This window comes from Dokdonella sp., from assembly GCF_017744955.1.
Lineage (GTDB): Bacteria > Pseudomonadota > Gammaproteobacteria > Xanthomonadales > Rhodanobacteraceae > Dokdonella_A.
Genome location: NZ_JAGIAG010000006.1, coordinates 225,812 through 281,958, shown reverse-complemented (window position 1 = coordinate 281,958; position 56,147 = coordinate 225,812). Strand labels below are relative to the sequence as shown.

Genomic DNA, 56,147 nt, shown 5'->3' with positions numbered 1-56,147 from the left:
CGACGGCGCGATAGCCTTCCTCGGCCATCAGGCGATCGACGTCGGCGCGGTAGGCGGCGATGACCTCGTCCTGGCTCGCGCCGGGCACGATCGGCTTGGACGCCTCCCATTGCTCGAAGCGCACGCCGACCTGCCCGAGTTCGCGCGCGATGTCGGCGTGCTCGGTGTGCACGGACAGCGGCGCTTCGCCGCTGGAGTCTCGATAGATGCGCAGACGGCTCATGCCGATTTCCCTCTCAGTTGCACCAGGTCCAGCTCGCAGGCCAGCAGGAATTCGAAAGCCTCGAGATGGCGTTTGGTCTCGCCCATATCCAGGCCCCAGGTGTAGATGCCGTGGCCGTCGATCAAGTAGCCGTGCAACGGCTTGCCGGCATCGAGCCAGGCGTCGACCTGGGCGACCAGCACGGCCATGTCCTGCGTGTTCGGGAACACCGGCAGGTCGAGCACGCTCTCGTGCGTGGTGTAGCCGCTGATCGCCTTCTGCAGCTCCCAGCCCTCGAAACGGATCGCGCCGGCGCCGGCGAACAGGCGCGAGGCGACCGTCTGGGTGCGCGAATGCGTGTGCAGCACCGCGCCGGCGTCCGGGAAGCGCCGATAGATCTGCGTGTGCAGCGCGGTTTCGGCGGACGGGCGTGCGCTGGTACCGACCGGCGCGCCGGCGAGGTCGACGACCATGATGTCGTCGATGCCGAGGCGACCCTTGTCGCGGCCGGAGATCGTCACGGCGGCGTGATCGGCGTCCAGGCGCATCGAGAAATTGCTGCTGGTCGCCGGCGTCCAGCCGCGCGCGCCGAGTTCGCGGCCGGCGTCGGCGATCTGGCGGGCGCAGTCTTCCAGACGGCTGCGGTCGATGACGTAGCTGTTCATGCTCCGGCGGGCGGTATTCGGGGGCGGCCACTATACCGGAGGCACGTGACCGGCCGTCTTCATCAGGCAGTCATCGCTCGCGGCCTACGGTAGCGCGGCTGCGGCATAGTTGCGCAGCAGCGTGCGGCGCGTGCGGCCTGCGCGCTAAGCTCCACGTGCTTTCAAAGCAGAGGACGTTGTTCCCGGGCCGCGCGCCCGCTCCGAAAATCCAGACGAGGAGTCACCATGTCGAACCCAGCCGAAAGCCAGGCCAGACGCCGTTTCCTGAAACTCGCCGCGACCGCCGCCGCCGCGGCTCCGATCGCCGTCGTCGTACTGCCGCAGATCGCACGCGCGCAGGATCTGCCGCACGTCGACCCGGCCACCGACGCGACCGCCAAGGCGCTCAACTACGTGGAAGACGCTTCCAAGGCCGCCGGCAACGCCGCCTACAAGCCGGGCGACGACTGCGCGAACTGCCAGTTCTTCACCGGCAAGGCCGGCGACGCGTACGGACCGTGCCAGCTGTTCCCGGGCAAGTCGGTCGCCTCCAAGGGCTGGTGCGCGAGCCACGCGAAGAAGGCCTGACCTTCGAACGACCGGTGCGGCCTTCCATGCCGCACCCGGTCGTCGTTTCTTGCCGGCGTCGTCTCCGCCGGTATCGAGACTATCTGACGTTGACTGTCCTGCGCGTGTCGCAGCGTTCGTCACGGCTGCTTCCCTTCAGCAGCAGCACGACCGAGTAGGAACCGCCGCCGAGCGCCGGTTGCGCGCTGGCCGTGAAGCCCGAATTTGCCAGCTCCGGCGCGTTAAGGCTCTGCGCCACATCGGCGCGCGCCGCGCCGAGCTTGCCTTCCACGGCAACGCCGGTCTTGTCGTTCTGCAGGACCACGGTGACCGTCGAGGGCGGTTTCTTGTTCGAATCGGCGGCCCAGCCGACGAAGGTGAGCGCTTCGCCGGCGCGTACGTCGACGGCACCACCGCCGAAATCCTTGCCGTTGAGCGAATCCAGCGCGCACAGCCCCTTTTCCGGCGCTGCCAATACCTTGTCGCGGATGTCGTCGGAGCGGCCCTGGCCGCAGGCCTGCAGCAGAACCAGTACGCCGAACGGGAGCAGGGCGCGAAGTCGCATTTCGATTCTCCTTTCGTCGTGGACGAGCACGGGTTCGCCGGAGTCTAGGTCGGCCGCGATGAACGGAACGATTACGATTCACCGTCGCTGCGATTGAGACGCGGCGCTGCCACAATCGCGTTTTCGCATCGACTCGCCGAGAAGGAATCCCGCGTGCAGGAACTCGTGCCCATCGTCTGGCTGGCGGTCGCCGCTGTCGCCGGTCTCATCCTCGGCGCCCTGGTGCTGTATCTGGCCGCGCGCCGCTGGACGGCACAGGCGCACGCATCCGGCCGTGCCAGTCGCGATGCCGAGATCGCGATCCTCGCCGAGCAGCGCGAAGCGGCGGCGACGCGCGGCGAGGAAATGGCCGAGCGCATCCAGCGCTACGAGCGCGATTGGGCGGCGGCCGAGCAGAACCTGCGCAAGCTGACCGCGCACGCCGCCGCGCAGCAGACGCAAGCCGAGCAGATCGGCCACCAGCTCGCCGATGCGCGGCGCGGCCGCGACGACGCGCAGGCGCGCCTGGTCGAATTGACGCGCGCGCACGCCGCCCTCGAAGCGGGAGCGAGGGAACAGGCACAGGCCGCGGCCGACAAGCTGCAATTGCTGGAGCAGGCCGAGCACCGTCTGCGCGAGGCGTTCCAGAACCTCGCCAACCAGATCCTCGACGACAAGGCCGAGCGCTTCCGCGAGCAGAGTTCGCAGCAGCTCGGCGGCCTGCTCGATCCGCTCAAGCTGCAGCTGAAGGAATTCCGCGAGACGATCCACACCACCCACGCCACCGAGCAGCGCGAGCGCGGCATGCTGGCGCAGGAAATCCAGACCCTCAAGCAGCTCAACCAGCGCATCAGCGAAGACGCGATCAACCTGACGCGCGCGCTGAAGGGCGACACGCGCTCGCAAGGCGCCTGGGGCGAACTCGTGCTCGAGCGCGTGCTGGAAGCCTCCGGCTTGCGGGCGGGCCGCGAGTACGAGACGCAGGCGAGCTTCAGCGACGGCGACGGCGGCCGTCAGCGTCCCGACGTGATCGTGCACCTGCCCGAGGACAAGGACATCGTCATCGACGCGAAGATGTCGCTGGTCGCCTACGAGCGCTTCGTCGCCGCGGTCGACGACGGCGAACGTGCGACCGCCTTGACCGAACACGTCACTTCGCTGCGACGGCACATCGACAACCTGTCGGGCAAGAACTATCGCGAGATCGCCGGGTTGCGCACGCTCGATTTCGTACTGCTGTTCGTGCCGGTCGAGGCGGCCTTCATCGAGGCCATGCGCGCGGACGATCGCCTGTATTCGCACGCGCTGTCGAAGAACATCTCGCTGGTCAGCCCGAGCACCTTGCTGGCGACCCTGCGCACGATCGCACACCTGTGGCGCATCGAGCGGCGCAACGCGAAGGCGGACGAGATCGCGCGCCGCGCGGCGAACCTGCACGACAACTTCGCCTTGCTGGTCGACGAACTCGAAGCGATCGGCAGCCAGCTCGACAAGGCGCAGCGAGCGCACGCGAGCGCGCTGCGCCGCCTGACCGAAGGCGGCCGCGGCAGCGTGCTGCTGCAGGTGAAGAGCCTGGCCGAGATCGCGCCGGTGAAGAAGGAATTGCCGACCAGCCTGCTCGATGCGGCGTCGGCGGAAGAGTCCACTGCCGGGGCGGAGAAGGGACCGGCCGAGTAGGCCGGTCGCCGCGCCTCGCGCGCGAGTCAGCCCGCGCCGAGCCGCTCGATCGCGGCGGCCACGCGCGGCCAGGCGCGGCTCAGCGGATCGATGACTTCGTAATGGCCGCAGCCGGGCAGGGCCTCCAGCGACACCTGCGCATGCGCGGCGAGGTAGGACTGTGCGACGGCGAGCGGCACGGTCTCATCCTCCTCGCCGTGCACGATCGCCGTTGCGACGACGGGGTCGGCGAGGCGTCGCGGGTCGAGATCGGAACGCGCCGCCGCGTCGGCGCCGAGAAAGGCCGCGACCGCGCCGTCGCCGAGGTTCAACGTCTGCGCGAGTCGCAGGTCGGCGACCGGCGCCAGCGCCAGTACGCCGCGCAGTCGCGGCGGCGGCTTCGTCGCGGCGAGCAAGACCAGGTGGCCGCCGGCCGAATGGCCGATCGCGACGACCTCGCCGGCATGCCCGCCGATCATCGCGGGCAGCGCCGCCAGCGCGGTGGCGACGTCGGCGACGCTCGCCCCGGGCGTGCCGGGAATGCGCCGATATTCGAGCGAGGCGACGTGCCAGCCCGCGGCCGCCAGAGCCTCGGCCATCGGACCGGTGTGGGTGCGATCGTAGCGCGGGCGCCAGAAGCCGCCGTGCACGATCGCCAGCAGAGGACGCCGCGCCGCGCGTTCGCCGCCGTGGCGCACGTCGGCGACCTGATCGGGGCCGTCACCCCAGGCGACGACCGCGTCCGGCGGCGCGGCCGATCGTTCGAGGACCGATTCGTCCTCGCTCACGCCGCGGGCAGCGCGGCGTTGTGATAGACCTCCTGCACGTCGTCCAGCTCCTCGAGCCAGTCGAGCAGGTCGCGCAGGGTTTCTTCGGTTTCGCCACTGATCGCGACGCGGTTGTCGGGACGCATCACGATGTCGGCCTCGAGCGGCGTCAGGCCGGCGGCGGTCAGCGTCTTCTTGACCGTTTCGAACGCATCGGGTGCGCACAGCACGGTGCTCCGGCCGCCGTCGACCTGCACGTCGTCGGCGCCGGCGTCGAGCGCGACTTCGAGCAGCTTGTCCTCGGCGCCGGCCGACGAGGTGTCGAACACGAGCTGGCCGATGCGCTGGAACTGGAACGCGACCGAGCCGCTGGTGCCGAGATTGCCGCCGTGCTTGGACAGCGCGTGGCGCACGTCGGACACGGTGCGCACCGGGTTGTCGGTCATCGTGTCGATGATCAGCGCGACGCCGGAAGGACCGTAGCCTTCGTAGCGGATTTCCTGCATGTCGTCGTTGCCGTCGGCGCCGCAGCCGCGCTTGACCGCGCGCTCGATGGTGTCCTTGGACATGTTCGCTGCCAGCGCCTTGTCGATCGCCACGCGCAGGCGCGCGTTGCCGGCCGGATCGGCGCCGCCGCGCGCGGCGATGGTGATCTCGCGGATCAGCTTGGTGAAGATCTTGCCGCGGCGCGCGTCCTCGGCGTTCTTGCGGTTCTCGATGCTCGGGCCTCTGCCCATTGGAATACCTGCCATGGCGGCCGGCGCAGTGCCGGCGCGAGGGCGCAGAGGATACTTCGACGGCGCGCCGGCGAGCCAGCCGGCCGCGGCGACCGCCGCGCGGTGCGCGGCGGTCGATCGGCTATCAGAACGTGCAGCCGGGCGGCGTCGGCCCGATGCGCGCGAGATTCAACGTGCCGCTGGACGGGAAGCCGCTGCCCGGCTGGAAGGCGTAGGTCAACGTCGCGTGCGCGCAGTCGTGGAACACCAGGTTGGCGCGGCCGGGCGTCACGGTGGTGGTCGTGGCCTGCCGGTCGAAGACGCCGCCGGTGACGGTGTAGATCGGCACGTCGTTCAAGGTGCGGGCGCCCGGCGTCATCGGCGCCTGCAGGGTGAACCATTGCTGCGAGGCGGGACCGCCGTTCGGCTGGCCGTTGGCGGCGTAGGTGTACCAGGACGCGAAGAACGTGTTCACGACCGGATTGACGTCGAAGACCAGGCCCTGATTGGTGTTGCTGGGATCGGCCCAGGCGCCGGACAGCAGATAGTCCGACCCGACGACGGCGTTGCCGCCGGTCGGCGAGCAGGCGATCGACGGCATCAGGCGGGCCAGGTTCTGGCTGCCGCGGCGTCCGCTGCCGTCGGTGAAGGTGTAGTCGAGCTGCCCGTGCATGCAGTCGCTGAAGCCGAGCGTGACCGAGCCGACGGTCTGAATGCGCACCGCCTGCGACGAGTCGAAACGGCCGCCGCGGACCTCGTAGATCGGCAGCGTCGCGGTCGGCGAGGAGGCGTCGACGTCGCCCTGGATCGTGTACCAGCGAACGCCGCCGGTGGCGGTGACGTCGAAGGTGAACCAGCCGCCGAACAGCAGTCCCTTGCCCGGTCCGTTGAGGTTGGGATAGACCTCGAACAGCCATCCCTGCCGATCCGCCGTCGGTGCCGCCCACGAGCCGGTCAGGCCCTGCTGGTTGAGGTTGAACGGTGCGCTGCCGCCGCCCCATTGCGTGAGCAGGGCGTTGGCGTCGATCGAACCCAGCCCGGTGGCGAGGTCGTAGCCGGGGCCGATCAGGTATCCCTTCAAGCCGCCGCTGAGCGAGGTCGCACTCGGCAGGCTGTTGTTGCACAGGCTGGCGGTGCCGACCGTGCAGTCGCCGACGCCGCTGCTCTGCACGGTGACGTCGTGGAAAACGCCGTTGCCGGAACCGGCGCCCAGCGCGTACAGGGTCGGATTGAGATTGCCTTGCGCCGAGCCGCGGCTCTGGTTCAGCAGCGCGGCGATGCCGGCCATGCTCGGCGCTGCCGCCGAGGTGCCGCCCCACAGCACGAAGTGGAAGAAACCGTCGCTGCCGACCGCGCAGGAGCCCTGCGAAGCGGCCATGCACCCGAAGTAGCCGTTCTTGAGCGAGGAGCCGAACGACACGTCGGGCACGTAGCGTCCCTGCGCGCCTGGCACGCCGGGTGCGCTCTGCCAGGACGGCCTGGGCAGGTAGACGCTGACGCCGCCGCCGGTCGCGGCCACCTGCAGCTTGTTGGCGTGGTCGTAGGGCTCGTTCCAGGCGCCTTCCGGGATGTAGCCGGTGGCGGAGACGAAGCCGGTGGAATTGCCGCTGCTCCAGTACTGGTCGGTACCGAGGCCGAAGCTGGTGCCGCCGACGCAGGTGACGTGCCCGGACGAACACAGCACGTTGGTGCTGCGAATCGGACTGGGCGGCGGCGTGGTGAAGTAGTCCGCGCAATCGTCCGCGCCGGCGTCGCCGGAAGAGACGAAGATCGACTGGCCCTGCATCGCGCCCTGCGCGAACAACTGGTCGAGCGCGTTGGCGGTCGCCTGCGAGTTGTCCGCTTCGCAGGTGCCGAAGCTAATGCTGATGACGTTGGCGACCAGCGGCTGGTGGTCGATCGCGTAGTCGAGCGCGTAGTTGAGGCCGTCGACGTCGCCCTTCGCGGCGCTGACGATCAGCTTCAGGTCGGCACCCGGCGCGACGCTGCCGGCGCGCGTGACGTCGAGCGTCGCTTCGCCCTGGTCCTTGACCAGATCGCTGGGGTTGTCGCAGCTCGGCGTGCCGGTAGTCGAGCAGGTCGTCGCGGCCGGCCCGGGATCGACGCCGTCCGGCGGCACGATCACGCTCGGCATCTTCATCGCGACATTGGTGCGCGCGCCGAAATTGCGGATGTCCGCGTCGTTCACGCGCGCGCGGCCGAGGATCGCGATGGTCTGGCCGCTGCCGTCGTAGCCGGAGGGCAGGTTGTAGATCTTGGAAAAGTCGCCGGGCGTGACGTAGTGCTCGCACTGACCCTGGTCGTCGCAGTTGGTCAGCGCCGGCCACGGCGCGCCGGACTGGGCGCTGCGTACGGGGGACGTGCGGTGCTGCGGCCGGAAAAGGGCAGGGCTGAGGCCGAGCACCGCGTCGACCGCGCCGGCGAGCGCGGTCGGGATCTGCGGGTCGGTGGTCGGCGCCATGCGCTTCTCGGCCGCCGTGGCCTGGAAGTAGCGCAGCTCGGTGCCGAACGCGGCGCTGACCGCCGCCGCATTGCCGCTGAACTGGACGAGCAGCCGGTTGTTGGACACCGCGTCGACTTTCAGGCCCTGGCTGCGCAGCCAGGCCGACACCGCGTCGATGTCGTTCTGCGTCGCGCCGAAGCGTTCGCCGATCTCGCTCGGGCTGAGCCAGTGCTGGTAGTTCGGCGAGGCCGGGTCGCGTTGTTCGCGCAGGAAGGCGTCGAAGGCCTGCTGGCGCTCCGGCGAGCGTTTCAGGGCGAGGCGCAGATGCGTCAGCGCCTGGCCGGACGGCACCGCGCCACGGTCGTTCGCCGCCCGCGCCCAGGCCACGGCGTGGCCGGACAGGGCGGTGCGCCGGGCGCTGTCGACCTTGGCGGTGACGAGGTTGGCATTCGCGACGTCGGCGGAGCGGGCATCGAACGCGGCGGTGAGGAGCAGGGCGGCGGTGGTGAGCGCGCGCGCGGCCGGGGAGTTCAGGGGCATCGACTCATCCTCCATGGAGTGCCGCGATGATCGAACCCCACGGCGATCGGCGCAACCTGCGGCCAGTCAGCTACATGAACCCAAGCGTTCGCACGGCGGCGGAGATCCGCTGGAAACGCGGTGCAAACGCATCGCAAACACGCCGGGAACGCGGATCGCGGCCGTTGTCATCACCCTGAGCGGCGCCGTCGCAGCGATCGCGCCGGCGACGTCGGGGCTCGCGCCTCCATCCGCAATGCAGAACGATTTGACTCTCGGGGGGTTCTCGATATGACGATTCGCAGATTGCCTTTCTTGTCCGGCCTGGGCTGTTCGCTGGTTGCGCTGGCGGCGGCGCCCGGCCTCGTTCGTTCCACGCCGATCGACGCCACGCGCGCCGAGGCGGGCGACTGGTCCGGTCGCCGGCCCGTGCTGCGGCCGGCGGCGCCGGCGGAGGTGCGCGCCGCGGCCGTGCCGCAAGGCGGCACGGCGGCCGATTGGCGCATGCTCGGCCCGTACGGCGGCGACGTCGCCGACGTCGCCGCTTCGCCGACCACGCCGGGTCTGGTGCTGGCCGGCATCGCGCCGACCAACGGCGCCGCCACCGGCGGCACGCTGTATCGCTCGACCGACGGCACCGCGACCTGGTCGCGGGTGCCCGCGCTGGCCGGCCGCAACGTCTACGACGTCGAATTCGGCAGCGGCAGCAACATCTATCTGGCCACCGACGCCGGCGTCTGGAGCAGCGCCGACGGCGGCGCGACCTGGGTCCAGCGCAATCTCGGCATCGGCCCCAACCAGCAGGTGTTCGACGTCGCGCTGGACCCTGGCAATGCGTCCGTGGTCTGGGCCGGCGTCGCCGACGCGCAAGGCAACCAGGGCGCCAACGTCGTGCGTTCCTCCGACGGCGGCGCGACCTGGACCGACGTGACGCCGCCGCACGCGCCGATGAGCTGCAACGCGATCGCCGTCGATCCGGCCCATCCGGATACCGTGGTCGCCACCTTCGGCGGCGCGATCGGCGGCGGCGAGGTCTGGGTCAGCCAGGACGGCGGCGCGAGCTGGACCAACCGCAGCGCCGGCCTGCCCAACCGCACGATCCGCGCAGCCACGTTCGCCGGCTCGCGCCTGCTGGTCGGCGGCGGCCAGTTGTTCGGCTCGTCCTATGTCGGCCTGTACGGCTCCGACGATCTCGGCGCGACCTGGACGCGCATGGACGACGCGGGCTGGCCGCTGCCGGTGGTCACCAGCATCGCGGTCGACCCCGCCGACGCGCAGACGATCCTGGTCGCCACCGACGGTGCCGGCGTCAACCGCAGCACCGACGGCGGCGCCACCTGGCAGACCGGCATCGGCGGTACGCAGCAGGTCTCAGCGCAGTCGCTGCGCTTCGCGCCGGGTTCGTCCTCGGAGCTGCTGCTCGGCGCCAGCTCGCTCGGCGTGTACCGCTCGCTCGACGCCGGCAGCGGCTTCGCCGCGGCTTCCGTCGGCATCTCCGAGTTCAACCTATTCGCCATCGACACCAGCCCGACCGACGCGAACCAGCTCGCCGTCGCCTTCCAGAGCGACAACGCCGGCGGCATCCTGACCTCGTCGGACGGCGGCGCCACCTGGACGCCGGCGAGCGCGCCGCCGACCCGCTACAGCACGGTGCGCTACGCGCCGGACGGCACGCTGTACGCCCTGTCGACCGGCCCGTCGACGATCGCTCCGGAAGGCCTGTACCGGCGCGAAGTCGACGGCAGCTGGACCAGCCTCGGTCCCGATCAGGGCCCGAACTTCGAATCGGAGCTCTACGCCATCAGCTTCAGTGCGGACGATCCGGACCTGATCCTGCTCGGCGGCGGCGACTTCGGCGGCGCCGGCTGGGCGATGACGGTGTGGCGCTCGGACGATGCCGGGCAGAGCTGGGACAAGCGCTACGCCGGCGCCGACTTCAACAAGGTGATGGACCTGCAGATCGTGCCCGGCAGCGCCGGCGCCCGCATCGTCGGCTCCTACGACGGGTCGGACGCCGCGCAGGCCGGCGGCGCCGTGCATTCGACCGACGGCGGCCTGACCTGGGACCTCGCCTTGAACGGCCTGCCCAGCTTCGCGCGCATGCCGCGCCTGTGCGCCTCCGCCGCGAATCCGGGCGAGGTGTATCTGTCGATGTACGACTCCTGGAGCACCGGTGCGATCTACCGCAGCAGCGACGGCGGCGACAGCTGGAGCTCGACCGGCTGGTCCGGCAACCCGGTGCGCGATATCGCCTGCGATCAGGACGACGCGCAAAGCCTGTACATCGCGCTCGAGGGCGCCGACCGCGTGCAGCGCTCGTCCGACCAGGGCGCGACGTTCGTCTCGTTCTCGACCGGCCTCGACGGCGGCGGCATGCCGGCCGAGCTCGCGCTGTCGAAGACCGGCGCGCCGCAGCTGTACTACGCCGGCTCTCAGGGCGGCTTCATCACCGCACGCGAGGGCGGCGTCGACGACCGCATCTTCGCCGACGGCTTCGATTGACGTCGGCGATGGAAGCCGCGCTGCCGCGCCACGCGGCGTGGCGCGAACTTGCGCCGGCCGGGGCGCCGGGTCGTGACCTGGCGCTCTGGTCAGCTCCGCGCGCGGACATTACCCTCGCGCGGGTGAGTCAGCGCCTGCGGTTCCACCAGTTCGTCATCGACCTCGCCGCGCGCGAGCTGCGCGACGGTGAGCGCCTTCTGCAGCTCTCGCCGAAGATCTTCGACTGCATCGCCTACCTGCTGGAGAACCGCGAGCGCGCGGTCGGCCGCGACGAGCTGATGGCCGCCGTGTGGGGCAGGGCGGACACCGCCGACAGCCAGCTCGGCCAGGCGATGCTGAAGGCGCGCCGCGCGCTCGGCGATTCCGGCGAGGCGCAGCACACGATCCGCACCGTCGCCGGTTTCGGCTATCGCTGGATCGCCGACGTGCAGGAGATCGAGGGCTCCGCCGAGGCGCCGCCGCCGCGCGACGTGGCCGAGGACGTGGTCGCGGCGGAGCCGGCCGACGTGGAGGTCGCAGCGGCGCACGCGGCGCCGCAGGTCGGCGCGCGTCCGCGCTGGATCGCTTACGGCGTCGCCGCGGTCGCGCTGCTCGCCGTGCTGGCGTTCGGCGCCTGGCACCGGCAACGTCAGCAGACGCCGGCCTCGAGCGCGGCCGCCGCCGCGGTGCCGGCCGCGGCGCCGGACACGATCGTCGTGCTGCCGGCGCGCGTCGACGCCGGCGCGGAATTCGCCTGGCTGCGCCTGGGCGTGATGGAATTCGTCGCCACGCGCCTGCGCGCCGCCGGGCAAGTGGTGGCACCGAGCGAGAACGTGGTGTCGGCCCTGCGCGCCGGCGGCGATCCCGAACAATTGCCGGCCGCCGCTCGCGCCGTGCTGAAGCCGCGCTACCTGGTCGTGCCGAGCGCGCGCCGCACCGATCACGGCTGGATCGTCGGCCTGGAACTGCAGGACCGCGACAAGGCCGCGCGCGAAGTGAGCGCGAACGGCGACGACGCGATCGCGGCTGCGCGCGCGGCGAGCGAGCGCCTGCTCGACCTGCTCGGCCGCAAGCAGGCGGGCGCGGCCAACGAGGCGGCGCAGCTGCCGTCGCAGGAACTGCTCTCGCGCATCGACGCGGCGCTGCTGGCGGACGACCTCGACAGCGCGCGGCGCCTGCTGCAGGCCGCGCCGCCGGAACAGCGCCGCACACCGCAGCTGCGCCTGCGCCTGGCCCAGGTCGAGGCCGGCGCCGGCCGCTTCGAAGTCGCCGACACCGAGCTGCAGCGCCTGCTCGCCGACGTGCCGCCGGAAACCGATCCGGTGCTGCGCGCGAGCATCGCCGGCAGTCGCGGCGCGATGCTGATCCGGCTCGGCAAGGCGAGCGAAGCGGAGACGGTCCTGACCGGCTCCTTGCAGGTGCTCGACGGCCGCGGCGATCCGGCGCTGCTCGGCAAGATGCACATGCGACGCGGCGTCGCGCGTGCGCTGCAGGGCAAGGCGGACGAGGCGATGGCCGACTTCGCCCAGTCGCGCATCGCGATGCAGCTGGCCGGCGACGCGCTCGGCCTGGCGCAGATCGACTTGAACGAAGGCGCGCTCAGCGGCGTGCGCAATCATCCGGCCGACGCATTGGAAAGCTTCCAGCGCGCCGAGCGCCAGTTCGAACGCTTCGGCATTTCCAGCGAATGGGTTACCGCACTGACCAACCAGGTCGTCGCGCACCGCACCCTGCTGCAGCCGGTGCAGGCACTCGCCGTCAGCCAGCGCAGCCTGTCGCTGCTCGGCAAGCTGCCTAGCCCGGACCTGGAACATCTGCTCAAGCTGCGCCGCGCGCAGGCCTTCGCCGACAACGGGCGCTGGAGCGACGCGGACATGCTGCTCGGCGAACTCGCGCGCGTGATCGATCCGCTGCGCGAGGCCGAACTGGCCGCACTCAACGCGAGCGAGCGCGCGCTGCTCGAACTCGCGCGCGGCCGCGCCGCGGAAGCGTTCGCGCTGACCGAGCCGACGGTGGAGAAACTGACCGCGCCGGAATTCGCCAGCGCGCGTTCGGAGGCCTGGTTCCTGGCGATCCGCGCGCTGCACGCGCAGGGCCGTCTCGACGAGGCCGGCAGGCAGGTGCCGCGCTATCTCGCCTGGGCCGCCGCGTCGGGCAACACCAATTTCACCATCCACGCGCAGCTGGCGGAGGCCGAGCAGGTCGCCGCCGAACGCCGCTACGCAGACGCCGATCGCCGGTACGAAGAGGCGCTGCGCGCGGCGAACGCGCAAAACGTGCCGGCCGACATCGCCGACGTGGCCGAGTCCTGGGCGGTCTCGCTGATCGCGCGCGGCGAGCTGATCCGCGCCGCGCCGGTGGTCGGCCAGCTGGCGCGTTTCGCCGAGCACGATTTCGGCAGCGCGCTGCTGCAGGTGCGGCTCTACCACGCGCTCGGACAGAACGAAGCCTGGCGCAGCGCGCTCGAGCACGCGCGCGCGCTGGCGATGGAGCGTCCGATTCCGGCCGAGCTGGCCAAGCCGCCGGTAACGGTCAAGATCGGCAGCACCACCGCCGATGCAGCGCGCTGACGCGGCAGCGAGCAGCGGCTACGATCCGTGACAACCAGGGTCTTCATCGATGATGATGATGTCGTCCGGCCCATCGTCGCGGCGCAGGCTTCGCGCGAGCGCCTTCGATTCCGGCATCTGCTTCCGACCTTCCAGGCGTGATCCGTCTTCGTGCTCGATTCGCCGGCGCGTCCTCGGCGGCGGGCCGCTGTTCGCGTCGCGTGTGGCAGTAATTTTTCTTGGGGAAAATTGATGTTTTCCATGAAGTGTCGTCTTGTCGCGGTCTTCGTCTCAGCGGTGCTGTCGCTTCCCGTTGCAGCCCGTGCCGCGGAATCGCTGGAGGAGGCGAACCGGCGGGCCGTGCAGTTGATACGGCAGACGATGCAGGAGAAACGCATCCCCGGCTTGCAGGTCGCGGTGGTCAAGGACGATCGGATCGTGTTGTCGCAAAGCTACGGCTTGGCGAATGTCGAGAACCGCGTGCCGGCGACCCGCACTACGCGGTTCCCGATCAATTCCGCGACCAAGGCGTTCACCGGCGTCGCCGCGATGCAGCTGGTCGAGGCCGGACTGGTCGATCTCGACGCTCCCATCTCGCGCTATCTCGACGATCTGCCCGAGGCTTGGCGGCCTGTTCGCGTGCGTCAGCTGCTTGCGCATACGTCGGGTATCCCCGACCTCGTCGGCGAGCGCGGCCTGATCGGAGGAGGCAGCGAAGCGGATGCCTGGAAGGCGGTGAAGGCGCTGCCGATGGCCGCGCCGATCGGCGACCGGTTCGCCTACAACCAGGCCAACTACGGATTGATGGCGCAGATCATCGCCAAGCAAACGAAGATGCCGTACGAGCGCTACGTCGCGGAGCGCATTTTCGACGTGGCGGGCATGCCGGCGTCGACCTTCGGGGACAGCTACGACCTCGTCGCCGACGCCGCCACGATGTACAGCTACACGCCGCGCGGAACGATGGCGAAGGACGACGGCAACCGCCTCTCGCACTGGATCTACGACATACCGTACAGCCTCTGGGCAGGTGGCGGCATCCAGACCACGGCGGACGATGTGGCGCACTGGCTGGTGGCATTGTCGAGCGGGCGGTTGATCAGCGCGGCGCACGTGCGGCAGATGTGGGCGCCGGAAAAACTCAACAGCGGCGCCGACGGGCCGTGGGCGGCAGGATGGCCGGTACTGCAATCGTCCCCCAGGCTACAGGTGGCCGGCATCGGCGGCGCCCGTGCCGCCTTCGTCGTCTACGCGGACGAACGGTTGGCGATCGTCGTGCTGACCAATCTGGTCGGCGCCAATCCACAGGAATTCATTCCGCAGATCGCCGCGGTGTACCGGCCATTGCAGGAGGAAGCCCGCTCGCCCTGAGGCGCGCAATGGAGCCCGCCGCCGGATGCCATGGCGAGGCCGGCACGGCAACGGCTGCGCCGCATATTCGCAAGCACGGCGTCGGCCGCTACCATCCTCGCGCCCGCCTTGGAGCCTGCCGATGAATCCACCTGCTGCCACCGTTCGCGGCTTCCGCTACTACGACCTGCTCGTCGGCGGCATGGTCGCCGTGCTGCTCTGCTCGAACCTGATCGGACCGGCCAAGGTCGGCACGGTGACCTTGCCCCTGCTCGGCGCGCTCAGCTTCGGCGTCGGCAACCTGTTCTTCCCGATCAGCTACATCTTCGGCGACGTGCTGACCGAGGTGTACGGCTATTCGCGCGCGCGCCGCGCGATCTGGGCCGGCTTCGGCGGACTGCTGTTCGCGAGCTTCATGACCTGGGTCATCCTGGTCATGCCGCCGAGCCCGAGCGAACCGTACAACGCGCAGCTGCAGCCGGCGTTGGAAGTCGCGTTCGGCACCACCTGGCGCATCGTGCTCGCCTCGATGATCGCCTACTGGATCGGCGACTTCGCCAACTCCTTCGTGATGGCGAAGATGAAACTGTGGACGCGCGGCCGCTGGCTGTGGACGCGCACGATCGGCTCGACCATGGTCGGACAGGGCGTGGACAGCCTGACGTTCTATCCGATCGCCTTCGCCGGCATCTGGGAAGGCGAGACGATCCTCAAGGTCGTCGCGTTCAACTGGACGATGAAGGTGCTGGTGGAGGTCGTGTTCACGCCGGTCACCTATGCGGTGGTCGGTTTCCTCAAGCGCCGCGAAGGCGTCGACGTGTACGACCGCGGCACGTCCTTCACGCCGTTCAGCCTGCGCGACGAAGGCGAGCAGCGCGCGCTGCGCTGACGACCGGCCGCTTCGGCGGCGTGTTCGGGGATCAGGCCGCCGCCGCGACGAGCGCGCCCGATTCGCGCCGCTGCAGCTCGCGGCGCAGCAGCCACAGGCAGAGCAGGGCCTGGAGCGTCACCGTCGCGACCGAGAGATACCACAGCTGGTGCAACTGGAATCCCGGCTGCGAGGACAGCCACAGCGCCGGCACCGCGGTCAGCACGACGCGTGTCGCGCTCGCGTACAGCGACGGCAGCGTATTGCCGAGCGCCTGGAACATTCCCGCGCAGCTGAAGATCAGCCCCTGCGCGACGAAATTCCACGCGATGATGCGCAGGAATTCGGCGCCGACCTGGATCACTTCCGGATCGGCCGTGAATCCGTGGATCAGCACTTCCGGCTTCCACTGGCAGAACAAGGTCAGCACCAGCATCAGCGCGCTGCCGAGCAGAGCGGCATGGCGGAACGTCGCGCGCACACGCGCCAGCGAGCCGGCGCCGAAGTTCTGTCCGGCCATCGGCGCGACCGCGAACGCGATCGCCATCGCCGGAAGGAAGATCGCCTGCATCACGCGCGAGCCGACGCCGAAGCCGGCCTGCGCATGCGCGCCGAAGGAACGGATCAGCCAGTAGATCAGGCCGAGGTAGAGGAACATGATCACGAACTCGCCGCCGGGCGGCAGGCCGATGCGCAGGATGCGTTGCCAGGTCGGCAGGTGCAGGCGCAGCAGGCTGCGGTCGAAGCCGACGTACTTTTCCATGCGCACGAAGTACCCGGCCATCAGCACCACGCCGACCGCGACCGAGATCGAGCTGGCCAGCGCCGCGCCGGCCACGCCGTACGGCCGGCCGGTGAGCCAGCCGGCGGTGAGGATCGGCGCCAGCAGCGCGTTCAACAGCACCGTCAGCACCTGCACGATCATGCCGGGCTTGGCCAGGCCGGTGCCGCGCAGGGCCGAGCCCATCGCGATCAGCGCGAACTGCAGCGCCATGCCGGGCAGGAACCAGTAGAGATAGGTCGCGCCGGCCGCGCGCGTCGCCTCGTCGGCGCTGAGCGCGCGCGTATAGGGGCCGACCAGGGCGGCGCCGGCGAGCAGGGTCAGCACGGCGAACAGTGCGGCAAGCAGCAGGCTCTGGTTGAAGACCAGGTTCGCGTCGGCGCGGTCCTTGCGGCCGACCGCTTGCGCGATCAGCGCCATCGCACCGACGCCGAGCACCTGGCTCAGCGCCATCACGACGAACTGCACGTTGCCGGCGGTGGCGACGCCGGCGATCGCCGCGTCGCCGATCTGCGCGACGAAATACAGGTCGACCAGCACGTACAGAGTCTGGAACAGCATGCCGATCGCGATCGGCGCGGCGAGCCGCAGCAGATGGCTGGTGATCGAACCGGTGGTGAGGTCGCGCATGGCGGTACGTCGGCGGAGCGGGGCGGCGGAGTGTGCGCTCAAGTCGGCGCCTTGTCTCGTGATGCGGCGGCTTGCGTGCGCCCGCGCGCGCCCCCAAGTGCAACGCTTCGACCGCAAGGAGCGTACGCGTGATTCCTTTTTCCGTCCTCGACCTCGCGCCGGTCTGCGTCGGCAGCGACGCCGCGCAGTCGTTCCGCAACACGCTCGACCTGGCACGCCACGCCGAACGCCTCGGCTATCTGCGCTACTGGCTCGCCGAGCACCACAACATGCCCGGCATCGCCAGCGCGGCGACCACCGTGCTGATCGGCTACGTCGCCGGCGGCACCTCGACGATCCGCGTCGGCTCCGGCGGCGTGATGCTGCCCAACCACGCGCCGCTGCAGGTAGCCGAACAGTTCGGCACGCTCGCTTCGCTGTATCCGGGTCGCATCGACCTCGGCCTCGGTCGCGCTCCCGGCACCGATCACGCCACGGCGCGTGCACTGCGCCGCTACTTCGACAGCGCCGAGGCGTTCCCGAACGACGTGATCGAATTGCTCGGCTACTTCGAGCCGGCGCAGCCGGAGCAGCCGGTGCGCGCCGTGCCCGGCGCCGGCCTCGAGGTGCCGGTGTGGCTGCTCGGCTCGAGCCTGTTCAGCGCGCGCCTCGCCGCTGCGCTCGGCCTGCCTTTCGCGTTCGCCTCGCACTTCGCGCCGGATGCGATGACGCAGGCGCTGGAGCTGTATCGGCGCGAGTTCAAGCCGTCGGCGCGCCTCGCGCAGCCATACGCGATGCTCGCGCTGAACGTCGTTGCGGCGGACACCGACGCCGAGGCGCGCCGCCTGTTCACCACCTTGCAGCAGTCCTTCACCAACCTGCGCCGCGGCCGGCCGGGCCTGATTCCCGCGCCGATCGACGACATCGAAAGCTACTGGACGCCGACGGAGAAGTTCGGCGTCGAGCATGCGCTGGCCTGTTCGGTCGTCGGCGCGCCGGACACGGTGGAACGCGGCATCGCCGAGTTCGTCGAACGCTTCCGCCCCGACGAGCTGATGCTGACGGCGAACCTGTTCGATCACGCCGCGCGCGTGCGCTCGTTCGAGATCGCGGCGGCGGTGCGGGAGAATCTGGCGAAGCGCTGAACGCGCATCGGCTACAATGCGCGCTTTCGCACGTCCGGCAACGCCCCCATGATCGCCTTCCGAAACTTCGCCCTGCGCCGCGGCGAACGCCTGCTCCTGTCCGATGTCGACGTCGCGCTGCACGCCGGCGCCAAGGTCGGCGTGATCGGCCGCAACGGCTGCGGCAAGTCGAGCCTATTCGCCACCGTGATGGGCGAGATCGAGCCCGACAAGGGCGACATCGACCTGCCCAACCGCCTGCGCCTGGCCAGCGTCGCGCAGGAAACGCCGTCGCTGCCGGACGCGGCGATCGATTTCGTCGTCTCCGGCGACACCGAGGTGCATTCGATCCTCGAGGCGGAAAAAGCCGCGACCGCGGCCGAGGACTGGGACGGCGTCGCCGCCGCGCACCAGAAACTCGCCGAGATCAACGGCTACGACGCCGAGGCGCGCGCCGGCCGTCTGCTGCACGGTCTCGGCTTCCGCCCGGAAACGCATCGCATGGCGGTGTCGGAATTCTCGGGCGGCTGGCGCGTGCGCCTGAACCTCGCGCGCGCGCTGATGCAGCCGTCGGATCTTCTGCTGCTCGACGAGCCGACCAACCACCTCGACCTCGACGCGGTGCTCTGGCTCGAGCAGTGGCTGCAGAAATATCCCGGCATGCTGCTGATGATCTCGCACGATCGCGAGTTCCTCGACGGACTGTGCACGCACACGCTGCACTTGCACGACCAGCGCGCCAAGCTCTACAGCGGCGACTACACCAGCTTCGAGCGCCAGCGCGCCGAGCACCTGCGCCAGCAGCAGATCGCATTCGAGAAGGAGCAGGCCGAGCGCGCGCACCTGCAGGCCTTCATCGACCGCTTCAAGGCGAAGGCGAGCAAGGCCAAGCAGGCGCAGTCGCGCGTCAAGCGCCTGGCCAAGCTGGCCGGCACCGAGGCGGTGCGCGCCGAGCGCGAGATCCGCATCAACTTCGCCCAGCCAGCCAAGCTGCCGCATTCGCTGCTGCGCCTGAATCTGGTCGACGCCGGCTACACGCTGGACGGCAACGCGCACGCCGGGCCGTCGGACCACGACGTGCCGGAGGAGGGCGACCACGTCACCATCCTGCGCAAGGTCAAGTTCGGCCTCGAAGCCGGCGATCGCATCGGCCTGCTCGGCCCGAACGGCGCCGGCAAGTCGACGCTGGTGAAGACGCTGGTCGGCGAGCTGCCGCTGCTGGACGGCGAGCGCACCGCGCATCCGGACCTCGTGCTCGGCTACTTCGCGCAGCACACGGTCGAATCGCTGCACGAGGGCCAGACGCCGATCGACCACCTGCGCGAAATCGCGCCCGGCGTGTCGACGCAGGAGTTCCGCGACTACCTCGGCCGCTGGCAGTTCCCAGGAGACCGCGCGTTCGAAGTCGTCGACGGCTTCTCCGGCGGCGAGCGCGCGCGCCTGGCGCTGGCGCTGATCGCCTGGCGCAAGCCGAACGTGCTGCTGCTCGACGAACCGACCAACCACCTCGACCTCGAGATGCGCGAGGCGCTGGCCGAAGCGCTCAGCGACTTCGACGGCGCGATCGTGCTGGTCTCGCACGACCGCCACCTGACCGGCCTGGTCTGCGACACCTTCTGGCGCGTCGCTGACGGCAAGGTCGAGGAGTTCAACGGCGACCTCGACGAATACGCGGCGTGGTTGCGCGCGCGCGGCTCCAACGGCGGTGGCGAGTCGGAGGCCAAGTCCAAGGCGAAAGAAAAGGAAAAGCCGGCCGCGAGTGCTGGCAAGGTGCCGGACTACACCCCGAAGAAGCAGCGCGGGGCGGGGCGCTGAAACCGGCCCGGTCGGACCGGTTTCCTCATCGCAACGAACGATCCATCAGGCGGCCGGCCACAGCCACGCGAAGGTGGCGGCCGTGACGATCGCGTAGAGCAAGCCGTCGATCGCGTACTTCAACGAAACGATCCACGGCTGCCCGCGCCAGATCGCATTGGTCGGCTCGCCGAACGAGTAGCCGAGCAATGCGGCGAGGCCGACCGTGTGCCAGATCGCATGCGTGCCGGCGCTCGGCGGCAGCACGGCTCCGGCCAGGCCGGCGCAGACGATCGAGATCGCCAGGCAGAGCAGGAACCACGCGCCGAGGTGGGCGCCGAGGCTCTTCATGCCGTTGGGACTGAGGTAGATCTTCGCCACCGGGCCTTGTGCGAATTTCGCCTGCACCGCCGGATCCTTGAACGTGGCCGGGTCGCAGAACGGGATCATGTACAGCCCCGGCGCGGGGCCGTTCCTGCGCATCGCCGCGGCGACTTCGTCCTCGTTCGCGAAGCCCTTCATGTCCGGCGCGTGCCAGAACGTGAAGGCCATGTTGATCACGGCGCTGGCCAGGAAGACGAACACGGCCGAGAGCAGGATCGGCAGCCAGAACGACATCAGGAACATGACATCCCTCCCGTGGTGGTCGTGGACAGTCTACTGCGCGCGAGCGGCCGCGAGCATCGCGACGAAGATTTCGCTATCGTCGCCGACCACTGCCCCCGAAGCCTGCGAGCATGACGGCCGGAAAGCTGGACAACACCAAACTCGACCGCATCGTCGCCGAAGCGCGCCGCGCCGCCGAACAGCGCGGCCACGGCTACCGGGAGCGCGCATTGCAGATGTATCCGTGGGTCTGCGGCCGCTGCGCGCGCGAGTTCACGCGCGCCAACGTGCAGGAGCTGACCGTGCACCACCGCAACCACGACCACGATTTCAATCCGCCCGACGGCAGCAACTGGGAGCTGCTGTGCGTGTACTGCCACGACAACGAGCATTCGCGCTACATCGACCACGTCGAAGGCGACACCGGCGAGGCGGCGGTAGCAGCGGCGACGAACAATCCGTTCGCCGACCTCAAGAGCCTGCTCGCGCGCGGCAAGGGCTGAGTCGTCGATCGCAATGAAGCTGGTCAAACGGATCGCCAATCTCGGCTACGGCAGCCGCAAGCAGGTCACGACGATGTTCCGCGAGGGGCGCGTCACCGACGCGGCGGGCGAGGTGCTGTACGCGGACGACAAGATCGAGCACGAGTCGATCCGCCTCGACGGCGAGCCGCTCGATCCGCCGCCGGGCCTGGCGCTGATGCTGCACAAGCCGACCGGCTACACCTGCTCGACCAAGGACGCCGGCCGGCTCGTCTACGACCTGCTGCCGCCGCGTTTCCGGCTGCGCGATCCGTCGCTGTCGACGGTCGGCCGCCTCGATCGCGACACCTCGGGTCTGCTGCTGCTGACCGACGACGGTGCGCTGCTGCACCGGATCATCTCGCCGCGCGCGAACGTGGTGAAGCGCTATCGCGCGACGCTGGCCGAAGACCTGCGCGGCGACGAGGCGGCGCTCTTCGCCAGCGGGACGCTGATGCTCGATTCCGAGACCACGCCGCTGGCGCCGGCGCAGCTCGAAGCGCTCGCACCGCGCGAGGCGGAGCTGTCGATCACGGAAGGCCGCTACCACCAGGTGCGGCGCATGTTCGCCGCGGTCGGCAACCACGTGCTCGCGCTTCACCGCGTCGCGATCGGCGGGCTGGCGCTCGGCCACCTGCCGCCGGGCGCATGGCGCGCGCTCGGCGTGGACGAGATCGCTTCGTTGTTCGAAACCTCGGGAGAATCGGTCTCCGGTTGAATTCGAGGCGTCGTCCGCGACCTTCGCGGGCCTGACGCGCGTACGTCCGCAACGCCGCCGCTGGTGCGGAGCCCAAAGACCGCTGCACAATGCGCGACGGGGTGTCGCTCGATCGGAAGGGGGAAGTGCATGAAACGTCTGCTGTGGGCGGGGGTGTTGCTGGTCGCTGGTTGCGCTTCGGGGCCGCACGTCCAGCGCGAGCGGCTGGCATTGCCGTTGGCGTCGAACGTCGATGCGGAGGTTCGCCTGACGCAGCACCGGATCGAGGTCTCGCACGGGAATTCGACCGTCGGTACGGCCGCGGGCTTGCAGATGGCTTCCTCGCCGGGCGTCGCCGCCGGAGGATTCGCCGCCGGGGCGGCTGCCGGCCTGATCGGCGCGCTGGTCGACGCTGCGGTCGACGCGCATCGCCAGAGCGTCGCCGAGGAAGCGTCGAAGCCGCTGCGAGCGGCCACGCAGTCGCTGGATATCGACACCCTCATCCGGCGCAGTTTCGACGGTCTCGATGAGAACCTGATCGCCGCAAACATCGCGGTTGAAGTGCTCGATCGAAGCGAGGCGGAAGATGAAAAGCACAAGCGCCTGAAAGCCGGAACGAACATTCTGGTGCTGGTGCCGAGCTATTCGGTCAGCTACGACGGAGAGACATTCACCTACTCGCTTTTCGCCAGGATCGTCGATCGTACGTCGGGTTCGAACGGAAGGCTGAAGACCACCGCGCGCTACACGCAGGTCGTCTCCTACGTTCTCCAGGCGAGGGATCTGCCCGGCGGCAGCCGGTTCCAGCAGTTGTCCGCAGAGGACTGGCAGCGCATTCTGACCGAGGCGACGACGGAAGCCGTGGCGATGCTGAACTACGACCTCGGCGCACAGCCCAGCAATACGCTGCCCAAACGCGACTACGGGCGCATGCCGGTATTGCTCGATCAGGAGCGCGGCGGGCGTGCGTGGGTTCGTACGAGTTTTGCGCTGATGAGCGTTCCGGCGTCGAGCTTGAAGCAGCGTTCCTGAAGCGGTCGCTCGACTTGGCGGTGCCGGTCTCGCGGCGTTCGTCAGGTCAGTCGCGGAAGTTGTCGAACTGCAGCGGCACCTCGAACTCGCCCTTGCGCAGCAGCGCGATCGCCAGCTGCAGGTCGTCGCGCTTCTTGCCGGTGACGCGCAGCTTCTCGCCGTTGATCTGCGCTTCGACCTTCAGCTTGGCCGCCTTGATCGCGGCGACGATCTTCTTCGCGACCGGCTGCTCGATGCCTTGCTTGACCGTGATCTTCTGCTTCGCCGCGGCCAGATTGACCTCCGGCTCGGCGGCGTCGAGGCAGCGTACGTCGATGCCGCGCGCGGCGAGGCGCGCGCGCAGGATGTCGCCCATCTGCTTGAGCTGGAACTCGCTCGGCGCGGACTGCGTGATGACGGAGCCTTCCAGCTCGAAGCGCGCGTCGCTGCCCTTGAAGTCGAAGCGGTTGCCGAGTTCGCGGTTGGCCTGGTCGACCGCATTGGTCAGTTCGTGCTTGTCGACTTCGGAAACCACGTCGAACGAGGGCATGGCGACGCTCGGCTGCAAGGAGGGGACGACAGTGTAGCGGCGCGGCACGCGCGGTTAACGCAATCGCAAGCCCGCTTTGAGCGACAATCCGGGCATGAAGGCACGACTCGTCTCCTCCCTGCTGCTGGCCGCCGTGTCGTTCGCGACGGCTCCGCGTTCCGTGGATGCGGTCGAAAGCCGCGTGCAGCGCTTCGACGCGATCGACTACCGCGTGGTCGCGGTCGACCTGAAGCGCGACGCGCTCGAGGCGCACTGGCGCGATGCGGACGGCAACCCGTTCGCCAGCATCGACGCGCTCAAGCGCTGGGGCGAAGGGCAGGGACGCAGGCTGCTGTTCGCGACGAATGCCGGCATCTACGACCGCCAGTTCCGCCCGCTCGGCCTTTACGTCGAGGACGGGCGCATCTTGCGGCCGTTGAACACGACCAAGGGCAATGCGCGCGCGGGCAATTTCTCGATGCAGCCGAACGGCGTGTTCTCGATCGACCGTCAGGGCCGCGCCGCGGTCGTCGCGACCGACGACTGGAGCGGCCGCGGCATCGACGCCAGGCTGGCGACGCAGTCCGGGCCGATGCTGGTCGTCGCCGGCGAGATCAACGCGGAGTTCGTCGAGGACTCCGACAGCCTGAAGTGGCGCAGCGGCGTCTGCGCACGCACGCCGGACGAAGCGGTGTTCGCGGTCAGCCTCGCGCCGGTGACGTTCCACGCGTTCGCGCGCCTGTTCCGCGACGAGATCGGCTGCCGCGAGGCGCTGTACCTGGACGGCACGCTGTCGCGCATCTACACCGAGGCGGACGGCTACGCCGGCGCGCCGCCGATGATGGTCAAGCCGTACGCGGGAATGCTGGCGGTATTCGGCGCGACGGCGGAGTAGCTGCGCCGCGGAGGAATTCCCTTCTCCCGGAGGAGAAGGGCGAAGACGTTCGATCGCAAGCGGTTTAGCGTCCCTTCGCCGCCTTCTTCGCGGCTTTCTCGGCGCGCTTTTCCTTCAGGTTCTTTTCCGGTTTCTTCTTCTCGGTCTTCTTCTGGTTCAAGCCTTTCATACGGCCTCCTGGACGGTGTGGTCAGTGGCGTCGCCGCCGGTGAGGCTTGCGGCGGCGCCACCGCAAATCCTAGTCGTTCCGCCGGCGCGTTGAAATATCCCCTTGGTCGTCCCAGAGCGCGTTCCAGCCATCCGGCCCGAGCCGGCGCAGGGTGTCGATGTTGCGCTGGTAGATCGCTTCGGGATCGCGCACCGATTCGACCGCCGCCTCGACGCTGTCGACGCGCAGCAGGTGCAGGATCGGATACGGCGAGCGGTTGGTGCAGTTCTCGATCGCGTCGGCTTCGGCGTCGCCGAACTGGTAGCGTGGGTGGAAGCTGGCGATCTGCAGGTCGGCGTCGAGGTCCAGCTCGCCGAGCGTCGCTTCGGCGACGTCGAGGAAATCGTTGTAGTCGAGGAAATCGTCGAGCACGTGCGGATGGATCAGCAGGGTGGTTTCGAGCGCCTGCGGATCGCTTTCGACCAGCCGCTGCGCTTCTTCGCGCAGGTCCGCCGCGAGCGCCTCGGTGTCGCGCGCGGCGCTGACGCGGTAGCGCACGCGCTGCTGCGCGAACGGCGTGCGCGCGAACGGGCACAGCCCGAGGCCGATCACGGCGCGCTCGATCCAGCGCCGGGTCGCCGCGATCACCTCGGCGTCGGAATCCGCGTCCGGCGATGCGTCCGTCATTCCGGCGCCTCGACCGCGTAGCCCTTCGCGCCGAGGCGCGAGAGCCAGCCGTCGTTCTTGGTCAGCTCCTCCATCGGCAGCACGGCGAACGTGCTCGCGTTGCGCGCGAGCGCGTTTTCGGCGGCCCTGGTCCATTCCTCGGCGACGCGCGCCTGCGCCGCGGCGATGCGTTCGCGCAGGCCCGGCGCGCTGGCGACGCCGCTGATGCAGGTGCGCGTCTGGTCGACGTAGGGGAGGTTGCGCAGGCTTTCCAGATCGCCGCTGGCCCAGGCGTTGGCGCGCTGCTTCATCGCCGCGAGATCGGTTTCCAGCCGGTCCATCGTCGCGCGCAGGCAGGCGACGTCGGCCTCGCGCGGCGAGCTCTTGAACTCGCGGATCGCCTGGCGCGGATCGTCGACCTCGATCTCGACGTTGACTTCCTCGACCTTCACGCCGTGCTGCTTGGCGATCTCGCGCACCAGCGACTGCGCGTCGTTCTTCAGGCTGAGTCCGGACTTGGCGATCGCCTTGCGGTACAGCTCGCGCGCGGCGAACATCGGTCTTTGCCGCTCGATGCCCTTGTCGCGGCCGATGTAGCGTTCCTTCAATACCTGCCAGCGCGCGTACAGGTCCGGCGGCAGCACGTCCTCGAGCTTGTCGCCGTCGGCGTTCTTGCGCACGCCGATCAACGAAGGCAGCAGGGTCAGGCGGCGGAAGAAGCCGATCTCGACGTTCGCGCGCGGCGTGGTCAGCACTTCCTGCGACTGCGCGATGAGTTCCTCGGCCTGCTTGGAGCGCCAGCTCATGCCGGCCGGCAGCGGCGACCAGGTGCCGAGGATCCACAGCACGTGGTCGCCTTTCGACACCTTCCACAGTCCCGGCCCGGGCTGCTCGCCGGTGACCAGCACGGTATCCATGACCGGTGCGTCGACCGTCGGCGGCGGTGCCGCGGCCGGCGGCTCCTCGGCGGCAACGGCGCCAGCGAGCGCCAGCGAGAGAATGCCGCACAGCACACGGCTTGGAAGCATGGGGCGATCCTGTCCGGAAAACCGGTGAAGCGTACGCAGGGAATGGTGAATCGCGTTTGACGCCGCGGGCGGCGGATCGCGCCGCACGGGCTCATCCGATGGCCGCTGCCTTGATTCCGCATCCGCGCGAGCGCGGCCGATTCACAGCCGCGCCACGCGCACGTTGCGTCCCTTGATGCGGCCGGCGCGCAGGCGCGCCAGCGCCTGCGCCGCGTCCTCGCGGCGGATCGCGACGTAGCAGCGCGTCGGGAACACGTCGATCTTGCCGACCGCCGCGGCGGGCAGGCCGGCGTCGCCGGTCAGCGCGCCGAGGATGTCGCCGGGACGCATCTTGTCGCTGCGGCCGGCGTCGATGCGCAGCGTCGCCATCGGCGCCGGCAGCGGCGCGGGCCGGTTCGTCTTCAGCGTCTCCCAGCGCAGCTCGGCGCCGTTGGCTTCGGCGAGCTTGCGCGCCCGCGGCTGCTCGCGCGGAGCGACGAGGTTCAGCGCCAGCCCGCTGCGGCCGGCGCGGCCGGTGCGGCCGATGCGGTGCAGGTAGGTGTCGGCGTCCGGCGGCAGCTCGTAGTTGACCACGGTGTCGAGGTCCTTGACGTCCAGCCCGCGCGCGGCGACGTCGCTGGCGACCAGGACGCGGCAGCTGCGGTTGGCGAAGCGCACGAGCACCTCGTCGCGATCGCGCTGGTCGAGATCGCCGTGCAGCGCGAGCGCGTGGATGCCGGCGCCGCCGAGCGATTCGGCCACCTCGTCGACCTCGCGCCGCGTGTTGCAGAACACGATGCACGATTCCGGCGCGGTCTCGCCGAGCAGCGCCGCCAGCGCGGCGGGCTTGCGCGGCGTATCGACCTCGTAGAAGCGCTGCTCGATCTGCGGTTTCTCCTGCGCGTCGGCGATCGTCACCTCGACCGGCTCGTGCAGGAATTCGCGGCCGATGCGGCGGATGTCTTCGGGGTAGGTGGCCGAGAAGAGCAGTCCCTGGCGCTGCGGCGGCAGGTGGCGGACGATCTCGCGGATCGCCTTCTCGAAGCCCATGTCGAGCATGCGGTCGGCTTCGTCGAGCACCAGCGTGCGCACCTTCGCCAGCGACAGTGCGTTGGTCTCCAGCACCTCCTGCACGCGTCCCGGCGTGCCAACTACCACGTGCGAGTCCTTGCGCAGCGAGGCCAGCTGCGGCGCCAGCGGCACGCCGCCGGTCAGCAGCAGCACCTTGAGGTTCGGAATCGCCGCCGCCAGCCGGCGGATCTCCTTGGCGACCTGGTCGGCCAGTTCGCGCGTCGGACAGAGCACCAGGGCCTGCGGCTTCACGTAGGCGGGATCGAGCCGGTGCAGCAGGCCGAGGCCGAAGGCGACGGTCTTGCCGCTGCCGGTCGGCGCCTGCGCGATCAGGTCGCGCCCGTCCAGCAGGGCCGGCAGGGCGGCGGCCTGCACCGGCGTCGTCTCGACGTAGCCGAGTCCGTCGAGCGCGCGCTGCAGGGGAGCGGAAAGGGGGAGGGAGGAGAAGGTAGGCATGCGCAATTCTCGCAGGTCGCGCGCGAGCGTGCGATTCGGGCCCGGCGCGCCGCGGGAAGGGCGGCCGGGGCCACGGATCGGCGGCGCGCCTTCCTTGCCGTCCTGTCGCCGCGGGTGCGGGGTCGATGTGCCTGCAATGTGAAGTTGGGGAATTTGTCTAATTGATCACACTTGCATCTGTAACTTTTTAGCGCGACGCTTGCGCATCAGTACGTCGCAACGACGTGCTGCTCCAGGGGGAGACCACATGTTCGTATCGTTCCGAGTCGGGGGCCGACGCCTGCTGCGTCCGGCACTGCTGGCCGTGCTCGTCGCCGCTTCCGGCGTCGCCTTTGCCGCTCCCGGCGACCCCGTCGGGCCGCTGGCGAACGTGGCGGCCGGCGGCGTCCTGAACCACGATCCGTTTTTCAAGGACAACCATCCGGTCCGCGCGCTGGTCGGCCTGACCGGCGGCAACGTCGTCGCCGCGTGGAGCTCGCGGCCGAACGCCGCCGCGTCGCCCGATTCGCCCGACGGCGCCAACGGCAAGCTGCACGGCGCGTTCTTCAAGATCCTGTCGGGAACCACCGGCACGCCGGTCTCCGGCGTGGTCGCGCCGTACCTGGACATCAACGCCGACGGCACCGGGCGCCAGAACACGCCGCAGCTCGCCGCACTCAGCGGCGGCGGCTTCGTGATGGTGTGGAACTCGGCCGGCGGGCCGGGCGACACCTATCAGAACGGCGCTTCCGGCGGCGACGCCTACGGCCGCGTCTACAGCGCGACGGGCACTCCCGTCAGCGGCACGTTCCACATCAACGAGAACGATCCCAACGGCGCCCCGGACGAGCAGGATCCCGCCGCCGTGGTCGGCCTGACCGGCGGCGGCTTCGCCGTCGTCTGGCACGACGAGAACGACGCCAGCGGCAATACCGACGACTACTTCCTGCGCGTGTACTCCGCCAACGGCACGCCGCAGGCGGCGAGCGTGCGCCTGGGCGGCGCCGGCCAGAACGCGTTCTTCAAGGACTTCGACAACCTGCTCGGCGGGCGCAGCCTGATCGCGCTCGCCAACGGCAACGTCGCGGTCGCCTGGAGCACGCGCGACCAGAACAACGACGGCACCGGCGTCAGCACGGACGGCGGCGGCGGCGCCGGCTACATCCAGGTGTTCAACGCCGCGGGCGCGGCGGTGTCCGGCCTGATCCTTCCCTATGCCGACATCAATCCGGACGGCAGCGGCAACCAGGACGCGCCGCAGCTCGCCGCGCTCGCCGGCGGTGGTTTCGTCGCCACCTGGAACTCCAACCGCAACACGAACGATCCCGGCTTCGTCGACGCCGGCGCCGGCTTCAACGGCACGACCGGCGGCGAGGCCTACGCGCGCACGTTCAACGACTCAGGCGTGGGCACCAGCACGACGGTGCGCGTGAACGACCTGCGTACCGACGACAGCGAATACCCATATGGGGTGGTAGCCCTGACCGGCGGCGGCTTCGCCATCGTCTGGAAGGAGGACGACGACGCCACCGGCAACACCGACGACTTCTACGCGCGCGCGTTCACCGCCGGCGGCGCGCCGGCCGGCCCGAGCATCATGATCGCCGGCCCGGCGTCCGACGCGCTGTTCGACGACTACGACGCGGCGCGCGGCCTGATCGCACTCGACGACGGCGGCTTCGCGGCCGGCGTGCGCGTGCGCACGTCGGGCAGCGGCGGCACCGGCACCTCGATCGACGGCGGCGGCTACGCCTCGGCGGTCCGCTTGTTCAACGCCAACGGCACGGCGCGCACCGGCGTGCTGTTCCCATACACGGACATCAATCCCAACGGCAGCGGTAGCCAGAACATCCCGAAGCTGGCGGCGACCAGCGGCGGCTTCGCGGTGACCTGGAATTCCGCGCACAACGAAGACGACGGCGCGAATAACGACCAGGGCAACGGCAGCAACGCCACCAGCGGCGGCGACACCTGGGTGCGACTGTTCAACAATGCCGGCAATCCGGTGCATGCCTCGATCCGCGTGCACGACAGCGAGCCGACCGGTACGCCCGACGAGCAGACGCCGCAGGCCATCGTCAAAGCCGGCAGCGGCTTCGCCGTGCTGATGCGCGACGAGAACAACGCCACCGGCAACACCGACGACCTCTACGCGCGCGTGTTCGGCGACGTGCCGGCGGCGGCACCGGAGATCGCGGTGGAGCAGCCGGCCGGAACCAACATCGCCGACGGCGGCAGCAAGGCGTTCGGCTCGATCTACCTCGGCAGCAATACCAGCCTGACCTTCACGATCCGCAATTCCGGCACCGCCAACCTCACCGGCCTTGCGATCACCAAGACCGGCGCCAACCCGGGCGACTTCACCGTCACCGCCAATCCGACCGCGCCGGTGGCGGCGTCGGGCACGACCACGTTCACCGTGCAGTTCGCTCCCGGCGCGGCCGGCGCGCGCAGCGCCGACATCCACATCGCCAGCAACGACGCCGACGAGAATCCGTTCGACATCACGCTGACCGGCACCGGTGTGGCGCTGCCGAACCTGAGCATCAACGACGTCTCCCTCAACGAGGGCAACAGCGGCACCACCACCTTCGCCTTCACCGTCAGCCTCAGCGCGCCAGCGGGGCCGGGCGGCGTCACTTTCGACATCGCGACCGCCAACAACACCGCCGTCGCGCCGGGCGACTATGCGCAGAAATCGCTGACCGCGCAGACGATTCCGGCCGGCAGCTCGACCTATGCGTTCAGCGTGCTGGTCAACGGCGATCTCACGGCCGAGGCGAACGAGACCTTCTTCGTCAACGTCACCAACGTGACCAACGCGACCGTGACGGACGCGCAGGGGCAGGGCACCATCGTCAACGACGACGTCGCCGGCTTCGCGGTGACGCCGACGACCGGCCTGGTCACCACCGAAGCCGGCGGCACCGCTGCCTTCACCGTCGCGCTGACCTCGCAGCCCACGGCGAACGTCACCGTCGCGCTGAGCAGCAGCGACACCAGCGAAGGCACCGTGTCGCCGAGCAGCCTGACCTTCACGCCGGCCAACTGGAGCACGGCCCAGCCGGTGACCGTCACCGGCGTCGACGACGCGGTCGACGACGGCGACGTGCCTTACACCGTGCTCACCGGCGCGGCGGCCAGTGCCGACGGCGCGTACAACGGCATGAACCCGGCCGACGTCGCCGCGACCAACCTCGACGACGACGCCGCCGGCATCGTGGTCAGCCCGACCAGCGGACTGGTCACCACCGAGGCCGGCGGCGTCGCCACGTTCGCCGTCGTGCTCACCTCGCAGCCGACCGCCGACGTCACGATCCCGCTGTCGAGCAGCGATGCCGGCGAGGGCATCGTGGTCGGCGCGCCGGGCGTGACGTTCACCGCGGCGAACTGGAACGTGCCGCAGAACGTCTCGGTTATCGGCGTCGACGACCTGGTCGACGACGGCGACGTCGCCTACGCGGTCGTGACCGCGCCGGCGATCAGCGCCGATCCCGGCTACAACGGACGCGACGCCGCCGACGCGGCGGTCACCAACCTCGACGACGACACCGCCGCGATCGCGGTGTCGACGACGGGCGGCCTGAACACGACGGAAGCCGGCGGCACCGCGACGTTCACGATCGTGCTCGGCAGCCAGCCGACCGCCGACGTGACGATCGCGCTGTCCAGCAGCGATACCGGCGAAGGCACGGTCGCGCCGGCCAGCGTGACGTTCACCGCGGCGAACTGGAACGGCGCGCAGACGGTGACCGTCACCGGCGTCGACGACGACGTCGACGACGGCGACGTCGCCTACACCATCCTCACCGCACCGGCGACGAGCGCCGACGCCGGCTATTCCGGGCGCGACGCCGCCGACGTCGGCGTGACGAACACCGACGACGACACTGCCGGCATCGTGGTGGCGCCCATCGGCGGCCTGGTCACGACGGAGGCCGGCGGCAGCGCGAGCTTCGCCGTCGCGCTGGCCTCGCAGCCGACCGCCGACGTCACCATCGCGCTGAGCAGCAGCGACACCGGCGAAGGCACGGTGTCGCCGGCCAGCATCACCTTCACCGCGGCCAACTGGAGCAGCGCGCAGACCGTGACCGTGAGCGGCGTCGACGACGCGCTCGACGACGGCGACGTGGCGTATACGATCGTCACCGCGCCGGCCACCTCGTCCGATCCGGGCTACGCCGGCCGCGACGCCGACGACGTCGCCGTCAGCAACACCGACGACGACACGGCCGGCGTCAGCGTGACGCCGGCGCTCGGGCTGGTCACCAGCGAGGCCGGCGCCACGGCCGCGTTCAACCTCGTGCTCGACAGCCAGCCGACCGCGGACGTCACCATCGCGCTGGCCAGCGACGATCCGGGCGAGGGCACCGCGCTGCCGGCGAGCGTGACGTTCACGCCGCTGGACTGGGACCAGCCGCAGACCGTGACGGTGACGGGCGTCGACGACTTCGAGGACGACGGCGACGTGGTCTACGCGATCGTCACCGATCCGGCCGCCAGCGCCGATCCGTCCTACGACGGCGTCGACGCGGACGACGTGGAAGTCACCAACACCGACAACGACACCGCCGGCATCACCGTCGCGCCGACCGCCGGCCTGGCCACCACCGAGGCGGGCGGCACCGCGACCTTCACCGTCGTGCTCAATACGCAGCCGACCGCCGACGTCACCATCGGCCTTTCCAGCAGCGATGCCGGCGAGGGCACGGCCGCTCCGGCCAGCGTGGTCTTCACGCCGGCGGACTGGAACGTGGCGCAGACGGTCACCGTCACCGGCGTCGACGATCCGCAGGTCGACGGCAGCGTCGCCTACTCGATCGTGACCGCGCCGGCGACCAGCGCCGATCCGAACTACGCCGGCATCGATGCGGAGGACGTCGCCGCCAGCAACGCGGACGACGACGTGGCCGGCATCGCCGTCTCGCCGACCGCGGGCCTGGTCACCAGCGAGGCCGGCGGCACGGCGACGTTCACCATCGCGCTGAACACGCAGCCGTCCGCCGACGTGACGATCGCGCTGTCGAGCAACGACACGGGCGAAGGCACGGTCGCACCGGCTAGCGTGACGTTCACCGCGTCGGACTGGAACGTGCCGCAGACGGTCACCGCCACCGGCGTCGACGATCCGCTCATCGACGGCGACGTCGCCTACTCGATCGTCACCGCCGCCGCGGTCAGCGGCGATGCGGACTACGCCGGCGTCAACGCCGCCGACGTCATGGTCACCAACACCGACGACGACACCGCCGGCATCACCGTGTCGCCGACCGCGGGCCTGGTCACCAGCGAAGCCGGCGGCAGCGCCACCTTCACCGTGGTGCTGAACACGCAGCCGTCCGCCGACGTGACGATCGCGCTGTCCAGCGACGACACCGGCGAGGGCGACGTCGCGCCGGCGAGCGTCACGTTCACCGCGGCGAACTGGAACACGGCGCAGACCGTCACCGTGACCGGCGTCGACGACGCGCTCGCCGACGGTGACGTCGCCTACGCGATCGTCACCGCGCCGGCCGTCAGCACCGACGCGGACTACAGCGGGATCGACGCCGCCGATGTGTCGGTGACCAATAGCGACGACGACGCGGCCGGCATCACGGTGTCGCCGACCGCGGGCCTGGTCACCAGCGAGGCCGGCGGCACGGCGAGCTTCAGCGTGGTGCTGCGCACGCAGCCGACGGCCGACGTGACGATCGCGCTGTCCAGCAGCGACACCGGCGAAGGCACCGTCGCGCCGAGTAGCGTCACCTTCACGGCGGCGAACTGGAACACGGCGCAGAGCGTGACCGTGACCGGCGTCGACGACGCGCTCGGCGACGGCGACGTGGCCTACACGATCATCACCGCGGCGGCGGTCAGCGCCGACGCGAACTACGCCGGACTCGATGCGCCGGACGTGTCGGTGACCAACAGCGACGACGACGCGACCGGCATCACGGTGTCGCCGACCGCGGGCCTGGTCACCAGCGAGGCCGGCGGCAGCGCCAGCTTCAGCGTGGTGCTGCGCACGCAGCCGACCGCCGACGTGACGATCGCGCTGTCGAGCAGCGATACCGGCGAAGGCGTCGTGGCGCCGGCCAGCCTCACCTTCACGACGGCCAACTGGAACGCCGCGCAGACCGCGACGGTGACCGGTGTCGACGACGCACTCGGCGACGGCGACATCGCCTACTCGATCGTCACCGCGCCGGCGACCAGCGCCGATCCCGGCTACGCCGGCGTCGACCCGCCGGACGTGGCGGTGATCAACACGGACGACGACAGCTCCGGGGTATCCATCACGCCGACCGTGCCGGTCGTCACCAGCGAGGCCGGCGGCAGCGCCACGCTCTCGATCGTGCTGAATGCGCAGCCGAGCGCGGACGTGACCATTCCGTTCGCGTCCAGCGACACCGGCGAGGCGACCGTCGCACCGGCCAGCGTGACCTTCACGCCGGCGAACTGGAACGTCGCGCAGAGCGTGACGATCACCGGCGTCGACGACGTGTCCTTCGACGGCGACGTGGCCTACGCGATCCAGCCGGGACCGGTCGCTTCGGCCGATCCGGTCTACCAGGGCGTCGCGCTGGCGCCGATCGCGGGGACCAACACCGACGACGAGACCGACCGGCTGACCGCCTCGACGGCCACCGGCAGCGGTCCGGCGACGATCGTCATCGCCGGCGGGCAGTGCTCGCTGGATCCGGCGCAGAGCGGCTTCGTGGCGACCAGCGGATTGCAGCTGCCGACCGCGGTGTCGTTCCCGCACGGCGCGGTCGCGCTGCGCGCGCAGGGTTGCGCGGTGGGTACGAGTCTCGCAGTGACGCTGACGTTCCCGTCGCGTCCGGCCGACTGGGCGCTGTGGAAGCTCGGCACCGCATCGGTGCCGGCGACGATCGCGGCGACGGCATCGGGCGCGACCAGCGTCGCCTACACGATCGTCGACGGCGGTCCGCTCGACGCCGACGGCGCGGCCAACGGCGTCATCGTCGACCCGGTCGCGCTCGGCGTTCCGGAGGTGCCGGGCGCCGGAGAAGTCCGGGCGGTGCCGGTCGACGATCCGCGCGCTTTGGCGGTGTTGCTGCTGCTGCTCGCCGTGCTCGGCGGCGCGGTCCTGCGCGGTTCGCGCGGGCGGTCGCCTTAGCGCGATCCGTTGCGCGGTGCCGCCGATTCGGCTTCGGCGGCGCCGCGCGGCTGCTTGTGGCAGCGGCTCGGCACCATGAGCGTGGTGACCATCGGTTCGATGTTTCGCGACGGATGGGGAAATCATCAAGAGCGCCGATGCGAGTTCGGCACCGGGGGAGCGGTTCGAACGCGCAATGTCGGCCGGGCCGCTGCGGCTCCGCGAAGCGGTCCATACGAGTGCGTCCGAGGCGAGGCTCGCGCGCAGTCCGGCCAGTGGCGTCGGACTGCGCGAGCGCGGACATGCCGGCGAATCAGTGCCCTTGCCTGCGGAAGAGAATGTCGAACACCGGCTTCCAGGTCTTTCCACCGTCGTCCGAAGCGGTGGCGATCTCGCGGACGTCCTCGCCCTGCGGTTGCCAGACGGCACGCACGCGGCGCTTGCCCTTCGCGCCGTCTTCCTCGCCTTCCAGCACGATGCGGTCGCCGTCGCGCTTTCCTTCCAGGACGAGCAGTTCGCCGCGGTTGGTGACCCAGCTCTGGTGCCAGACTTTGCGCTGCGCGTCGTAGATCGTGAAGCTCTGCCCGTGGTGCCCGTCGAACTGGTCGTAGTCCTCGCGGATCACGCAGCCGTCTAGGATCGCATCGACGCGGTTGCGCGCGATCGGTTTCGATGCGGGCGTGAGCGGGACGTCGAACGTGTCCCAATCGCCGATCCAGAAATCGAACTTGCGGTACTCGGCATCGCTGCAGGTCCGTGGGCTCGGCGCAGCGTCGACCGCTCCGGCGAGGAACCCGCAGGCGGCGGCCACGGCGAGCAGGCAACGGCGTTTCATGGCGCATCCTCGCGAGACGGGTCCGCGATAGTTTCGCTCTCGGGTCCGCGCGGCGAATCGCCAATCGGCGCGGTCCGCATGGTGCCATTTTGCGCGCACGGCGATGGATTCATGCGATCTCCGGCACGGGATCGCCGCGCAATCGCGCCGGATGGCGTCGCTTGGCGGTTCAGGTACCGAAACGACGAGCGCTCTCCCGAGAAGGAAGCGGCGATTTAAGGAGAAGGGAACGCTGGCTTCACCTTTCGGGCACGCCGCGGGGACTATTCCGTAGGTGCGTGGTCATGACGCGACCGCCAGTCTCGCGACGCGAACGAGGGTCGAAGCGATGATCTACTCCCAAGATGCGGGCGATGTCCTGCTGGTCGACGGAAGCGCGGAGTTCCGCTCCGCGGTGGCGCGGATCGCACACGCGTCGAGCTGCAACATCACCTCGGCCGCCACGCTGGAAGCGGCGCGCCAGATAGCGGTCGGCCGCCGCTTCGACCTGCTGCTGGTGGACGCCATCCTGCCGGACGGCAGCGGCTTCGATCTCGTCGACGAGATCGACCTCAACAGCCACGGCAAGGCCGCCGTCGTCACCGGCAGTCCGTCGCTCGAAACCGCGATACGCGCGGTGCGCACGGCGGTGGTCGAATACCTGATCAAGCCGGTGGCCGCGAAGGCGCTGTCGAAGCTCATGGAAGAGGCGCACGTCTGCGGTCTGACGCGCCGCTCGCCCGAGACGGGACGCTTCGGCGGCATGATCGGGCGCAGCCCGGGCATGCTGGAGCTGTTCGAGCAAGCCCGGCGCGTCGCGTCGCTGGACGTGTGCGTGTTCCTGCACGGCGAAAGCGGCACCGGCAAGGAGCTCGTCGCGCGAGCGATGCACGAGCTCAGCGGGCGCGCTGGGCGCTTCGTCGCGGTCAACTGCGGCGCGATCGCGCCGGACCTGCTGAGCAGCCAGCTGTTCGGACACGAGCGCGGCTCGTTCACCGGCGCGGTGCAGTCGCATGCGGGGTTCTTCGAGCAGGCCGTCGACGGCACGCTGTTCCTCGACGAGATCACCGAGATGCCGGCCGAACTGCAGGTGTTCCTGCTGCGCGTGCTCGAGGCGCACGCGCTGACCCGCGTCGGCGGCACGCGCGAGATTCCGGTCGAGGTGCGGGTCGTCGCGGCGAGCAATCGCGACCCGCTGCAGGCGATCGCCTGCGGCCGGCTGCGGCCCGACTTGTACTACCGGCTGGTCGAGTTTCCGATCGAGATCCCGCCGCTGCGCGACCGGCGCGAGGACATCCCGTTGCTGGTGCGGCATTTCCTCGCGCGCCTCAACGAGCGTCACGGCACCTCGCGCCGCTTCGACGCGGACTCGCTGCGGCGGCTTTCCGAATGTGCGTGGCCGGGCAACGTGCGCGAGCTTCGCCACGTCGTGCAGCGGCACTACATCCTCTCCGACGAGGACCTCATCGCGGCGACGGTGGCACCGCCGCGGCCGATGACGGACACCGACGGTTCGGTGCGCTTCTCGGTCGGCATGAAGTTCGTCGACGTCGAGCGCGAGATGCTGCTGCAGACGCTGGCGAGTTGCGGTCAGAACAAGCGGCATGCCGCGCGCGTGCTCGGCATCACGGCGAAGACGATCTACAACCGCCTGCAGCGCTACCGGTCGCAGGGATTGCTCGGCAGCGGCAAGCCCGCGACGCTCGCCGCGCCGATGCCGCCGTAGGCGTGCCGCCTCGTCGCGGAGACGGCATGCCGGTGGTCGCCCGGAGGCGCCACCGGCGATTTGCGCGTCGCCACGGCGGATTCATCCACGCTCAATGCGGCGAGGCGACACCGCGCAGCATCTCGTTCGCGGCGCCCTTGTTGCCGCAGTGGGCGACGTTGCTCAGAGCGACCATGCCGACCAGGCGCTTGTCGCGATCGACGACCGGCAGGCGCCGCACGCCGAGTTCGGCCATGTTCTGCGCGACGTGGGCGACGTCCTCGTCCTCGAAGCAGTAGCGCACCGCCGCGCTCATCACCTCGCGCACCGGCGTCTGCGTATCCAGGCCCAGCGCGACGGCGCGCACGACGATGTCGCGGTCGGTGATCATGCCGACCAGGCGATCGTTCTCGCCGACCGGCAGGCTGCCGACGTCTTCCGCCGCCATCTTCGCCGCGGCGTCGTGAATGGTCTGGTCGGGCGTCGCCAGATGCACGCCCGGGGTCATGACATCGCTGATCTTCTTCGCCGCATTCATGGCGTCACTCCTTTCTTCTCTTCGGGAATCACGGTTGTCGTGAGGCCGGCTTCGACGCTTCGCCGCCGCATTGCGGATGCCCGCACGCGCAGCGCGCCTCGTCGGACTCCGCGGCTTCGGCGGTGACCGCGTTCGCGCAGTACGGACTGCAATAGGTCTGGCCGGCGGGAACTTCGCAGTTGCAGCCCTTGTGGGCACAGGTTTTGGGGGAATCGACGATCATGCGTCCTCCTCGACATCGGTGGTGGGGTTTGCACGCGAAAGAGCGGCGTCGTCAGTCGCCGCTCCGCGGAGCTACGGCGCGTGCGCTTGCGCCGGCTTCTTCGAACCGGCGCGCCTGGTAACCGCGTGCTGGCCGGCATGGCGGCCTTCGGCGATCTCCTCGACGAGCGTGCGGCAGAACGCCGGCAGGTCGTGCGGCGTGCGGCTGGTGACCAGTCCCTCGTCGACGACGACTTCCTCGTCGAGCACCGTCGCACCGGCATTGCGCAGATCGGTGCGGATGCTGCGCACCGACGTCATTCGCCGCCCCTCGACGACGCCGGCGTCGATCAATGTCCAGCCGCCGTGGCAGATCGCGCCCACCGGCTTGTGCTCGTCGAAGAAATCGCGCACGAAGCGCACCGCTTTCTCGTCCGTGCGCAGCGCATCGGGGTTGAACACGCCGCCGGGCAGCACGAGCGCGTCATAGTCCTTGGCGCTGACTTCGTCGAGCGTACAGTCGACTTCGACCGCCGTGCCCTTGTCGAAGTGCATGAAACCCTGGATCTCGCCGGGATTGGGAGCGATGACGTCGACGGCGGCGCCGGCGCCTTCGAGCGCCTGCTTGGGCACTTCCAGCTCGGATTGCTCGAAACCGTTCGTCGCCAGAATGGCGACGGTCTTGCCGTTCAGTTTGCCGGCCATTGTGGACCTCCGTTGCGTCACTGCGGGCTCGTGTCGGGTATGCGGCTGCATCTGCCGTGCCACGCGGAAACAGGGGCGGGGCGCCGCAGGTGCTCGGCCGTGAGTCGGGATTGCGCGCCCCGTCGCGAACATTTTTCCGCCGGGAGGGAATTCGGTGCGCGTCCGTCGCCCCTCGTTGCGGCGTGGATGCACACGAAGCGGCGCCTATCGCGCGCTTCCGCCCGATCGCGCCGGCGCACGCCGTGACGAAGCGCGATGCGACGCACGCGTCGAGCCGGCCGATCGCGTGCGCACCTTGCGCAACTCGACCTTCGCCTGTTCCAGCGTGGCGCGCCTTCGTTTGGGCAGATTCGCACCCGCGCGATTGATGTAGAAGGTCAGCATCGACATCGCCGAGCGGAACGGATCGACCTTGCGGCGGTGGCTCCGTTCCGCCGACCGCTTGAGCGATCGCGCGATCGCCTTCGGATCGTCGAGCTTGAACACGCCTTCGCGAAGATCGAGCGCATCGCTGGTGGCGGTGACGCGGGCGGACCAGCGATGCGTCGGACTGCGTTTTCGAGCAGCGGCCATGGCTAGCGGCTCTTGCGCGCGCGCGTCCGTGCGGCCTTCTTCGCCGCCGCGGAGCGCCCGGACGCGCCTTTCGTGCGTGCCGCCTTCTTCGCCGCCGCGGAGCGGCTCGCCGCGCTGCGCTTGCGTGCGGCCGAGTGCGCTTGCTTGGACAATGCGCGATGCGAACCGGCTGCGTGGCTTTCGCGCTTCAACGCGTTCGTCGTCGCTCGCGAGCGCTTGGCGGACGGCGTCTTGCGCGCTTTCGCAGCGGTGCTCTTCTTCTTCGTGGCGCTCTTCTTCTTCGCCGCCGCACCGCGCTTGGGAACGGCGACGCCGGCGCGCCGCGCCTTCGACAGGCCGATCGCGATCGCCTGCTTGGTCGAGCGCGCGCCGTGCTTTCCTTCGCGGACGTGCTCGATTTCCTCCTGCACGAAGGCTCCGGCCTGCGTGCTCGGCGCTTTTCCCTGTCGCTTCGCGCGCCTGGCTTTCTCGAGGGTTTTTTTCTCCGGCATCGGTGGCCTCCTTCGTTTCGGACGGACGGGCTTGTCGGACGGATGGGCTTGTCGTTGCCTGCGGCGATGCGCCGGCAGGATCGACGCAGCAAGGGATATGCCACGCTGCGGATGAACGACATGGAAAGAAGGCCGGAACGAAGTGCGAAAAAATTTCCCGTGCGCGGTACCGATCGCTCGTTGCGGCGCTGCGAGTTCAGCGACGGTTTCCTGCGCAAGGAGCTTCATAGACTCCATGAGTCGAATCGCAAAAACCATCTGTACGCAAGCGGACGACATCGAACGGATCACGCGACTGGTGACCGAGATGCCGACTGGAGAGCCGGTACGCATCGTCGAACGCAACGGCCAGGTCTTCACCGGCACGGTGGTGGAGCGTCCCTGCGTCCAGGTGTTCGAGGATGTCCACGGTACGGAGGGAATCAACGCCGTCGTGCGCATCGACGACCCCTCCGCACCGCCGTGGAGCGCCGAGCTCTGGCTCAGCGACATCGAGGCGGTGGAACCGCTGGGTACCTAGACGTCCGAACGGCGGATGCGATTCGGCTCGCATCTTGCTCGGTTTCGAAGGCAGCTTCGCCGGCCAGGAGGATCGCCATGAAACATCGACGCGTATTCAGCGCTCCCGACGTGCACGTCGCCAGTTCCGCGATCGCGGCAGCGCGCGCGAACGGCATTCGCGACGACTGCATCTCCCTGGTCGCGCGCTCGGACGTCGAACTCGAATCGATTTCGCCCGACCGGATCAACGTGGAGAAGGACACCGTGCCGGCCGCGCTGCGCGGCGCCCTGGAGGGCGGGTCGCTCGGCCTCCTGGCCGGCGTGATCGCGATGCTGGTGCCGGCGTTCGGCGTGACGATCGCCGGCGCCGGCCTGATCACCGCGATCGGCGCGATGGTCGGCACCTGGTCGTCGGCGCTGATCGGCTCGGCCGTGCCGGACGCGGTGCGGCGGCAGTTCGAGAAGGAGATCGAGCGCGGTCAGATCCTCGTCGTCGTCGACGGCGACAAGGACACGTTGACGGCGACCGAGGCGGCGTTGGCGAAGCTCGGCGCGCAGGCGCTTCCGTTCGATCATCTGAGCCTCACGTCCTGAGGACGGCGCTCAGCCCCGACATCGCGCCGCCTCCGTCGGCGGCGCGAGAGGTCTTACGCGTTCTGCTGGTACACCTGGATCAGGTTGCGGCAGGTGTCGGAGAAAATCGCGAGTGTGACGGCCCATTGTCGTCGGCTTCCGCGTGAACTCCACGCCGCGTTGCGCGAGCCGCTCGTACTGTTCGGCGAGTCGTCGTCGCCGGCGACGGGAAGCGAAGAGCGACGGAGGGTACGTCTCACGATCGCTTCCGTTCGTGCGCCAGCGTCGCCGCGCGCATCGTCAGATAGTTTCGTTCCGGCACGCTCGCCGTCTTGCCGGCGGCGAGGAGATAGCACGCCTGCGCCGCGCTCGCCTCGCCGCTCCGTTCGAGCAGATGGGCGCGCACCGCGTCGAGGCGGTAATGGCCGGCGAGGCGGCCGCTCGCCTCGAGCGCGTCGAGCAGGTCGAGCCCGGCGCGCAAGCCCTGCGCCATCGCGACGGCGACGGCGTGGTTGAGCGCGACGATCGGATTGTCGGATAGGCGCATCAGCACGCCGTAGAGCGCCTGGATCTGCGGCCAGTCGGTGTCCTCCGCGCGTGCCGCCTCGGCGTGCACGGCAGCGATCGCGGCCTGCAATTGATACGGACCGACGGCGCCGCGCGGCAGCGTCGCGCTGATCAGCGCGATGCCTTCGTCGATCGCGCTGCGGTCCCACTGCGAACGGTCCTGTTCGTCGAGAGGGACCAGCGCACCGTCGGCGTCGCTGCGCGCGGGTCGCCGCGCGTCGGTCAGCAGCATCAGGGCGAGCAGCCCGGCGACCTCGGTTTCGCGCGGCAGCAGGGCGTGCAGCGCGCGGGTCAGTCGGATCGCCTCGTCGGAGAGATCGAGGCGATGCAGCTCCTCGCCGGCGCTGCTGGCGTAGCCTTCGTTGAAGATCAGATAGAGCACGTGCAGCACCGCGACGAGGCGCTCGGCGCGCTCTCCTGCGTCCGGCAGTTCGAACGGCAGGCCCGATGCCTGGATCGTCTGCTTGGCGCGGCTGATCCGCTGCGCCATGGTCGCCTCCGGCACGAGGAAGGCGCGCGCGATCTCGGCCGTGCTCAGGCCGCCGACCGCGCGCAAGGTGAGCGCGATCGCCGACGCGTTCGTCAACGCCGGATGGCAGCACAGGAACAGCAGGATCAGCGTGTCGTCGCGATCGAGGCCATCCTCGTCGAACACCGGATCGATCGCTTCGTCGCCGACGTCGTAGAGGAACAGGAACGCCTCGCGCTGGCGGCGCGCGAAGTCGGCGCGGATCTGGTCGGTCAGGCGGCGCGCGGCGACGTGGATCAGCCAGCCGCGCGGATTCTCGGGCCGGCCGTCGCGCGGCCATTGCAGCGCGGCGGCGAGCAGGGCCTCCTGCGTGGCGTCCTCGGCGGCGGCGAAGTCGCCGAAACGGCGCGCCACCGCGCCGAGCACCTGCGGCGCGAGTTCGCGCAGCAGGCATTCGAGGCCGGCGTCCTCGGCCACGCTCAGTCGACCGGCGGCGCGCTCATCACTTGCCGCACTTCGATCGGCATGTGCAGCGGCGCGCCGCCCTTGCCGGGTGCCATCGAGATCTGCGCGGCGATCTCGTAGACGCGCTCGGCGCTGTCGACGTCGAGGATCCAGAAGCCGGCGAGGAATTCCTTGGTCTCGGCGAACGGACCGTCGGTGTCCGGCGTGCCGTCCTTGCGCGCGCGCACGCTCTTGGCTTCCTCCGGTCCGGCCAGGCCTTGCGCGTCGACGAATTCGCCGGAGGCCTTCAGCTTGCGGTTGAAGTCCATCATGAAGCGGATGTGCGCCTGGATGTCCTCCGGCGCCCAGGTGCCGATGCCGGCGGTGGTCCAGCCTTCCTTCGGGGCGTGCATCATCAGCATGTATTTCATGGGATTCTCTCCTCGGTATCCGCGCCCGGAACGGGTGCGTTCACGGTGTAGTCGGAGCCGGGCGCGGGTTCTCTACACGGCAGGGAAAGTATTTTTTCGCGCGTCGTCGGGGCTGCGGAAGAGAAGCATTCTCGCAGAGACGCGAAGAACGCAGAGAGAGCAATGGTTCGAGGCGCTTTTCCTCTGCGTTCTCTGCGTCTCCGCGAGAAACCGCTTTCCCTGCTAGGCATCGAGCGTGCTGTCCGCTTCCGGACGCAGACCGCTCGCTGGCGAACAAGCTTAGCCGTTGCTGGCCCCAAGCCTCTGATTTAAAAGCCTGTCGATGCTGGCACGCACGTTGCTGAAAGCAGTCACGAGATCGCCGTGCGCGATCGACCCGGCCGCAAGGCAGCCCGCAGCAGAGGAACGTATGCAACTCGGCAACTGGATGGCGGATTTGCGGCATGCCCTGCGCGCGCTGCGGCGCACGCCGGGATTCACCCTCACCGCGGTCGGCATGCTCGGCCTCGCGATCGGGGCGGTCGCCGGCATGTTCAACGTGGTCAACACGGTCCTGCTCGACCGGTTGCCGTATGCGCACCCCGATCGGCTGGTCTACATCACCGCTTCGGCGCCGGGCTCGGGACTGCCGGACGAACTCGGCGGCGCGCCGGAATTCTTCCTGCAATATCAGGAACAGTCGACGCTGCTGGAAGACATCGCGCTCTACAACAATTACACCGCCACGCTGCGAGTCGGCGATCGCGTCGAGCGCGTGCGCATGTCCTCGCCGTCCAATTCGCTGTACTCGACCCTCGGCGTGCAGCCGATCCTCGGCCGCCTGCCCACCGAGCAGGACGAAGACCGCGCGGTGGTGATCAGCCATGCGCTGTGGACCACCTGGTTCGGCCAGGATCCGTCGGTGATCGGCCGCACCTACGACATCGCCGAAGGACGGCGCACCGTGATCGGCGTGATGGGGAAGGACTTCCGCTTTCCGCGCAACGACACGATGCTGTGGATCTCCAGCACGATCCGCCCGGCCGACATCAAGACGCCCGGCCGCTTCGGCACCAACCTGGTCGGCCGCATGGCTGCGGGTGCGACGTTGGCCCGCGTCGCGAACGAGCTGACCACGCTCGCCGCGCGCCTGCCCGAGCGCTTCGGCGGACCGCCGGCCTACGCGCGGCTGATCGCGCAGCACCGCGCCGTCGTGCGCATGCTCGACGACGAACTGCTCGGCGACTACGCCGGCCCGCTGTGGGTTCTTTTCGCGGCCGCCTGCCTGGTCCTGCTGATCGCCTGCGCCAACGTCGCCAACCTGTTCCTGGTGCGGATCGAGGGCCGGCATCAGGAGATGGCCGTGCGTCGCGCGATCGGCGCCGCGCGCGGCCAGCTCGTGCGCCTGCACATGGCCGAGGCGGTCGTCGTGGCCGCACTCGCCGCCGGCGTGGCCGCGCTGCTCGCCGTGGCGGCCTTGCCGGTATTCCTGGCAGCGGCGCCCGGACGCATTCCGCGGCTGGACGAGGTGCATTTCGGTTTCCCGGCGTTGCTGTTCACGGTTGCCGCCGCGGCGATCTCCGCCTTCCTCTGCGCAGGCCCGCCGGCGTTGCGCGGCGCCTCGCCGGATCTGGCTCGCCTGCGCGAAGGCGGGCGCGGATCGACGCGGAAACGGCACTGGCTGCGTCACGGCCTGGTGGTCGGGCAGACGGCGCTCGCGCTGGCCCTGCTGATCGGTTCCGGACTGCTGATGCGCAGTGCCTACGAGCTGCATCAGGTCCATCCCGGTTACGACACGAAGGACATCCTGACTTTCCAGATCGCGCCGGAGCGGCCCGAGCTGAAGGATGCGCCGTCGTTCGCGCGCTTCAATCTCGCCTTTCTCGACCGCCTGGCCGCGCTGCCCGGCGTGCAGGCGGTCGGGCTGGTCGAGAACGTGCCGATCAACGAAAGCACCTCGGTCATGCCGGTGCGCACCGAGCGCATGAGCGCCGACACCAACGAAGGTCAGCTGGTGCACTACAACTACACCGCCGGCGACTACTTCAAGGCGATGGGCATCCGCCTGCTGGCCGGGCGCGGCTTCTCCGCCGACGACCACGGCGTCGCGCGCGGCAACGTCGTCGTCAGCAAGTCCGCCGCGGCGACGCTGTGGCCCGGGCTCGATCCGATCGGCCAGCGCCTGCAGCGGCGCGACCAGACGGCGTGGGAAACCGTGGTCGGCATGGTCGACGACGTCATGCAGGACGACCTGCAGGCGCCCGCCGAGGCAGCGATCTACTTCCCGATGGTCGACACGACCGAGCAGGGCGGCCGCGCCGTGTCCTCGCCGGCCTACGTCGTGCGCAGTGCGCGTGCCGAGGACATCGCGCCGGAAGTGCGCGCGCTGGTGCACGAAGTCGCGCCGGAAGCGCCGATGTACCGCGTCTTCACGATGGCCTACCTGATCGAGGACTCGATGCTGCAGCTGTCCTTCACCTTGCTCACGCTCGGCATCGTCTCGCTGCTCGCGCTGATTCTCGGCGCGGTCGGCCTGTACGCCGTGCTGTCCTACGTCGTCGACGAGCGCACGCGCGAGATCGGCGTACGCATGGCGCTCGGCGCGCGCGCGGCGCAGGTCCGGGCGATGGTGGTCGGGCAGGGCGTGTGTGTGGTCGGCGTCGGCGTCGCGATCGGCGTCCTGGTCGCCCTCGCCGGGACGCGAGCGCTCGCCAGCCTGTTGTTCGGCGTGCAGCCGCTCGACGTCGCGACCTTCGTCGCGATGCCGCTGGTGATGGTGCTGGTCGGCTTGCTCGCCAGCTACCTGCCGGCGCGCCGTGCGTCGAACCTCGACCCGATCGAATCGCTGCGCAGGGACTAGCCGGTCAGCGCAGTGCCTTCTCGAACCAGTGCTGCGCGTAGGGGTTGTCGTTGAAGCGCTCGATCTCGCGATAGCCGGCGGAGCGGTACAGCTGCAGCGCTTCGGCGAGCGAGCCGTTGCTGTCCAGGCGCAGCGTGTGCATCCGGCGTTTTCGCGCGGCCTGCTCCAGCTCCGACAGCAGGCGCCGCCCGAGGCCGAGCCCGCGCGCGTCCGGCGAAACCCACATGCGCTTGATCTCGCCGACGCCGGGCGCGAGCGTGCGCAGGGCGCCGCAGCCGATCGGCTCGCCGAAGAGGCGGGCGACGAGCAGACAGCCGCGCGGCGCGGTGTAGTCGGGCAGGTCCGAGGAATGGCCGCGGCTGCGGTCGAAGCCGCCGGGGAAGCGCGCATCCAGCTCGGCGAAGTAGCGCTCGAGGCAGTAGCGCGCGTCGGCGCCGGCCGGATCGTCCGGCGTCATCTCCACGCTCGATGCGCGCAGCAACCGCTCGACTTCGCTCATCGCCGCCACCAGGCGCTGCGTCTGCGTCTCGTCGAGCGAATCGAGCATCGATTGCGCGAGCTTGTCCGAGAGCGCGTCGATCTTGCGCAGCTCGGCGAGGCCCGAGCGCGTCAGGCGCACGGCCTTCACGCGCGCGTCCTCGGCGGAGGGCTGTGTGGTGGCGAGGTCACGGGTTTCCAGCGCGCGCAGCAGCCGGCTGAGGAAGCCCGAGTCCATGCCGAGGCGTTGGCGCAGCTCGCGCGCGGTCGCCCCGTGTGCGCCGATCTCGAACAGCAGGCGCGACTCGACGTAGGGACGGTCGCGACCGAGGTATTTCTCGTTCAATACGCCGAGCCGGCGCGTGACGGTGCGGTTGAAGGCGCGGATGCGGCCGACGTCGTGCTGCGCGGAGGTGCTCTTCATTTATCTGACTTTAGTCAGGTAAATGTCCGAACGCAAGCGCCGGCCGCCGTCGAGGCGGCGGTCGCCTCAGAACGCGCGCGGCAGCTGCGCGTGCAATTCGTGGCACATGACGGCGAGGAAACCGGCGAGGCCGAGGTAGAGCGCGGCGTAGGAGGTGCGCGTTTCCGCGTCGGCGAGGTAGTAGGACTGCTGCTCGGGTGAGGAAAAGCCGCGCAGCGCCTGCATCACCTGCGGCGCGGCGAGGATCGCCATCAGCACCAGCAGCGGGCTCGGCCGCCACAGGAACAGCGCGACCAGCAGCGGAGCCCCGAGCAGCCACAGGCGCGGCGAGATCACCGCGCTGATGCGCCCGCCGTCGAACGGCGAGACCGGGATCAGGTTGAACAGGTTGAGGAAGAACCCGGCATAGGCGAGCGCGAGCAGCAGGTCGCTGCCGGTCGCGCGCGCGGCGGCGTAGAACGCGAGCGCGCCGAGCGTGCCGACCAGCGGCCCGGCCATGCCGACGTAGGCTTCGGTTTCGGCGTCGTGCGGCTGCTGCTTCAGCTCGATCCAGGCACCGACGAACGGGATGAAGGTCGGCGCGCCGACGTCGAGTCCGCGCCGTCGCGCGGCGAGGTAGTGGCCCATCTCGTGGATCAGGATCAGCACGACGAAGCCGACCGCGTAGCCCCAGCCGAACAGCCAGGCGTAGGCGACGATCGACAGCAGCATGCTGCCGCCGGTCAGCGCGAGCTTGCCGAGCTTCGCGCCGCCGAGCAGCAGCCACAGGAGCTTCACGGCGAGGTCTTGCGGCCGAAGAAGAACTTGCGCACCGCGGCGCCGACGGCGACCACGCCGACCGCGATCAGCTTGAAGAACTTCGCGAACAACGCGCCGGCCAGCGCGAACAGGCCGAGCTTCTTCGCCGCCACGCCGCCGATCAGCGCGGCCAGGCCGTATTCGGCGACCTTGTCGGTGGACGCGTTGAAGTCGGCGTAGCGCCGGCCTTCGTTGAACGCGATCGAGCCGAGCAGCTGCTTGGCGATCGGCTTCTCGGCCTCGATGCGCGACTCGGACGTGATGAAGTCCAGCGAGACGTATCCCTCGCGTCCGAGCACGTAGGTGTTGTAGTTGACCGTGTTGTCGGTTCCGGCCGGAGCGCTCTTCTCGCGCAGCTCCACCGACCACACCAGGCGCTGGGTGGCGGACTCGTACGCGGGCGGCTCGATCCAGTGCGTGACTTCGAGCGGCGAGAAGCCGAGCCGCGTGCGGCGTTCGTTGCCGGCTTCGGTGCCTTGCTTGAGTTCGTCGAGCAGTTCGTCGGCCTTCCAGTGCTGGGCGTCGTCGTCCTTGATGTAGCCGGCGTCCTCGAAGTCGATCGTCGCCATCCATTCGCTTTCCTCGCCGATCGGTACGATCAGGCCGAGGAAGGTGTCGCCGATGCTGTTGCCCATTGCCTCCATCAAGGCCTTGCCCTGGGCCGGCGGAACGAAGCCGTAGCCTTCGGGGAGGTTCAACATGGCCTGGTTCGACAGCGCGACCTTGCGCGGGCCGGGCTGCATGGCTTGCGCGGCTTTCTCCCACGGGCCGTCGGCATTCGCTTGCGCGGCTGCGGCCGGCGCCTCCGGTGCGGCTTCCTGCTGGGCGTGCGACGCCGGAACGGCGCCCACGCAGAACGCGGCCGCCAGCGCGAGGCGGCTCAAGAACGTGCTTTCCATTCGATTTCCCCGGTGGATGGTGAACAGCGGCGGCAAGGGTAGCGCATGCCGTGCTCGCCATGCGCGCCGATCGCCGCTAGGCTGACCGGATCGTCGACTGTCGGGAGGCGAATGCGAGCATTGCCGGTTTTCCTGCGCGTGACCCTCGCCGCCGTGCTGATCGCCGCGAGCACCGTCCTGCACGCGCTGCCGCTGCTGGCGGTGGCGCTGATCAAGGTCGCCTTGCCGTTCAGGGCGGTGCGACGGATCTGCGATCCTTGGCTGACCGGGCTCGCCGAGAGCTGGATCGGCGTCAACAGCCGCCTGATCGCCGGCTTCACGCGTACGCGCTTCGTCGTCGTCGACGAGGCGGCGACCCTGCAATACGACGGCCATTACCTCGTCCTCGCCAATCACCAGAGCTGGGTCGACATTCCGGTGCTGCAGAAGGTGTTCAACCGGCGCATCCCGCTGCTGCGGTTCTTCCTGAAGAGCGAGCTGTTCTGGATTCCGGTGCTCGGCCTCGCTTGGTGGGCGCTGGATTTTCCGTTCATGCGCCGCTACACGCGCGAGCAGATCGAGCGGCGGCCGGAACTGGCCGGGCGCGACATCGCGGCGACGCGGCGCGCCTGCGCCAAGTTCCGCGCGATTCCGGTGGCGGTGATGAACTTCGTCGAGGGCACGCGCTACACGCCGGCGAAGCACGCGGCGCAGTCCTCGCCGTATCGACATCTGCTGAAACCCAAGTCCGGCGGCGTCGCCTTCGTGATCGAGGCGATGGGCGACGGACTGCAGGGCATCCTCGACGTGACCGTGGTCTATCCGGATCGACGTCCGACCTTGCTCGACCTGTTCGCCGACCGCGTCGGCGAGGTGTGCATCGACGTGTGCGAGCGACCGATCCCGCGCGAATTCGTCGACGGCGACTACCAGAACGACGACGCGTTCCGCGAACGCTTCCAGGCCTGGATGAATGCGCTCTGGGCGGAGAAGGACGCGACCTACGCGCGCCTTCTGGCGGCGTCCGGCGCTACGGCCGCCGCGACGAGCGCAGCAACGAAACCCATGAATCCATGACCGATCCGGACGCATGGCTGATGCGCAAACGGGCGGGCAAGGAGAGGAGGCGTTCCGCGAACGCTCCAGAACTGGACGATCGCGCTCCGAACACGGAGAACGAGACGGTCCACATGCGGCTTGCGCGACCTGCGTCGACTGGAACGGCCGCATGGCCGAAACCGCAGCCGCGGACACGAGCGAAAGCCGGACACCACGAGCGAACCGAAGAAGGCAGGCGGTGTCCGGCTCCGGCGCAGCAGCCGGCGGATGAGTGAATGAAGGGCTTTACTGCCGGGTCGTGCACGCCGCGTATTCGGCGCGCGAGACCTGCTCGTCGCCGTTGGTGTCGCATTGGCGGAAATGGCGCGACAGCCAGGAATGATTCTCGCTGTCGCCGCGGGTCACGTAACCGGCCTGCTTGAGATCGAGCTGGTCGAACGAAACCGTGGTCCTCGACCCTTGATTCGAGTGCTCCTGCTGCTTCACCTGCCTGCCCCAATCGAGCGCCTGCAGGTTCATCGGCGGAGAAATTCCCGACCCGGCGAATGCGGTCGAAGCGCCGAGGGCGAGCACGATCGCCGTTGCCGGCAACGATATCGATTTCCTCATGTCACTCTCCATTGCAGTCGGGGCGCAAGTCACGCCCGCGACCGATGCTACACCCGCAATACCGGTGTGGCGCATGACATCAGGTTCATCCGGGGCTCGAGCCGATGGCGATTCGACCGTCCACGGACTTCGCCGCTCACATCGGCGCGCGTCGCATTCCGATGGATCATTCTTCCATCTTGTCCATCTTCGACGGCTTGTGCGCCTTGGCGGTGCACGCCGTGTACTCGGCGCGCGAGACCTGATCGTTCTTGTCGGTGTCGCACATGCGGAAATTGCGCGACAGCCAGGCGTCGTTCTTCGCGTCGTCCTTGCTCAGATAGCCGGCCTTCTTGACGTCGAGCTGATCGAACGGAACGGGCATCGCCGCGTGTTCGTTCGCGCGATTCTGCAGCTCCTGCTGCGTCTGCTCCACTTGCTGCTGCTCGTTCATCGGCGGTGCGCTGCCGCTTTGTGCGAACGCGGCAGGTACGGCGAGCGCAAGAGCGATTCCTGCGACGATGGGCATGGAATTCTTCATGACAGCCTCCGGTGTGATCGAAGCTTCACGGTGGCACTTGCCCATTGAATCGGCGGTGAATTTTTCCGCTATGGAATCAATAACATGACGTGCAAATTCCGTTAGCGGAACGAGCGCGGAAAGTGCTCAGTCCGTTCGGTCCGTCGGCGTCGGCACCGTCGGCTGCGCATGCACGACGTGGCCGTTCCCGGCGGATTCGATTTCCGATCCGCGCACGGCGACGTTCGTACCGCACTTCGGGCAGCGGGCGACGTCTTCTTCCTTCCAGTCGGCGCGACTGTCGACGAAGTCGCTCTGGCACTGCGGGCAACGAATCTCTACGACTGAGGACATGGCGACACCTCCGTCATCGTGGGCCTTCGAATGTTCCGACCTTCGATGGACGGTCAGGTTCCGCCGAGGGATGAACGCTCGCCTACAGCACGTTGCCGCAGGCTTGTCCCGAAGCCCAGGCCCATTGGAAGTTGTAACCGCCGAGCCAGCCGGTCACGTCGACGACTTCGCCGATGAAGTACAGCCCAGGCACGTGTCGCGACTGCATCGTCGACGAGGACAGTTCGTTGGTGTCGACGCCGCCGAGCGTGACCTCGGCCGTGCGGTAGCCTTCGGTTCCGCTCGCGACGACTGGCCAGTCGGCGAGCTGCGCGGCGATGTCGCGCAGCTCCGCTTCGCGGTACTGGCGCATCGGCTTGCTGGCGAACGCGATCTCGCACAGACGCTGCGCATAGCGCTTCGGCAGCGCGTCGGCGAACACGGTGCGCAGTTCCGCCGCCGGCCGTTCGGCCTGCTGCGCGCGCAGCCAATCGAACGCGTCGAGCCCCGGCAGCAGATCCAGGCGCAGCTCGTCGCCGGGAGTCCAGTACGAGGAAATCTGCAGGATCGCCGGCCCGCTGACGCCGCGATGCGTAATCAGCATGGCGTTGCGGAAACTGGTGCCGTTGCAGCGCGCCTCGACCGGAAACGAGACGCCGGCGAGATCGGCGAGCCGTTCCAGCGGTTTGCCGCTCAAGGTCAGCGGCACCAGGCCGGCCCGCGTCGGCAGCACGCGATGCCCGAACTGGCGCGCCAGTTCGTAGCCGAAGCCGCTCGCGCCCATGCTCGGGATCGACAGGCCGCCGCTGGCGACGACCAGCGACGGCGCAACGGCGTGGCCCGCGGTGGTGGCGACGCGGAAGCGGTCGTCGCGATGCTGCACGCCCGTCACCGAGCAGTTCGTCTCGATGCGCACGTTGCCGGCGGCGCATTCGTCGAGCAGCATGCGCACGATCTGCTTGGACGACTCGTCGCAGAACAGCTGGCCGAGTTCCTTCTCGTGATAGGCGATGCGGTGCCGTTCGACCATCGCGACGAAGTCGGCCGGCGTATAGCGCGCCAGCGCCGACTTGCAGTAGTGCGGATTGGCGGAGAGGAAATTGCGCGGCGCGGCGCCGAGATTGGTGAAGTTGCAGCGGCCGCCGCCGGACATCAGGATCTTCTTGCCGACGCGGTTGGCGTGCTCGACCACCAGCACGCGGCGGCCGCGCTGGCCGGCGACCAGCGCGCACATCAGCCCGGCGGCGCCGCCGCCGATGACGATCGCGTCGAAGTCCTGGGCCTGCGTAGCGGCGTCCGTCATCAGCCGCATTTCGACGCGGCGTCGCCGTACCACTCGGCGCGTTCGATCAGGCAACCGGCGCCGCCCATCGCGAAGTCGCGGCAGACTTGCGGGCGCTGCGCGTAGATCGTGCAGCGCATCGTGTCGCGGTCGAGCGCGGTGCACCAGCCGTCGTCGCGCTGCGCCATGTGTTCGAGGCCGTATTCGTCGACGTCGATCGCCCAGAGCGGCACCGCGTCACCGGGCATCAGCAGCACCGGCAGGCGGCAGCAGACCGCCTCGCAGCCGGTGCAGCGCACGTTCGCGTCGATCACCTCGTCGACGACTTCGATCGCCAGCGCGGTGGTCATCGCGTCGCCGTCGTCCGCACCGCGCGTCCGCCGACGCGCACCTCGCGCGCGAGGCCGCCGCCGATCCAGTAGCACAGCTCGGCCGGACGGCGCGCGTTCCAGATCGTGAAGTCCGCGCGCAGTCCGGTCTTCAAGGCGCCTCGATCGTCCAACCCGAGCGCACGCGCGGCGTGCACCGTCGCGCCGCACAAGGCTTCTTCCGGCGTCAGGCGCAATTCGATGCAGGCCATGTTCAGCGCCAGCCGCAGCGACAGCAGCGGCGAGGTGCCGGGATTGAGATCGCTGGCGACCGCCATCGCGACGCCGTGCTCGCGAAACTGCGCGATCGGCGGCGGCTGCGTCTCGCGCAGCGCGTAGAACGCACCCGGCAGCAGCACGGCCACCGTGCCGGCCGCGGCCATCGCGCGCACGCCGGCTTCGCTGGTGTGTTCCAGATGTTCGGCCGAGCGCGCGCCGAATTCGGCCGCCAGCGCGGCGCCGCCGAGGTCGGACAACTGATCCGCGTGCAGCTTGACCGGCAGGCCGAGCTCGCGCGCGCGCTCGAACACGCGGCGCGTCTGCGCCGGCGAGAACGCGATGCGCTCGCAGAACGCGTCGACCATGTCGGCCAGTCCTTCTCGCGCGGCGGCGGGCAGGATCTGCGTGCAGATCAGCTCGACGTAGTCGTCGGCGCGGTCCTTGAACTCCGGCGGCAGCGCATGCGCGGCGAGCAGGGTGGTGCTGGCACCGATGCCGAGTTCGCCGCCGATGCGGCGCGCGACGCGCAGCATCTTCAGCTCGCTGTCGAGGTCGAGGCCGTAGCCGGACTTGATCTCGACCGTGGTGACGCCGTCGGCGAGCAGGGCGCTCGCGCGCGGCAGCGACTGCGCGAGCAGTTCGTCCTCGCCGGCGGCGCGCGTGGCGCGCACGCTGGACAGGATGCCGCCGCCGCTGCGCGCGATCTCCTCGTAGCTGGCGCCGTTCAGGCGTTTCTCGAATTCGTCGGCGCGGTCGCCGCCGAACACCAGGTGCGTATGGCAGTCGATCAGGCCCGGCGTGACCAGCGCACCGCCGGCCGAGGCGACCTCGGCCGCGAGGCGCTCGGGCGCTTCGCCGAGATCGCGCTGCGCGCCGGCGAAGACGATCGCGCCGTCCTTCCAGGCCAGCGCACCGTTCTCGATCAGGCCGTACGGCGTGCCCGTCCGGTCCATCGTGGCCAGGCTCGCGTCGAGCAGCAGGCCATCCCATTGCGCGTTCGGCATGAACACTCCATCTGGCGAGACGCCGCGCCGCTCGCTAGGCTGCGTGCGTTCGACGACTGCGGAAAAATTCCGATGCCTGCGTATTTTGCCGATTCCGGATGGATGCCGCACAGCGGCTGGGTCGAGCGTGCTCGATTCGAGGTCGACGGCGACCGTTTCGTACCGGCCGCTGTCGCGGGTACGGACGGCGCCGAGCGGCTGGGGCGCTACGTCGTGCCGGGCCTGCCGAACCTGCATTCGCACGCATTCCAGCGCGCGATGGCGGGGTTGGCGGAGAGGAGAGGCCATTCCGAGGACAGTTTCTGGAGCTGGCGCGAGGTCATGTACCAGTTCGCCGGCCGCATCGGGCCGGACCAGCTGCGCGCGATCGCGGCGCAGCTCTACGTCGAGATGCTGAAGGCCGGCTACACGCAGGTGTGCGAGTTCCACTATCTGCACCATCAGCCAGACGGGCGCCCCTACGCCGACGCGGCGGCGATGTCGCTGGCGTTGATCGAAGCGGCGCAGGAGGCCGGCATCGGTCTGACCCTGCTGCCGACCTTGTACATGACCGGCGGCTTCGACGGCCGGCCGCTCGGCGAGCGGCAGCGCCGCTTCGGCCACGAGGTCGACGCCTACCTGCGCCTGCTCGAACGGCTGAGCGCGTCGCAGTCGCCGATGCTGCGTGTCGGCATCGCGCTGCACTCGTTGCGCGCGGTGCCGCAGGAGGCGTTGCGTGTCGTGCTGGGCGACGCCCTGGCGCAGGATCGTCCCATCCACATCCATATCGCCGAGCAGATCGGCGAAGTGCAGGACAGCCTCGCGATCCGCGACGCGCGGCCGGTCGAATGGCTGCTCGGCCACGCGCCGGTCGACGCGCGCTGGTGCCTCGTGCATGCCACGCACATGACCGAGCAGGAAACGCGCGCACTCGCCGCGACCGGCGCAGTAGCCGGCCTGTGCCCGACCACCGAGGCGAACCTCGGCGACGGCCTGTTCCCGTTGCAGACCTACCTCGACGCCGGCGGCGCGATCGGCATCGGCTCCGACAGCCACATCTCGGTGTCGCCGGTCGAGGAGCTGCGCTGGCTCGAGTACGGCCAGCGCCTGATCACGCGACACCGCAACGTCAGCGCGAGCGCGGCGACGCCGAGCACCGGCGAGCGCCTGTTCGCGCTGACGCTGACCGGCGGGGCGCGGGCCAGCGGCGTGGCGATCGGACGTTTCGGCGCGGTTCCCGGCGAGCCCGCTGCGCGGGCGGATCTGCTCGTGCTGGACGAGAATTCTCCGCTGCTGGCGGGCCGCGACGCCGCGCACGCCATCGACAGCTGGATCTTCGCCGGCAACACCAACCTAGTGCGCGACGTGATGGTCGCCGGGCGCTGGGTCGTGCGCGATTTCCGTCATCGCGACGAGGAACGCATCGCGGCGCGCTATCGCGAGGTCGTCGAACGCTTGAAATAGACCGGCGGACATGCCCGCCGGTTTCTACGATCTGGGACCGGGAATCTCGTAGCGTTCGACCCGGCCGACGTTTTCGATCGCCGATCGCACCTCGGGTCTCGCCAGCAATGCCTTCCATTGCAGGCGGCGTTTCGAGAGGATCGGAGTGGACGGAAGTTCCATGTAATCCTGGATGTCCACCAGCGCTTGATTGCGCCAATCTTCCCGCCTCAGGCGTTCGAGCAGGAGATTTGCAGCGCCTTGCAGATCATCGGTGATGACCAAGGCCATCTGCCAAGTGGCGATGGCGTCGGTACGATGCTCTCGCATGAAGGCCAAATGGTTCGCCACGGCTTGCGCATCGTTGCGTTGCATCGAGGCATCCAGACGAATCATTTCCAGCTGCATGCGCCCGTAAGGGCTCATCGCGCCGACTTCGGTGATCGTATCGAGTGCATCCTGAGGGCGGCCGAGTGTGTTGTAGAGCTCGCCGAGGTTGATCACCTGGCTCACGTTCATCTGTCCGCTCTCGGGGCGACGCGCCGCCTTCTCGCGTTGCTTCAGCGCTTCATCCCAACGCCCGAGCCGGGCCAGTGCTTCGGCTCGCTGATCGAGGATCCAGGCATAGTATTCGTCGAAATCCTCGTAGACCTTCGACCCGCCGTCCGCGGCCGCCTTTGCGATGACGTCGTCGGCGATCGAGATCGCCCGTTCGAACTGCGCGGACTGAAACAGACGACTCTGCAGCCTCATCAGCGGTTGGAGTCGATCGGGGGAGGTGCGCACCGCGGCTTCCGTGGCTTTCAGCGTGAAGTCGATCGCGCGCGCGATCTGGAACGCCTCCGGATCCTTCCGGGTGATCCGATCGAAGCGCCGGTCGGCGCGCAGCGCGACGACTTCGAGAGGCAAGTGGACATGCGACGCCACTTGCTTCGCCTTGCGGACGTCATCTCGCGCCAGCAGCAGACGAGCCAGGTCGGCCCAAAGCCCGTCCGGGTCCGCATCGTTGCCTGTCCACCCGGCGTCGAAGAGGCTTTCGAGCATGTTCCGGTATGCGTCGTCCTTTCTTTCTTCGTTGAGCTGAACGCCGATCCGGAATATGGCCTGCGCGCGGATCTCGACGAGGGTCTTGGGCCAACGCTTCGCGATCTGCGTGACGCAGCGCGCGGAGTCGTCGTAATCCTTGAGGTCGTAGGCGGTTCGCAGTCGGCTGTGCCAGTCCTTGCTGTCGGACTGCTTGAATTCCGTGGCCAGCACGAACCAGCGATGCGCGGTTTCGGTCTCGCCTCGATCGAGAGCGATGGCGCCTGCGAGGAAAGTGGCCGCATAGCGCTGCTCCGCGGGTGAGTTCGCGAATGCAGGCGAGCGCGTCGCCTCGTCGATGATCGCAGCGGCACCGGGCAGGTCGTTCGCCTGGATGAGGTAGTAGGCTCGACGGATTGCCTGCCGAACCGTGTCTTCTTCTTCGGCCAACAGGGGAGAGGACGAGCGGGAGGCAGTGCTCTTGGCTAGTGCCGAAAACGAAAGCGTAGCGGCAAGCAGGATCACCGCGATCATTCGCATGGACATTGCTCGTTTCCCTTCCCTGTAGTGCCATCATTGTCCTTGGGGCATCGCAATGT

At 69.3% G+C, this 56,147-nt stretch carries 49 protein-coding genes and 1 pseudogene (1 of these 50 cut by a window edge); 19 read left to right on the top strand and 31 right to left on the bottom strand.

Annotation, left to right across the window (positions count from 1 at the left end; genetic code table 11):
* Positions 1-223: the start of an acireductone dioxygenase gene (locus tag J7520_RS14560; RefSeq protein ID WP_291189517.1), read on the bottom strand. The gene continues 344 nt to the left of window position 1, outside the view; 223 of the gene's 567 nt are visible here — the first part of the coding sequence; its start codon is at positions 221-223; the stop codon falls past the left edge of the window.
* On the bottom strand, positions 220-867 hold the full coding sequence (locus tag J7520_RS14555; RefSeq protein WP_291189515.1) for a methylthioribulose 1-phosphate dehydratase: 648 nt from the start codon (positions 865-867) through the stop codon (positions 220-222). Before J7520_RS14555 ends, J7520_RS14560 begins: the two co-directional genes overlap by 4 nt.
* Before the next feature lie 225 nt (positions 868-1,092).
* On the opposite strand from J7520_RS14555, the gene J7520_RS14550 reads away from it, so the two are divergent.
* Positions 1,093-1,434 carry a high-potential iron-sulfur protein gene (locus tag J7520_RS14550; protein WP_291189513.1) on the top strand — a complete coding sequence of 114 codons (342 nt, stop codon included), beginning with the start codon at positions 1,093-1,095 and terminating at the stop codon, positions 1,432-1,434.
* Positions 1,435-1,513: 79 nt separating this feature from the next.
* On the opposite strand, the gene J7520_RS14545 is transcribed toward J7520_RS14550, so the two are convergent.
* Complete coding sequence (locus tag J7520_RS14545) at positions 1,514-2,008, bottom strand: hypothetical protein (protein WP_291189511.1); 495 nt, start codon at positions 2,006-2,008, stop codon at positions 1,514-1,516.
* Between the two features lie 123 nt (positions 2,009-2,131).
* Between J7520_RS14545 and rmuC the strand changes: the two genes are divergently transcribed.
* Positions 2,132-3,634, top strand: coding sequence for a DNA recombination protein RmuC (gene rmuC, locus J7520_RS14540; RefSeq protein ID WP_291189509.1), 1,503 nt, complete (start codon positions 2,132-2,134; stop codon positions 3,632-3,634).
* 26 nt (positions 3,635-3,660) lie between these two features.
* On the opposite strand, the gene J7520_RS14535 is transcribed toward rmuC, so the two are convergent.
* From J7520_RS14535 to J7520_RS14525, 3 genes are all read right to left on the bottom strand, one after another.
* Entirely contained in the window at positions 3,661-4,401 is a 741-nt protein-coding gene (locus J7520_RS14535; protein WP_291189507.1) for an alpha/beta hydrolase, read from the bottom strand.
* A complete protein-coding gene (locus J7520_RS14530; protein WP_291189506.1) occupies positions 4,398-5,117 on the bottom strand; it encodes a YebC/PmpR family DNA-binding transcriptional regulator in 720 nt (239 codons plus the stop codon). Before J7520_RS14530 ends, J7520_RS14535 begins: the two co-directional genes overlap by 4 nt.
* A 124-nt stretch (positions 5,118-5,241) precedes the next feature.
* Positions 5,242-8,079: a S53 family peptidase gene (locus J7520_RS14525; protein ID WP_291189504.1), complete on the bottom strand. Its 2,838-nt coding sequence runs from the start codon at positions 8,077-8,079 to the stop codon at positions 5,242-5,244.
* Between the two features lie 285 nt (positions 8,080-8,364).
* Here J7520_RS14525 and J7520_RS14520 point away from each other — a divergent pair, with 285 nt between their 5' ends.
* The 4 genes from J7520_RS14520 to J7520_RS14505 all read left to right on the top strand — a co-directional run bounded on the left by J7520_RS14520 (position 8,365) and on the right by J7520_RS14505 (position 15,327).
* Positions 8,365-10,560 carry a sialidase family protein gene (locus J7520_RS14520; RefSeq protein ID WP_291189503.1) on the top strand — a complete coding sequence of 732 codons (2,196 nt, stop codon included), beginning with the start codon at positions 8,365-8,367 and terminating at the stop codon, positions 10,558-10,560.
* A 122-nt stretch (positions 10,561-10,682) separates the two neighbouring features.
* A complete protein-coding gene (locus tag J7520_RS14515) occupies positions 10,683-13,109 on the top strand; it encodes a winged helix-turn-helix domain-containing protein (protein ID WP_291189501.1) in 2,427 nt (808 codons plus the stop codon).
* 240 nt (positions 13,110-13,349) lie between these two features.
* Positions 13,350-14,459 (top strand): serine hydrolase domain-containing protein, encoded by a 1,110-nt coding sequence (locus J7520_RS14510; RefSeq protein WP_291189583.1) that lies wholly within the window; start codon positions 13,350-13,352, stop codon positions 14,457-14,459.
* Between the two features lie 121 nt (positions 14,460-14,580).
* Positions 14,581-15,327, top strand: coding sequence for a queuosine precursor transporter (locus tag J7520_RS14505; protein ID WP_291189499.1), 747 nt, complete (start codon positions 14,581-14,583; stop codon positions 15,325-15,327).
* A 31-nt stretch (positions 15,328-15,358) separates the two neighbouring features.
* On the opposite strand, the gene J7520_RS14500 is transcribed toward J7520_RS14505, so the two are convergent.
* Positions 15,359-16,717: an MATE family efflux transporter gene (locus tag J7520_RS14500; RefSeq protein WP_291189497.1), complete on the bottom strand. Its 1,359-nt coding sequence runs from the start codon at positions 16,715-16,717 to the stop codon at positions 15,359-15,361.
* Positions 16,718-16,845: 128 nt separating this feature from the next.
* Between J7520_RS14500 and J7520_RS14495 the strand changes: the two genes are divergently transcribed.
* Together J7520_RS14495 and abc-f are read left to right on the top strand one after the other, a co-directional pair.
* Entirely contained in the window at positions 16,846-17,841 is a 996-nt protein-coding gene (locus J7520_RS14495) for an LLM class flavin-dependent oxidoreductase (protein ID WP_291189495.1), read from the top strand.
* Positions 17,842-17,889: 48 nt separating this feature from the next.
* Positions 17,890-19,512: pseudogene (gene abc-f, locus J7520_RS14490) on the top strand (ribosomal protection-like ABC-F family protein); the annotation flags it as partial.
* 168 nt (positions 19,513-19,680) lie between these two features.
* Here abc-f and J7520_RS14485 read toward each other — a convergent pair.
* Positions 19,681-20,241, bottom strand: coding sequence for a hypothetical protein (locus J7520_RS14485; RefSeq protein WP_291189493.1), 561 nt, complete (start codon positions 20,239-20,241; stop codon positions 19,681-19,683).
* 110 nt (positions 20,242-20,351) lie between these two features.
* Between J7520_RS14485 and J7520_RS14480 the strand changes: the two genes are divergently transcribed.
* The 3 genes from J7520_RS14480 (at position 20,352) to J7520_RS14470 (ending at position 22,470) form a co-directional block, all read left to right on the top strand.
* Positions 20,352-20,723 (top strand): YajD family HNH nuclease, encoded by a 372-nt coding sequence (locus J7520_RS14480; RefSeq protein ID WP_291189491.1) that lies wholly within the window; start codon positions 20,352-20,354, stop codon positions 20,721-20,723.
* A gap of 13 nt (positions 20,724-20,736) precedes the next feature.
* Positions 20,737-21,459, top strand: coding sequence for a 16S rRNA pseudouridine(516) synthase (locus J7520_RS14475; protein WP_291189489.1), 723 nt, complete (start codon positions 20,737-20,739; stop codon positions 21,457-21,459).
* Positions 21,460-21,588: 129 nt separating this feature from the next.
* Complete coding sequence (locus J7520_RS14470) at positions 21,589-22,470, top strand: hypothetical protein (protein ID WP_291189488.1); 882 nt, start codon at positions 21,589-21,591, stop codon at positions 22,468-22,470.
* Between the two features lie 46 nt (positions 22,471-22,516).
* On the opposite strand, the gene J7520_RS14465 is transcribed toward J7520_RS14470, so the two are convergent.
* Positions 22,517-22,999, bottom strand: coding sequence for a YajQ family cyclic di-GMP-binding protein (locus J7520_RS14465; RefSeq protein ID WP_291189487.1), 483 nt, complete (start codon positions 22,997-22,999; stop codon positions 22,517-22,519).
* A gap of 94 nt (positions 23,000-23,093) precedes the next feature.
* Here J7520_RS14465 and J7520_RS14460 point away from each other — a divergent pair, with 94 nt between their 5' ends.
* On the top strand, positions 23,094-23,873 hold the full coding sequence (locus tag J7520_RS14460; protein WP_291189485.1) for a phosphodiester glycosidase family protein: 780 nt from the start codon (positions 23,094-23,096) through the stop codon (positions 23,871-23,873).
* Between the two features lie 238 nt (positions 23,874-24,111).
* Here J7520_RS14460 and J7520_RS14455 read toward each other — a convergent pair whose 3' ends face one another.
* The 3 genes from J7520_RS14455 to dbpA form a co-directional block, all read right to left on the bottom strand.
* Entirely contained in the window at positions 24,112-24,708 is a 597-nt protein-coding gene (locus J7520_RS14455; protein WP_291189483.1) for a DUF1415 domain-containing protein, read from the bottom strand.
* Complete coding sequence (locus J7520_RS14450) at positions 24,705-25,715, bottom strand: TraB/GumN family protein (RefSeq protein WP_291189482.1); 1,011 nt, start codon at positions 25,713-25,715, stop codon at positions 24,705-24,707. Before J7520_RS14450 ends, J7520_RS14455 begins: the two co-directional genes overlap by 4 nt.
* 141 nt (positions 25,716-25,856) lie before the next feature.
* A complete protein-coding gene (gene dbpA / locus J7520_RS14445; protein ID WP_291189480.1) occupies positions 25,857-27,221 on the bottom strand; it encodes an ATP-dependent RNA helicase DbpA in 1,365 nt (454 codons plus the stop codon).
* Positions 27,222-27,468: 247 nt separating this feature from the next.
* Here dbpA and J7520_RS14440 point away from each other — a divergent pair, with 247 nt between their 5' ends.
* Positions 27,469-34,323, top strand: coding sequence for a choice-of-anchor U domain-containing protein (locus J7520_RS14440; RefSeq protein WP_291189478.1), 6,855 nt, complete (start codon positions 27,469-27,471; stop codon positions 34,321-34,323).
* Between the two features lie 292 nt (positions 34,324-34,615).
* Here J7520_RS14440 and J7520_RS14435 read toward each other — a convergent pair whose 3' ends face one another.
* Positions 34,616-35,137 (bottom strand): hypothetical protein, encoded by a 522-nt coding sequence (locus tag J7520_RS14435; RefSeq protein WP_291189476.1) that lies wholly within the window; start codon positions 35,135-35,137, stop codon positions 34,616-34,618.
* A 328-nt stretch (positions 35,138-35,465) separates the two neighbouring features.
* On the opposite strand from J7520_RS14435, the gene J7520_RS14430 reads away from it, so the two are divergent.
* Positions 35,466-36,842, top strand: coding sequence for a sigma-54 dependent transcriptional regulator (locus J7520_RS14430; protein WP_291189474.1), 1,377 nt, complete (start codon positions 35,466-35,468; stop codon positions 36,840-36,842).
* 91 nt (positions 36,843-36,933) lie between these two features.
* Here J7520_RS14430 and J7520_RS14425 read toward each other — a convergent pair whose 3' ends face one another.
* From J7520_RS14425 to J7520_RS14405, 5 genes are all read right to left on the bottom strand, one after another.
* Positions 36,934-37,359 carry a CBS domain-containing protein gene (locus J7520_RS14425; protein ID WP_291189472.1) on the bottom strand — a complete coding sequence of 142 codons (426 nt, stop codon included), beginning with the start codon at positions 37,357-37,359 and terminating at the stop codon, positions 36,934-36,936.
* Positions 37,360-37,387: 28 nt separating this feature from the next.
* Positions 37,388-37,582, bottom strand: coding sequence for a hypothetical protein (locus J7520_RS14420; protein ID WP_291189470.1), 195 nt, complete (start codon positions 37,580-37,582; stop codon positions 37,388-37,390).
* A 71-nt stretch (positions 37,583-37,653) separates the two neighbouring features.
* Positions 37,654-38,265, bottom strand: a complete 612-nt coding sequence (locus J7520_RS14415; protein ID WP_291189468.1) for a type 1 glutamine amidotransferase domain-containing protein — start codon at positions 38,263-38,265, stop codon at positions 37,654-37,656.
* A gap of 204 nt (positions 38,266-38,469) precedes the next feature.
* Positions 38,470-38,838, bottom strand: a complete 369-nt coding sequence (locus tag J7520_RS14410; protein ID WP_291189466.1) for a DUF3175 domain-containing protein — start codon at positions 38,836-38,838, stop codon at positions 38,470-38,472.
* A gap of 2 nt (positions 38,839-38,840) precedes the next feature.
* Positions 38,841-39,329: a DUF6496 domain-containing protein gene (locus tag J7520_RS14405; RefSeq protein WP_291189581.1), complete on the bottom strand. Its 489-nt coding sequence runs from the start codon at positions 39,327-39,329 to the stop codon at positions 38,841-38,843.
* A gap of 235 nt (positions 39,330-39,564) precedes the next feature.
* Here J7520_RS14405 and J7520_RS14400 point away from each other — a divergent pair, with 235 nt between their 5' ends.
* Both J7520_RS14400 and J7520_RS14395 read left to right on the top strand, forming a co-directional pair.
* Positions 39,565-39,849: a DUF3247 family protein gene (locus J7520_RS14400; protein WP_291189465.1), complete on the top strand. Its 285-nt coding sequence runs from the start codon at positions 39,565-39,567 to the stop codon at positions 39,847-39,849.
* Between the two features lie 77 nt (positions 39,850-39,926).
* Positions 39,927-40,424, top strand: coding sequence for a DUF1269 domain-containing protein (locus tag J7520_RS14395; protein WP_291189463.1), 498 nt, complete (start codon positions 39,927-39,929; stop codon positions 40,422-40,424).
* Between the two features lie 53 nt (positions 40,425-40,477).
* Here J7520_RS14395 and J7520_RS14390 read toward each other — a convergent pair whose 3' ends face one another.
* From J7520_RS14390 to J7520_RS14380, 3 genes are read right to left on the bottom strand one after another with little or no spacing between them, the layout of a single operon-like run.
* Entirely contained in the window at positions 40,478-40,663 is a 186-nt protein-coding gene (locus J7520_RS14390; protein WP_291189461.1) for a hypothetical protein, read from the bottom strand.
* On the bottom strand, positions 40,660-41,916 hold the full coding sequence (locus tag J7520_RS14385; protein WP_291189459.1) for a DUF6596 domain-containing protein: 1,257 nt from the start codon (positions 41,914-41,916) through the stop codon (positions 40,660-40,662). Before J7520_RS14385 ends, J7520_RS14390 begins: the two co-directional genes overlap by 4 nt.
* Positions 41,917-41,918: 2 nt before the next feature.
* Entirely contained in the window at positions 41,919-42,314 is a 396-nt protein-coding gene (locus tag J7520_RS14380) for a YciI family protein (RefSeq protein WP_291189457.1), read from the bottom strand.
* Positions 42,315-42,723: 409 nt separating this feature from the next.
* Here J7520_RS14380 and J7520_RS14375 point away from each other — a divergent pair, with 409 nt between their 5' ends.
* On the top strand, positions 42,724-45,153 hold the full coding sequence (locus J7520_RS14375) for an ABC transporter permease (protein WP_291189455.1): 2,430 nt from the start codon (positions 42,724-42,726) through the stop codon (positions 45,151-45,153).
* A gap of 4 nt (positions 45,154-45,157) precedes the next feature.
* Here the strand turns inward: J7520_RS14375 and J7520_RS14370 are convergent, their stop codons facing one another.
* The 3 genes from J7520_RS14370 to J7520_RS14360 form a co-directional block, all read right to left on the bottom strand.
* Positions 45,158-46,054, bottom strand: a complete 897-nt coding sequence (locus J7520_RS14370; protein ID WP_291189453.1) for a MarR family winged helix-turn-helix transcriptional regulator — start codon at positions 46,052-46,054, stop codon at positions 45,158-45,160.
* A 66-nt stretch (positions 46,055-46,120) separates the two neighbouring features.
* Entirely contained in the window at positions 46,121-46,831 is a 711-nt protein-coding gene (locus tag J7520_RS14365) for a site-2 protease family protein (RefSeq protein ID WP_291189452.1), read from the bottom strand.
* Positions 46,828-47,751, bottom strand: coding sequence for a DUF2167 domain-containing protein (locus J7520_RS14360; protein WP_291189450.1), 924 nt, complete (start codon positions 47,749-47,751; stop codon positions 46,828-46,830). Before J7520_RS14360 ends, J7520_RS14365 begins: the two co-directional genes overlap by 4 nt.
* A 111-nt stretch (positions 47,752-47,862) precedes the next feature.
* Here J7520_RS14360 and J7520_RS14355 point away from each other — a divergent pair, with 111 nt between their 5' ends.
* Positions 47,863-48,807, top strand: coding sequence for an acyltransferase (locus tag J7520_RS14355; protein WP_291189448.1), 945 nt, complete (start codon positions 47,863-47,865; stop codon positions 48,805-48,807).
* Between the two features lie 267 nt (positions 48,808-49,074).
* Here the strand turns inward: J7520_RS14355 and J7520_RS14350 are convergent, their stop codons facing one another.
* The 6 genes from J7520_RS14350 to hutI all read right to left on the bottom strand — a co-directional run bounded on the left by J7520_RS14350 (position 49,075) and on the right by hutI (position 53,103).
* A complete protein-coding gene (locus J7520_RS14350) occupies positions 49,075-49,398 on the bottom strand; it encodes a hypothetical protein (protein ID WP_291189447.1) in 324 nt (107 codons plus the stop codon).
* Positions 49,399-49,564: 166 nt separating this feature from the next.
* Positions 49,565-49,918, bottom strand: coding sequence for a hypothetical protein (locus tag J7520_RS14345; protein WP_291189445.1), 354 nt, complete (start codon positions 49,916-49,918; stop codon positions 49,565-49,567).
* 126 nt (positions 49,919-50,044) lie between these two features.
* Positions 50,045-50,251 carry a hypothetical protein gene (locus J7520_RS14340; protein WP_291189443.1) on the bottom strand — a complete coding sequence of 69 codons (207 nt, stop codon included), beginning with the start codon at positions 50,249-50,251 and terminating at the stop codon, positions 50,045-50,047.
* Positions 50,252-50,333: 82 nt separating this feature from the next.
* Entirely contained in the window at positions 50,334-51,533 is a 1,200-nt protein-coding gene (locus tag J7520_RS14335) for an NAD(P)/FAD-dependent oxidoreductase (protein WP_291189442.1), read from the bottom strand.
* A complete protein-coding gene (locus J7520_RS14330) occupies positions 51,533-51,862 on the bottom strand; it encodes a YkgJ family cysteine cluster protein (RefSeq protein ID WP_291189440.1) in 330 nt (109 codons plus the stop codon). The genes J7520_RS14335 and J7520_RS14330 overlap by 1 nt, the downstream gene beginning before the upstream one ends.
* Positions 51,859-53,103: an imidazolonepropionase gene (hutI, locus tag J7520_RS14325; protein WP_291189438.1), complete on the bottom strand. Its 1,245-nt coding sequence runs from the start codon at positions 53,101-53,103 to the stop codon at positions 51,859-51,861. The genes J7520_RS14330 and hutI overlap by 4 nt, the downstream gene beginning before the upstream one ends.
* A 72-nt stretch (positions 53,104-53,175) precedes the next feature.
* Between hutI and J7520_RS14320 the strand changes: the two genes are divergently transcribed.
* The gene (locus tag J7520_RS14320; protein WP_291189436.1) at positions 53,176-54,546 is read left to right on the top strand and encodes a formimidoylglutamate deiminase; all 1,371 of its coding nucleotides are present in this window, start codon (positions 53,176-53,178) and stop codon (positions 54,544-54,546) included.
* 24 nt (positions 54,547-54,570) lie between these two features.
* On the opposite strand, the gene J7520_RS14315 is transcribed toward J7520_RS14320, so the two are convergent.
* On the bottom strand, positions 54,571-56,088 hold the full coding sequence (locus J7520_RS14315) for a hypothetical protein (RefSeq protein ID WP_291189434.1): 1,518 nt from the start codon (positions 56,086-56,088) through the stop codon (positions 54,571-54,573).
* Positions 56,089-56,147: the final 59 nt, after the last annotated feature.

Excerpts from the sequence above, each read along its gene's own strand:
- J7520_RS14555 (WP_291189515.1), bottom strand. The coding sequence starts at position 867 with ATGAACAGCTACGTCATCGACCGCAGCCGTCTGGAAGACTGCGCCCGC.
- J7520_RS14550 (WP_291189513.1), top strand. The coding sequence starts at position 1,093 with ATGTCGAACCCAGCCGAAAGCCAGGCCAGACGCCGTTTCCTGAAACTC.
- J7520_RS14530 (WP_291189506.1), bottom strand. The coding sequence starts at position 5,117 with ATGGGCAGAGGCCCGAGCATCGAGAACCGCAAGAACGCCGAGGACGCG.
- J7520_RS14525 (WP_291189504.1), bottom strand. The coding sequence starts at position 8,079 with ATGCCCCTGAACTCCCCGGCCGCGCGCGCGCTCACCACCGCCGCCCTG.
- J7520_RS14510 (WP_291189583.1), top strand. The coding sequence starts at position 13,350 with ATGAAGTGTCGTCTTGTCGCGGTCTTCGTCTCAGCGGTGCTGTCGCTT.
- J7520_RS14505 (WP_291189499.1), top strand. The coding sequence starts at position 14,581 with ATGAATCCACCTGCTGCCACCGTTCGCGGCTTCCGCTACTACGACCTG.
- J7520_RS14500 (WP_291189497.1), bottom strand. The coding sequence starts at position 16,717 with ATGCGCGACCTCACCACCGGTTCGATCACCAGCCATCTGCTGCGGCTC.
- J7520_RS14485 (WP_291189493.1), bottom strand. The coding sequence starts at position 20,241 with ATGTTCCTGATGTCGTTCTGGCTGCCGATCCTGCTCTCGGCCGTGTTC.
- J7520_RS14480 (WP_291189491.1), top strand. The coding sequence starts at position 20,352 with ATGACGGCCGGAAAGCTGGACAACACCAAACTCGACCGCATCGTCGCC.
- J7520_RS14475 (WP_291189489.1), top strand. The coding sequence starts at position 20,737 with ATGAAGCTGGTCAAACGGATCGCCAATCTCGGCTACGGCAGCCGCAAG.
- J7520_RS14470 (WP_291189488.1), top strand. The coding sequence starts at position 21,589 with ATGAAACGTCTGCTGTGGGCGGGGGTGTTGCTGGTCGCTGGTTGCGCT.
- J7520_RS14465 (WP_291189487.1), bottom strand. The coding sequence starts at position 22,999 with ATGCCCTCGTTCGACGTGGTTTCCGAAGTCGACAAGCACGAACTGACC.
- J7520_RS14460 (WP_291189485.1), top strand. The coding sequence starts at position 23,094 with ATGAAGGCACGACTCGTCTCCTCCCTGCTGCTGGCCGCCGTGTCGTTC.
- J7520_RS14455 (WP_291189483.1), bottom strand. The coding sequence starts at position 24,708 with ATGACGGACGCATCGCCGGACGCGGATTCCGACGCCGAGGTGATCGCG.
- J7520_RS14450 (WP_291189482.1), bottom strand. The coding sequence starts at position 25,715 with ATGCTTCCAAGCCGTGTGCTGTGCGGCATTCTCTCGCTGGCGCTCGCT.
- dbpA (WP_291189480.1), bottom strand. The coding sequence starts at position 27,221 with ATGCCTACCTTCTCCTCCCTCCCCCTTTCCGCTCCCCTGCAGCGCGCG.
- J7520_RS14440 (WP_291189478.1), top strand. The coding sequence starts at position 27,469 with ATGTTCGTATCGTTCCGAGTCGGGGGCCGACGCCTGCTGCGTCCGGCA.
- J7520_RS14435 (WP_291189476.1), bottom strand. The coding sequence starts at position 35,137 with ATGAAACGCCGTTGCCTGCTCGCCGTGGCCGCCGCCTGCGGGTTCCTC.
- J7520_RS14430 (WP_291189474.1), top strand. The coding sequence starts at position 35,466 with ATGATCTACTCCCAAGATGCGGGCGATGTCCTGCTGGTCGACGGAAGC.
- J7520_RS14425 (WP_291189472.1), bottom strand. The coding sequence starts at position 37,359 with ATGAATGCGGCGAAGAAGATCAGCGATGTCATGACCCCGGGCGTGCAT.
- J7520_RS14420 (WP_291189470.1), bottom strand. The coding sequence starts at position 37,582 with ATGATCGTCGATTCCCCCAAAACCTGTGCCCACAAGGGCTGCAACTGC.
- J7520_RS14415 (WP_291189468.1), bottom strand. The coding sequence starts at position 38,265 with ATGGCCGGCAAACTGAACGGCAAGACCGTCGCCATTCTGGCGACGAAC.
- J7520_RS14410 (WP_291189466.1), bottom strand. The coding sequence starts at position 38,838 with ATGGCCGCTGCTCGAAAACGCAGTCCGACGCATCGCTGGTCCGCCCGC.
- J7520_RS14405 (WP_291189581.1), bottom strand. The coding sequence starts at position 39,329 with ATGCCGGAGAAAAAAACCCTCGAGAAAGCCAGGCGCGCGAAGCGACAG.
- J7520_RS14400 (WP_291189465.1), top strand. The coding sequence starts at position 39,565 with ATGAGTCGAATCGCAAAAACCATCTGTACGCAAGCGGACGACATCGAA.
- J7520_RS14395 (WP_291189463.1), top strand. The coding sequence starts at position 39,927 with ATGAAACATCGACGCGTATTCAGCGCTCCCGACGTGCACGTCGCCAGT.
- J7520_RS14380 (WP_291189457.1), bottom strand. The coding sequence starts at position 42,314 with ATGAAATACATGCTGATGATGCACGCCCCGAAGGAAGGCTGGACCACC.
- J7520_RS14375 (WP_291189455.1), top strand. The coding sequence starts at position 42,724 with ATGCAACTCGGCAACTGGATGGCGGATTTGCGGCATGCCCTGCGCGCG.
- J7520_RS14370 (WP_291189453.1), bottom strand. The coding sequence starts at position 46,054 with ATGAAGAGCACCTCCGCGCAGCACGACGTCGGCCGCATCCGCGCCTTC.
- J7520_RS14360 (WP_291189450.1), bottom strand. The coding sequence starts at position 47,751 with ATGGAAAGCACGTTCTTGAGCCGCCTCGCGCTGGCGGCCGCGTTCTGC.
- J7520_RS14355 (WP_291189448.1), top strand. The coding sequence starts at position 47,863 with ATGCGAGCATTGCCGGTTTTCCTGCGCGTGACCCTCGCCGCCGTGCTG.
- J7520_RS14350 (WP_291189447.1), bottom strand. The coding sequence starts at position 49,398 with ATGAGGAAATCGATATCGTTGCCGGCAACGGCGATCGTGCTCGCCCTC.
- J7520_RS14345 (WP_291189445.1), bottom strand. The coding sequence starts at position 49,918 with ATGAAGAATTCCATGCCCATCGTCGCAGGAATCGCTCTTGCGCTCGCC.
- J7520_RS14340 (WP_291189443.1), bottom strand. The coding sequence starts at position 50,251 with ATGTCCTCAGTCGTAGAGATTCGTTGCCCGCAGTGCCAGAGCGACTTC.
- J7520_RS14335 (WP_291189442.1), bottom strand. The coding sequence starts at position 51,533 with ATGACGGACGCCGCTACGCAGGCCCAGGACTTCGACGCGATCGTCATC.
- J7520_RS14330 (WP_291189440.1), bottom strand. The coding sequence starts at position 51,862 with ATGACCACCGCGCTGGCGATCGAAGTCGTCGACGAGGTGATCGACGCG.
- hutI (WP_291189438.1), bottom strand. The coding sequence starts at position 53,103 with ATGCCGAACGCGCAATGGGATGGCCTGCTGCTCGACGCGAGCCTGGCC.
- J7520_RS14320 (WP_291189436.1), top strand. The coding sequence starts at position 53,176 with ATGCCTGCGTATTTTGCCGATTCCGGATGGATGCCGCACAGCGGCTGG.
- J7520_RS14315 (WP_291189434.1), bottom strand. The coding sequence starts at position 56,088 with ATGCGAATGATCGCGGTGATCCTGCTTGCCGCTACGCTTTCGTTTTCG.